The organism is Variovorax sp. YR750 (assembly GCF_900109805.1).
GTDB classification, from domain to species: Bacteria; Pseudomonadota; Gammaproteobacteria; order Burkholderiales; family Burkholderiaceae_C; genus Variovorax; species Variovorax gossypii.
Genome location: NZ_FOBJ01000008.1, coordinates 1 through 52,632, shown reverse-complemented (window position 1 = coordinate 52,632; position 52,632 = coordinate 1). Strand labels below are relative to the sequence as shown.

62 protein-coding genes are annotated in these 52,632 nt (G+C 68.3%); 37 read left to right on the top strand and 25 right to left on the bottom strand.

What is annotated here, in order from left to right:
* Positions 1–31 precede the first annotated feature (31 nt).
* The 3 genes from BMY35_RS17455 to rlmB are packed head-to-tail and all read left to right on the top strand — an operon-like array spanning position 32 to position 2,306.
* Positions 32–526: a hypothetical protein gene (locus tag BMY35_RS17455; protein WP_093201522.1), complete on the top strand. Its 495-nt coding sequence runs from the start codon at positions 32–34 to the stop codon at positions 524–526.
* 4 nt (positions 527–530) lie between these two features.
* Positions 531–1,514 carry a hypothetical protein gene (locus tag BMY35_RS17450; RefSeq protein ID WP_093201520.1) on the top strand — a complete coding sequence of 328 codons (984 nt, stop codon included), beginning with the start codon at positions 531–533 and terminating at the stop codon, positions 1,512–1,514.
* A gap of 45 nt (positions 1,515–1,559) precedes the next feature.
* The gene (gene rlmB / locus BMY35_RS17445; RefSeq protein WP_093201517.1) at positions 1,560–2,306 is read left to right on the top strand and encodes a 23S rRNA (guanosine(2251)-2'-O)-methyltransferase RlmB; all 747 of its coding nucleotides are present in this window, start codon (positions 1,560–1,562) and stop codon (positions 2,304–2,306) included.
* 41 nt (positions 2,307–2,347) lie between these two features.
* Here the strand turns inward: rlmB and BMY35_RS17440 are convergent, their stop codons facing one another.
* The 3 genes from BMY35_RS17440 to BMY35_RS17435 all read right to left on the bottom strand — a co-directional run bounded on the left by BMY35_RS17440 (position 2,348) and on the right by BMY35_RS17435 (position 4,530).
* Entirely contained in the window at positions 2,348–3,547 is a 1,200-nt protein-coding gene (locus BMY35_RS17440; RefSeq protein WP_093201514.1) for an NAD(P)/FAD-dependent oxidoreductase, read from the bottom strand.
* 95 nt (positions 3,548–3,642) lie between these two features.
* On the bottom strand, positions 3,643–3,813 hold the full coding sequence (locus BMY35_RS38320; protein WP_019653095.1) for a hypothetical protein: 171 nt from the start codon (positions 3,811–3,813) through the stop codon (positions 3,643–3,645).
* A 126-nt stretch (positions 3,814–3,939) separates the two neighbouring features.
* The gene (locus BMY35_RS17435; RefSeq protein ID WP_093201512.1) at positions 3,940–4,530 is read right to left on the bottom strand and encodes a helix-turn-helix domain-containing protein; all 591 of its coding nucleotides are present in this window, start codon (positions 4,528–4,530) and stop codon (positions 3,940–3,942) included.
* Between the two features lie 63 nt (positions 4,531–4,593).
* Between BMY35_RS17435 and BMY35_RS17430 the strand changes: the two genes are divergently transcribed.
* Positions 4,594–5,115 carry a GNAT family N-acetyltransferase gene (locus BMY35_RS17430; protein WP_093201509.1) on the top strand — a complete coding sequence of 174 codons (522 nt, stop codon included), beginning with the start codon at positions 4,594–4,596 and terminating at the stop codon, positions 5,113–5,115.
* Here BMY35_RS17430 and BMY35_RS17425 read toward each other — a convergent pair.
* Genes BMY35_RS17425 through BMY35_RS17410 form a run of 4 tightly spaced genes read right to left on the bottom strand, consistent with a single transcriptional unit; the run spans position 5,112 to position 7,762 of the window.
* On the bottom strand, positions 5,112–5,588 hold the full coding sequence (locus BMY35_RS17425) for a DUF3237 domain-containing protein (RefSeq protein WP_093201506.1): 477 nt from the start codon (positions 5,586–5,588) through the stop codon (positions 5,112–5,114). The two genes, BMY35_RS17430 and BMY35_RS17425, sit on opposite strands and share 4 nt — an antisense overlap.
* On the bottom strand, positions 5,588–6,562 hold the full coding sequence (locus BMY35_RS17420; RefSeq protein ID WP_093201504.1) for an aldo/keto reductase: 975 nt from the start codon (positions 6,560–6,562) through the stop codon (positions 5,588–5,590). The genes BMY35_RS17425 and BMY35_RS17420 overlap by 1 nt, the downstream gene beginning before the upstream one ends.
* 34 nt (positions 6,563–6,596) lie before the next feature.
* Positions 6,597–7,196, bottom strand: a complete 600-nt coding sequence (locus BMY35_RS17415) for a chromate transporter (protein ID WP_093201501.1) — start codon at positions 7,194–7,196, stop codon at positions 6,597–6,599.
* Entirely contained in the window at positions 7,193–7,762 is a 570-nt protein-coding gene (locus tag BMY35_RS17410) for a chromate transporter (protein WP_093201499.1), read from the bottom strand. The genes BMY35_RS17415 and BMY35_RS17410 overlap by 4 nt, the downstream gene beginning before the upstream one ends.
* A gap of 89 nt (positions 7,763–7,851) precedes the next feature.
* Between BMY35_RS17410 and BMY35_RS17405 the strand changes: the two genes are divergently transcribed.
* Positions 7,852–8,775 carry a YihY/virulence factor BrkB family protein gene (locus tag BMY35_RS17405; RefSeq protein WP_093201497.1) on the top strand — a complete coding sequence of 308 codons (924 nt, stop codon included), beginning with the start codon at positions 7,852–7,854 and terminating at the stop codon, positions 8,773–8,775.
* 18 nt (positions 8,776–8,793) lie between these two features.
* Here the strand turns inward: BMY35_RS17405 and BMY35_RS17400 are convergent, their stop codons facing one another.
* A complete protein-coding gene (locus BMY35_RS17400; protein WP_093201495.1) occupies positions 8,794–9,345 on the bottom strand; it encodes a DUF924 family protein in 552 nt (183 codons plus the stop codon).
* 156 nt (positions 9,346–9,501) lie between these two features.
* Here BMY35_RS17400 and BMY35_RS17395 point away from each other — a divergent pair, with 156 nt between their 5' ends.
* The 4 genes from BMY35_RS17395 (at position 9,502) to BMY35_RS17380 (ending at position 12,955) form a co-directional block, all read left to right on the top strand.
* The gene (locus BMY35_RS17395) at positions 9,502–9,951 is read left to right on the top strand and encodes a CHRD domain-containing protein (protein ID WP_093201492.1); all 450 of its coding nucleotides are present in this window, start codon (positions 9,502–9,504) and stop codon (positions 9,949–9,951) included.
* A 180-nt stretch (positions 9,952–10,131) separates the two neighbouring features.
* Positions 10,132–11,262: a patatin-like phospholipase family protein gene (locus BMY35_RS17390; RefSeq protein ID WP_093304847.1), complete on the top strand. Its 1,131-nt coding sequence runs from the start codon at positions 10,132–10,134 to the stop codon at positions 11,260–11,262.
* 101 nt (positions 11,263–11,363) lie between these two features.
* A complete protein-coding gene (locus BMY35_RS17385; RefSeq protein WP_093201487.1) occupies positions 11,364–12,113 on the top strand; it encodes an acetoacetate decarboxylase in 750 nt (249 codons plus the stop codon).
* 59 nt (positions 12,114–12,172) lie between these two features.
* Positions 12,173–12,955, top strand: a complete 783-nt coding sequence (locus BMY35_RS17380) for a 3-hydroxybutyrate dehydrogenase (protein ID WP_019653083.1) — start codon at positions 12,173–12,175, stop codon at positions 12,953–12,955.
* A 105-nt stretch (positions 12,956–13,060) separates the two neighbouring features.
* Here the strand turns inward: BMY35_RS17380 and BMY35_RS17375 are convergent, their stop codons facing one another.
* Positions 13,061–14,002: a bifunctional helix-turn-helix transcriptional regulator/GNAT family N-acetyltransferase gene (locus BMY35_RS17375; RefSeq protein WP_240652036.1), complete on the bottom strand. Its 942-nt coding sequence runs from the start codon at positions 14,000–14,002 to the stop codon at positions 13,061–13,063.
* Positions 14,003–14,169: 167 nt separating this feature from the next.
* Here BMY35_RS17375 and BMY35_RS17370 point away from each other — a divergent pair, with 167 nt between their 5' ends.
* Positions 14,170–16,578, top strand: coding sequence for a YgiQ family radical SAM protein (locus BMY35_RS17370; RefSeq protein ID WP_093201482.1), 2,409 nt, complete (start codon positions 14,170–14,172; stop codon positions 16,576–16,578).
* Between the two features lie 12 nt (positions 16,579–16,590).
* Here BMY35_RS17370 and BMY35_RS17365 read toward each other — a convergent pair whose 3' ends face one another.
* Both BMY35_RS17365 and BMY35_RS17360 read right to left on the bottom strand, forming a co-directional pair.
* The gene (locus tag BMY35_RS17365; RefSeq protein ID WP_093201481.1) at positions 16,591–17,241 is read right to left on the bottom strand and encodes a cold shock and DUF1294 domain-containing protein; all 651 of its coding nucleotides are present in this window, start codon (positions 17,239–17,241) and stop codon (positions 16,591–16,593) included.
* Positions 17,242–17,258: 17 nt separating this feature from the next.
* Positions 17,259–17,639 carry a tautomerase family protein gene (locus BMY35_RS17360; RefSeq protein WP_093201479.1) on the bottom strand — a complete coding sequence of 127 codons (381 nt, stop codon included), beginning with the start codon at positions 17,637–17,639 and terminating at the stop codon, positions 17,259–17,261.
* A gap of 234 nt (positions 17,640–17,873) precedes the next feature.
* Between BMY35_RS17360 and BMY35_RS17355 the strand changes: the two genes are divergently transcribed.
* Positions 17,874–18,791, top strand: coding sequence for a DMT family transporter (locus BMY35_RS17355; RefSeq protein WP_093201478.1), 918 nt, complete (start codon positions 17,874–17,876; stop codon positions 18,789–18,791).
* 37 nt (positions 18,792–18,828) lie between these two features.
* Positions 18,829–19,740 (top strand): hypothetical protein, encoded by a 912-nt coding sequence (locus BMY35_RS17350; protein ID WP_093202197.1) that lies wholly within the window; start codon positions 18,829–18,831, stop codon positions 19,738–19,740.
* A gap of 10 nt (positions 19,741–19,750) precedes the next feature.
* On the opposite strand, the gene BMY35_RS17345 is transcribed toward BMY35_RS17350, so the two are convergent.
* A complete protein-coding gene (locus BMY35_RS17345) occupies positions 19,751–20,638 on the bottom strand; it encodes a CoA transferase (protein WP_093201474.1) in 888 nt (295 codons plus the stop codon).
* 170 nt (positions 20,639–20,808) lie between these two features.
* Between BMY35_RS17345 and BMY35_RS17340 the strand changes: the two genes are divergently transcribed.
* Positions 20,809–21,711, top strand: a complete 903-nt coding sequence (locus BMY35_RS17340) for an SDR family oxidoreductase (protein WP_093201472.1) — start codon at positions 20,809–20,811, stop codon at positions 21,709–21,711.
* A gap of 19 nt (positions 21,712–21,730) precedes the next feature.
* Here the strand turns inward: BMY35_RS17340 and BMY35_RS17335 are convergent, their stop codons facing one another.
* Complete coding sequence (locus tag BMY35_RS17335) at positions 21,731–22,189, bottom strand: Lrp/AsnC family transcriptional regulator (RefSeq protein WP_093201469.1); 459 nt, start codon at positions 22,187–22,189, stop codon at positions 21,731–21,733.
* Positions 22,190–22,316: 127 nt separating this feature from the next.
* On the opposite strand from BMY35_RS17335, the gene BMY35_RS17330 reads away from it, so the two are divergent.
* Positions 22,317–22,925, top strand: coding sequence for a glutathione S-transferase (locus BMY35_RS17330; protein ID WP_093201467.1), 609 nt, complete (start codon positions 22,317–22,319; stop codon positions 22,923–22,925).
* Between the two features lie 9 nt (positions 22,926–22,934).
* On the opposite strand, the gene BMY35_RS17325 is transcribed toward BMY35_RS17330, so the two are convergent.
* Entirely contained in the window at positions 22,935–23,333 is a 399-nt protein-coding gene (locus tag BMY35_RS17325; RefSeq protein ID WP_093201464.1) for a DUF488 domain-containing protein, read from the bottom strand.
* Between the two features lie 30 nt (positions 23,334–23,363).
* Positions 23,364–25,238: a PhoX family protein gene (locus BMY35_RS17320; protein WP_093201462.1), complete on the bottom strand. Its 1,875-nt coding sequence runs from the start codon at positions 25,236–25,238 to the stop codon at positions 23,364–23,366.
* Between the two features lie 89 nt (positions 25,239–25,327).
* Between BMY35_RS17320 and BMY35_RS17315 the strand changes: the two genes are divergently transcribed.
* Positions 25,328–26,158 carry a crotonase/enoyl-CoA hydratase family protein gene (locus BMY35_RS17315; RefSeq protein WP_093201459.1) on the top strand — a complete coding sequence of 277 codons (831 nt, stop codon included), beginning with the start codon at positions 25,328–25,330 and terminating at the stop codon, positions 26,156–26,158.
* Positions 26,159–26,545: 387 nt separating this feature from the next.
* Positions 26,546–26,860: a hypothetical protein gene (locus tag BMY35_RS17310; protein ID WP_093201457.1), complete on the top strand. Its 315-nt coding sequence runs from the start codon at positions 26,546–26,548 to the stop codon at positions 26,858–26,860.
* Between the two features lie 48 nt (positions 26,861–26,908).
* Here the strand turns inward: BMY35_RS17310 and BMY35_RS17305 are convergent, their stop codons facing one another.
* From BMY35_RS17305 to BMY35_RS17295, 3 genes are all read right to left on the bottom strand, one after another.
* Positions 26,909–27,124, bottom strand: coding sequence for a hypothetical protein (locus BMY35_RS17305; RefSeq protein WP_093201454.1), 216 nt, complete (start codon positions 27,122–27,124; stop codon positions 26,909–26,911).
* A 36-nt stretch (positions 27,125–27,160) separates the two neighbouring features.
* Positions 27,161–28,414, bottom strand: a complete 1,254-nt coding sequence (locus BMY35_RS17300; RefSeq protein WP_093201452.1) for an acyl-CoA dehydrogenase family protein — start codon at positions 28,412–28,414, stop codon at positions 27,161–27,163.
* A gap of 128 nt (positions 28,415–28,542) precedes the next feature.
* The gene (locus BMY35_RS17295) at positions 28,543–29,697 is read right to left on the bottom strand and encodes a DSD1 family PLP-dependent enzyme (protein WP_093201450.1); all 1,155 of its coding nucleotides are present in this window, start codon (positions 29,695–29,697) and stop codon (positions 28,543–28,545) included.
* 147 nt (positions 29,698–29,844) lie between these two features.
* On the opposite strand from BMY35_RS17295, the gene BMY35_RS17290 reads away from it, so the two are divergent.
* Positions 29,845–30,696, top strand: a complete 852-nt coding sequence (locus tag BMY35_RS17290; RefSeq protein WP_093201447.1) for a LysR family transcriptional regulator — start codon at positions 29,845–29,847, stop codon at positions 30,694–30,696.
* 10 nt (positions 30,697–30,706) lie between these two features.
* Here BMY35_RS17290 and BMY35_RS38795 read toward each other — a convergent pair whose 3' ends face one another.
* The 4 genes from BMY35_RS38795 to BMY35_RS17275 form a co-directional block, all read right to left on the bottom strand.
* Positions 30,707–30,835 carry a hypothetical protein gene (locus tag BMY35_RS38795; RefSeq protein WP_256228697.1) on the bottom strand — a complete coding sequence of 43 codons (129 nt, stop codon included), beginning with the start codon at positions 30,833–30,835 and terminating at the stop codon, positions 30,707–30,709.
* On the bottom strand, positions 30,832–31,404 hold the full coding sequence (locus BMY35_RS17285) for a DUF4865 family protein (RefSeq protein ID WP_093201445.1): 573 nt from the start codon (positions 31,402–31,404) through the stop codon (positions 30,832–30,834). Before BMY35_RS17285 ends, BMY35_RS38795 begins: the two co-directional genes overlap by 4 nt.
* Before the next feature lie 134 nt (positions 31,405–31,538).
* Positions 31,539–31,844 (bottom strand): hypothetical protein, encoded by a 306-nt coding sequence (locus tag BMY35_RS17280; RefSeq protein WP_093201442.1) that lies wholly within the window; start codon positions 31,842–31,844, stop codon positions 31,539–31,541.
* A gap of 79 nt (positions 31,845–31,923) precedes the next feature.
* Positions 31,924–33,366: an amidase family protein gene (locus BMY35_RS17275; protein ID WP_177213656.1), complete on the bottom strand. Its 1,443-nt coding sequence runs from the start codon at positions 33,364–33,366 to the stop codon at positions 31,924–31,926.
* A gap of 137 nt (positions 33,367–33,503) precedes the next feature.
* Between BMY35_RS17275 and BMY35_RS17270 the strand changes: the two genes are divergently transcribed.
* The 13 genes from BMY35_RS17270 to BMY35_RS17210 all read left to right on the top strand — a co-directional run bounded on the left by BMY35_RS17270 (position 33,504) and on the right by BMY35_RS17210 (position 44,910).
* On the top strand, positions 33,504–34,511 hold the full coding sequence (locus tag BMY35_RS17270; RefSeq protein WP_093201437.1) for an ABC transporter substrate-binding protein: 1,008 nt from the start codon (positions 33,504–33,506) through the stop codon (positions 34,509–34,511).
* A gap of 11 nt (positions 34,512–34,522) precedes the next feature.
* On the top strand, positions 34,523–35,374 hold the full coding sequence (locus BMY35_RS17265; protein WP_093201434.1) for an ABC transporter ATP-binding protein: 852 nt from the start codon (positions 34,523–34,525) through the stop codon (positions 35,372–35,374).
* Entirely contained in the window at positions 35,371–36,129 is a 759-nt protein-coding gene (locus BMY35_RS17260) for an ABC transporter permease (RefSeq protein WP_093201431.1), read from the top strand. Before BMY35_RS17265 ends, BMY35_RS17260 begins: the two co-directional genes overlap by 4 nt.
* The gene (locus BMY35_RS17255) at positions 36,108–36,866 is read left to right on the top strand and encodes an ABC transporter permease (RefSeq protein WP_093201429.1); all 759 of its coding nucleotides are present in this window, start codon (positions 36,108–36,110) and stop codon (positions 36,864–36,866) included. Before BMY35_RS17260 ends, BMY35_RS17255 begins: the two co-directional genes overlap by 22 nt.
* Positions 36,866–37,636, top strand: coding sequence for a class II aldolase/adducin family protein (locus BMY35_RS17250; RefSeq protein WP_093202194.1), 771 nt, complete (start codon positions 36,866–36,868; stop codon positions 37,634–37,636). The genes BMY35_RS17255 and BMY35_RS17250 overlap by 1 nt, the downstream gene beginning before the upstream one ends.
* Before the next feature lie 47 nt (positions 37,637–37,683).
* Positions 37,684–38,523 carry a TauD/TfdA dioxygenase family protein gene (locus BMY35_RS17245; protein ID WP_093201426.1) on the top strand — a complete coding sequence of 280 codons (840 nt, stop codon included), beginning with the start codon at positions 37,684–37,686 and terminating at the stop codon, positions 38,521–38,523.
* A gap of 82 nt (positions 38,524–38,605) precedes the next feature.
* Positions 38,606–39,346, top strand: coding sequence for a GntR family transcriptional regulator (locus tag BMY35_RS17240; protein ID WP_093201424.1), 741 nt, complete (start codon positions 38,606–38,608; stop codon positions 39,344–39,346).
* Positions 39,347–39,396: 50 nt separating this feature from the next.
* Positions 39,397–40,227 (top strand): SDR family oxidoreductase, encoded by an 831-nt coding sequence (locus BMY35_RS17235; protein ID WP_093201421.1) that lies wholly within the window; start codon positions 39,397–39,399, stop codon positions 40,225–40,227.
* Positions 40,224–41,399 (top strand): pyridoxal phosphate-dependent aminotransferase, encoded by a 1,176-nt coding sequence (locus BMY35_RS17230; protein ID WP_093201419.1) that lies wholly within the window; start codon positions 40,224–40,226, stop codon positions 41,397–41,399. The genes BMY35_RS17235 and BMY35_RS17230 overlap by 4 nt, the downstream gene beginning before the upstream one ends.
* 13 nt (positions 41,400–41,412) lie before the next feature.
* Complete coding sequence (locus BMY35_RS17225; RefSeq protein WP_093201416.1) at positions 41,413–42,294, top strand: alpha/beta fold hydrolase; 882 nt, start codon at positions 41,413–41,415, stop codon at positions 42,292–42,294.
* On the top strand, positions 42,294–43,598 hold the full coding sequence (locus BMY35_RS17220) for a Zn-dependent hydrolase (protein ID WP_093201414.1): 1,305 nt from the start codon (positions 42,294–42,296) through the stop codon (positions 43,596–43,598). Before BMY35_RS17225 ends, BMY35_RS17220 begins: the two co-directional genes overlap by 1 nt.
* Positions 43,595–44,548 carry a cupin domain-containing protein gene (locus BMY35_RS17215; RefSeq protein ID WP_093201411.1) on the top strand — a complete coding sequence of 318 codons (954 nt, stop codon included), beginning with the start codon at positions 43,595–43,597 and terminating at the stop codon, positions 44,546–44,548. The genes BMY35_RS17220 and BMY35_RS17215 overlap by 4 nt, the downstream gene beginning before the upstream one ends.
* Positions 44,545–44,910 carry a hypothetical protein gene (locus BMY35_RS17210; RefSeq protein WP_256228688.1) on the top strand — a complete coding sequence of 122 codons (366 nt, stop codon included), beginning with the start codon at positions 44,545–44,547 and terminating at the stop codon, positions 44,908–44,910. The genes BMY35_RS17215 and BMY35_RS17210 overlap by 4 nt, the downstream gene beginning before the upstream one ends.
* A 364-nt stretch (positions 44,911–45,274) precedes the next feature.
* Here the strand turns inward: BMY35_RS17210 and BMY35_RS37730 are convergent, their stop codons facing one another.
* The gene (locus tag BMY35_RS37730; RefSeq protein ID WP_143080700.1) at positions 45,275–45,985 is read right to left on the bottom strand and encodes a hypothetical protein; all 711 of its coding nucleotides are present in this window, start codon (positions 45,983–45,985) and stop codon (positions 45,275–45,277) included.
* Positions 45,986–46,044: 59 nt separating this feature from the next.
* On the opposite strand from BMY35_RS37730, the gene BMY35_RS17195 reads away from it, so the two are divergent.
* The 7 genes from BMY35_RS17195 (at position 46,045) to BMY35_RS17165 (ending at position 51,346) form a co-directional block, all read left to right on the top strand.
* Entirely contained in the window at positions 46,045–46,347 is a 303-nt protein-coding gene (locus BMY35_RS17195) for a hypothetical protein (RefSeq protein WP_093429338.1), read from the top strand.
* A 78-nt stretch (positions 46,348–46,425) separates the two neighbouring features.
* Complete coding sequence (locus tag BMY35_RS17190; RefSeq protein ID WP_093201399.1) at positions 46,426–46,623, top strand: hypothetical protein; 198 nt, start codon at positions 46,426–46,428, stop codon at positions 46,621–46,623.
* A 112-nt stretch (positions 46,624–46,735) separates the two neighbouring features.
* Positions 46,736–47,182, top strand: a complete 447-nt coding sequence (locus tag BMY35_RS17185) for a hypothetical protein (RefSeq protein WP_093201397.1) — start codon at positions 46,736–46,738, stop codon at positions 47,180–47,182.
* A gap of 98 nt (positions 47,183–47,280) precedes the next feature.
* Positions 47,281–48,813, top strand: coding sequence for a sensor domain-containing diguanylate cyclase (locus tag BMY35_RS17180; protein WP_093201394.1), 1,533 nt, complete (start codon positions 47,281–47,283; stop codon positions 48,811–48,813).
* A 141-nt stretch (positions 48,814–48,954) separates the two neighbouring features.
* On the top strand, positions 48,955–50,028 hold the full coding sequence (locus BMY35_RS17175) for a putative FMN-dependent luciferase-like monooxygenase (protein ID WP_093201392.1): 1,074 nt from the start codon (positions 48,955–48,957) through the stop codon (positions 50,026–50,028).
* Between the two features lie 16 nt (positions 50,029–50,044).
* Entirely contained in the window at positions 50,045–50,719 is a 675-nt protein-coding gene (locus BMY35_RS17170; protein ID WP_093201389.1) for a CMD domain protein, read from the top strand.
* Between the two features lie 15 nt (positions 50,720–50,734).
* Positions 50,735–51,346: an alkylhydroperoxidase domain protein gene (locus BMY35_RS17165; protein ID WP_093201387.1), complete on the top strand. Its 612-nt coding sequence runs from the start codon at positions 50,735–50,737 to the stop codon at positions 51,344–51,346.
* 137 nt (positions 51,347–51,483) lie between these two features.
* Here BMY35_RS17165 and BMY35_RS17160 read toward each other — a convergent pair whose 3' ends face one another.
* On the bottom strand, positions 51,484–51,828 hold the full coding sequence (locus tag BMY35_RS17160; RefSeq protein ID WP_093201384.1) for an RcnB family protein: 345 nt from the start codon (positions 51,826–51,828) through the stop codon (positions 51,484–51,486).
* A gap of 531 nt (positions 51,829–52,359) precedes the next feature.
* Positions 52,360–52,632: transglutaminase-like domain-containing protein (locus tag BMY35_RS17155; protein ID WP_143080699.1), on the bottom strand; the 273-nt coding region annotated here is incomplete at its 5' end.

Below are 52,632 nucleotides of genomic sequence, written 5' to 3'. Positions count from 1 at the left end.
TAAAGCGCCCGTCACTTTCGAGGAGATATTCATGGAGGAGCTTCCGCCCGACGCCGTCCTGGCGCTGCAGCGCGGCAGGATGATCGAGGCCATCAAGATCGTGCGCAGCCGCACGGGCGTGGACCTCAAGTCGGCCAAGGAAGCTGTGGACCGGTATGCCGACCGGCTGGAAAGAGGAGAGGACGACAACGAAGGCGGACGCTGCGTTCCCACCGCGGCCATGCAGGATCGCGGCTTCGCATCGATGCCGTCCACCGCGCTCGCTGCCCTGGCGCAGGGCAACAAGATGGAGGCCATCCGCCTCACGCGCGAAGCCACCGGGCTGAGCCTGTCGGCCGCCAAGCGGCTGGTCGACAACCACGACGACCCCGCGCTCGGCAGCTTCGGCCCGCTGACCCAGCACATGCCCCGGCGCCCGATGGCCGAGCCGGGCCGCGTGCAGGGCGACGGCTACAAGTGGCTGCCGATCCTGATCATCCTGCTCGCGGCGGTCCTGGTCTGGCTGCTGTTCGGCGGAAAGGCCTGAGGCGATGATTGTTCCCCAGTTCTGGGCCGAAGGCCGCGTCCAGGAGCGCGTGGCCGGCAAGCAGGTCACCGTGCGCCGCTACGGCTGGTCCGACGAGAGTCCCGTGGCCGCGCAGGCGCACGCCGACCAGCGCACCCGCGAAGCCTTCGACCGCATCGTCCACAAGGGTGAGAAGCTCGAACTCCGCGAGCGCAAGATGCCCTACAACGGCGCCGACGGCGTGCCGATCCGCGAGGAAATCGTCGAGCGCCAGGGCGACACCGTCATCACGCGCAACACCTACGGCGCGCGCTGCCTCAACACGCCCGACGTGCTGTTCGTCGACATCGACTTCGAGGAGCCCCTGCGCGGCAGCGTGTTCGGCTTCGCGCTCGTTCCGGCGCTGATCGCCGGCGTGGTCGGCGGCTGGGCCGCCAGGACCTGGCTGGGCGGGCTGATCGCGGGCATCGTGGTCTTCGTCGTGGCGTGGGTCATCGGCCAGCGCAAGAAGCGCGGCGAGCACAGCGGCAACCCCGCACCCGAGAAGCGGGCGGCGGAGCGCATCGCACGTTTCATGCAGCAGCATCCCGACTGGCATCTGCGTATCTACCGCACCCCCGCGGGCTTTCGTTTGCTGGCGATGCACGACGTCTTCGACCCGGCCGCTACCGCGGTGGCCGATTGCTTCCATGCGCTGGGCGTCGACAAGGTCTACGCACGCATGTGCCGCAACCAGAACTGCTTTCGCGCCCGCGTGAGCGCCAAGCCTTGGCGCGTGGGCATCGGCGACCACATGCGGCCCCAGCCGGGCGTGTGGCCGGTATCGCCCGAGAAGCTGCCCGCGCGCGACGCCTGGATCGCCCGCTATGAAAAGGCCGCCCAGGGCCACGCCGCCTGCCAGTACCTGGAGAGCGTGGGAAACGCTGCGAAAGTGCATCCGAACGCGCTGGCAGTGCAGGAACTGCACGACGAGCGCACCCGCGCGCTCAGCGGCCTGCCGATCGCCTGAACGCGCACGGCGGGCCGGCCCCGAGGGGGCAGGGATAATCCACGGATGTCTTCCCCCAAAGTGATCTTCGGCTTCCATGCCGTGGGCGTGCGCCTCAAGACCGCGCCGAAGTCGGTGCTCGAAGTGTTGTTCGACGCCAGCCGGCGCGACGCGCGCATGAAACAGTTCCTCGCGCGAGCGCAGGAAACCGGCGTGCGACTCATCGAGGCCGACGGCGCGCGGCTCTCCAAGCTCAGCGGCAGCCACGGCCACCAGGGCGTGGTGGCGCGGGTCGAGCCCGTGGCCCAGGTCCGCTCTCTCGACGAACTGCTCGAAGGCCTCGAAGAGGCCGGCACCGTGCCCCTGCTGCTGGTGCTCGACGGCGTGACCGATCCGCACAACCTCGGCGCCTGCCTGCGCGTGGCCGACGGCGCCGGCGCGCACGCGGTCATCGCCCCCAAGGACCACGCGGCCGGCATCAACGCCACCGTGGCCAAGGTGGCGAGCGGTGCGGCCGAGACGGTGCCGTACTTCATGGTCACGAATCTCGCGCGCACCCTCAACGAGCTCAAGGAGCGCAACATCTGGTGCGTGGGTACCAGCGACGACGCGCCGGGCACCATCTACCAGAGCGACTTCAAGCGCCCGCTGGCGCTGGTGCTGGGCGCCGAGGGCGAGGGCATGCGGCAGCTCACGCGCAAGACCTGCGACGAGCTGGTGAGCATCCCGATGGCCGGCGCGGTCGAGAGCCTGAACGTCTCGGTGGCCAGCGGTGTCTGCCTCTACGAGGCACTGCGTCAGCGCAGCGCCTGATCTCTTTCTCTGCTCTTTCCTGACTCTTTTCCGGTTCTTTCCTAGCCCCGGGGCAGCGACCTGCCCTTGCGGTGGAAGTAGACGAGTTCCGCCATGCGCCGCATCGGCGGCGTGCCCAGCAGGCGGTTGAACATCCAGTCGTTCTGGAAATGATCGAAGGCCCAGCGCAGCGTGCGCTTGAGCCTGAAGCCCGGGTAGCCGCGCACGAACCACGTGGCCGGGTCGCCGACCTCGCCGCGCACGAAGCGCGCCACGGCCTCGCCGGCGCCTTGCCCGTGCAGAAGGGCCGTGTGGATGCCGCCGGCGGTCACCGGCGACACCATGCCCGCTGCATCGCCCACCAGCAGCGCCCCTTCGCGCGCCACCACCGGCAGCACGCCGCCGCAGGGGATCATTCCCGCGCGCACCGCGACGGGCGGCGCGTCGCCGGGCGTGACCACCGGGGCGATCTTGCGCAGCAGCGGTTCGAGCCTCAGCGCGCCCGCATCGTCGTGCACCATGCGGCGCGCCAGCCCGATCTGGCTCACGCCGACCCCTTCGAGCGCCCAGCCGATGTAGCCGGGCGCGAGCTTGCGGTCGATGAAGCAGTGCAGCAGGTCGGGCGCCATCCTTGCGCCCTGGTATTCGTGCTCCACGCCGTAGAGAAAGCGCGTGTTGCGCGACAGGCCCAGTGCCTTGGCGACGCGCGAGTGCGGGCCGTCCGCGCCCACGAGGTAGGTAGCCGTGATGCAGGGGCCGTGCGTCAGCGGCACTTCCCAGCGGCCGTCGAGCCACAGGGCCTGCTCGAACAGCATGCCCAGCCGCACGTCGACGCCGCAGGCGCGGGTCGAATCGACCATCCAGTCGAGCAGGGCGGGCGCGTCGGTGGCCCAGAACCAGTAGCCGGGCGCATGCAGGTCGACGTGATGCATGTCGGGGGCGTAGAGCCGCACGCCCTCGATGCGGCGCACCAGCGCGGGCGGCACCTCGGCCAGCCAGGGCACGCTGTCGACCGCGTCCTTGACGATGATGCCGGTGGTGTGCAGCTTGGCGCCGGCCGCGGTCTTCTTCTCCAGCACCATCACGCTGAGGCCAGCGAGCGCCGCCGCCCGGGCACAGGCGAGGCCCGCGAAGCTGGCGCCGACGACGAGCAAATCGACCTTGAGATGGCCCATGCCGTTGCCGGCAGCAGAGGCCGGTGCGGGCGCCGCCGAAGAGGCGGAGGGAAGAAGCGGGGAAAAGAAGGTTGGAGATGTATGCATGGGGCCGCTGACTTGAAGCAACGCGCACCGCCTCTCGCGATGCGCGCTGCGAAGTTAGCGACCCTCTGTGCGGGCGGCGTGAAGCCCGCGTGAACTCAGGAAGGGTCCTTGCCGCGCGTGCGGCCCACCGCGCTGAAGATGCCGATACCCAGCAGGATCACCGCGCCGATGCCGATGTAAAGCGTGGGCACGCCGGCCACCGAGGCACCCCAGGCGACGCCGGCCAGGAAAATCAGGAAACCGATCATGTAGAGCGCGAAAGACATCGTCGTTCCTCCGGAAGTCGAGATGTCTTGCAGTATTCCGGCCGGCGCCGCCCGCAGCACCGGTGCGCGCCGAATGTGAATGTGGGAGCTTGCCTACCTCGGGGGTACGCCGCCCCCGTGCGCCGCCTATTCCGGGCTCGCCACCAGCAGATAGCGGCAGGCACCGCGCCCCAGCGCCTTGAAGACCAGTGGACGGTCGACTCCGAAGTCGAGGCAGTCTCCCGGTGCGAGCTCGAAGCGCTCGTCGCCGTAGTCCACCCGCAGTTCGCCTTCGAGCATCCACAGGCATTGGCGATACGGCTTGCCGCTCCATCGCGGGTAGTCGACCTGCGCCGAACGCGGCAGTTCGATCTCGACCATCTCGACGCCGCTGCCCGCCTGGCGCTCGGCGACCTGACGCCGCAGATAGCCCGCTTGCGGGTCGCGCCAGACCTCCTGCCCGGCGCGCGTGCGCAGTCGCTTCGGCTGCGCTTTCTCCTCGGTCAGCAGCTGCGCCAGCGCCACGCCGAGCCCGGCCGCCAGCTTTCCCAGCAGCACGGCGGTGGGACTGCTCTGGGCGCGTTCCACCTTGGAAATCATGGCCTTGCTCACGCCCGAACGCTCGGCCAGGTCGGCGAGGCTCAGCCCCTGCGCCTGCCTCAATGCCAGCAGCCGGGTGGCGATGAGCATGTCGATGTTCGGACCCGGGGTGTCGACGGGAGATGAATCGTTTCTCATATGAGATTATTATTCTCCTATATTGAACGAAATTTCAACGAAACCCGAACGAGGAACCGCACCATGCGTCTCATCTCCTGCACCGAAGAAGCCCACTCCGCCGCGATCCTGGCCATCCTCAACGAGGCCATCGTCACTTCCACCGCCCTGTACGACTACAAGCCGCGCAACGCCGAGAACATGGTCACGTGGTTCGCCACCAAGCGCGCCAACGGCTTCCCGGTGATCGGCGCGGAGGACGACAGCGGCAAGCTGCTGGGCTTCGCGAGCTACGGCACCTTCCGCGCCTTTCCCGCCTACAAGTACACGGTGGAGCACTCGGTCTACGTGGACAGCGCGCATCGCGGCGCGGGCCTGGGCCGCACGCTGATGGAAGCGATCATCGAGGAGGCCGTGAAGCGCGACGTGCACGTGATGGTCGGCGCCATCGACGCCGCCAACGCCGGCAGCATCGCGCTGCACGAGCGCCTGGGTTTCGAGCACTCGGGCACGGTGCGGCAAGCCGGCTTCAAGTTCGGGCGCTGGCTCGACGTGGCTTTTTACCAGCGCATCCTTGCGACGCCATTGAACCCGGTCGACGGCTAGTTCAGGACGAAGAAGCGCATCACCACCTCGGCCGGGTGGCGCACGCCGGCCCCGGTGAACATGCGCTCGTTGATCCACTTCAGCGAGGCCGAGGCGGTCTCGAAGCGCGGGCTGCAGCGGAAGTACACCTGTGACGGATCGACCGGCTCGCCGCGCAGCAGCCTGGCCATCGTTTCGGGCGAGGCCGAACGCAGGGCGCTGTTTTGCACGTAGACCAGGTCGCCTGCGTCGGTCTCGAGGCTGTAGCGCGCGTCGAGTTCGGAGAGCGTGTCGCTCACGATCAGCTGGAAGTCGCTGCCGCCGGGCAGCACGCGAGCCCGCCAGCCGTGGCCGATGGCCTCGCCGCCGGTGATCGGCACCACGCGGCGCAGCCCGCGCGGGCCATTGCCCATGACCTGCGGCACGCCCACCTCGACGCGCAGGTCGACGAAGTGCTCCAGCGTGGGCGCCGCGATGGCGTCGAACACGCTCATCAGGCCGCGGGCTTCGCCGTCTCGGCGCTGGCGCGGTCGAGCATTTCGATGGTGCCCGCGTCGAGCTTCAGCTGCGTCGCGACCACGAGTTCCTCGAGCTGCGCGATGGAGGTCGCGCTGGCGATGGGCGCAGTCACGCCCGGTCGCGCGATCTGCCATGCGATGGCGACCTGGCCCGGCTTGGCGTTGTACTGCTGGGCGACCTTGTCGAGCGCATCGAGGATGCGCAGGCCGCGTTCGTTGAGGTACTTCTTGGTGGTGTTGGCGCCGCGCGGGCTCTTGGCGGCATCGGCCTCGGTGCGGTACTTGCCCGTGAGGAAGCCGGCGGCCAGCGCGTAGAAGTTGATCACGCCCACTTCGCGCTTGATGCACAGCGGCTCCAGCGCGTCCTCGAATACGGCGCGGTCGTACAGGTTGTACAGCGGCTGCAGGCTCTCGTAGCGGGCGATGCCCAGGCGCTCCGACACGTCGAGCGCCTCGGCCAGGCGCGGCGCCGTGTAGTTCGACGCGCCGATGGCGCGCACCTTGCCCTGCTTGATCAGGTCGTCGAAGGCGCCGAGCGATTCCTCCAGCGGCGTATTGGCATCGTCGTCGTGCGACTGGTAGAGGTCGATGTGGTCCGTCTGCAGGCGCTTGAGCGAGGCCTCGACGGCTTCGCGGATGTACTTGGGCGCAAGGCCCACCTTGCCTTCGCCCATGGGCTTGCCGACCTTGGTGGCCAGTACCACGCGGTTGCGCTTGCCGCTTTGCTTGAGCCACTTGCCGATGATGGTTTCCGACTCTCCACCGGTGTGGCCCGGCACCCATGCCGAGTACACGTCCGCGGTGTCGACGAAGTTGAAGCCCGCGTCCAGCCAGGCGTCGAGCAGCTTGAACGAGGCGGCCTCGTCGACGGTCCAGCCGAACACGTTGCCGCCGAAGGCGAGCGGGGAAACCTGGAGGCCGGAGCGGCCGAGCGGGCGAAGTTGCGACATGTCGATGTGTTCCTGATGAAAGGGAAGGGAAGGATCAGACGAAGCCCACGGCGCCCAGCACCGCGCCGGCGCCGAGCAGCCAGAGCAGGTGGATGCGCGTGCGCCAGACGATAAGCGCGGCGGCGCCGGTCAGCAGCCACAGGTGCCACGCGGGCGCATCGCCGGCATGGTTTCCGGCCGCCAGCACCCAGCCGGTGGCGATCAGCAGTCCGACCACCACGGGCGCCATGCCCTGCTTGAAGGCGCGTACCTCGCGGCGCGTGCGGTTGCGGTGGCCCCAGCGGGTGGCGAAGTAGGTGAGGGTGGTGCTCGGCAGCATGATGCCCAGCATCGTGACCATCAGGCCGAAGAGGCCGAGCACCCAAGCGTGAGGCCCCGCGCCGATGCCGCCACCCGCGTTGAGGCCCACGTTCCAGCCCATCAGCGCCACGAACAGCACGTTGGGCCCGGGCGCCGCCTGCGCGATGGCGACCGAGGAACTGAACTGCGCGTCGGTGAGCCAGCCGTGCTGCGAGACGAGATAGCGGTGCATGTCGGGCACCGTGGTGATGGCGCCGCTGATCGACAGCAGCGACAGCAGCATGTACTGCCCGAAGAGGGCCAGCCAGTCGTGCCACTGCATGACGATGGTCATGGGGCGATCCTCTTCCAGGTCCAGATGCAGGCCACGCCGCCGACCACCAGCAGCACCCAGCCGAGCGGAATCTTCAGCACCGCGATGGCCACGAAGACCAGCGCCATGAAGACCAGGCAGGTCGTGAAGCCCAGTGGGTGCTTGCGCAGCTGCGGCACCAGCTTGATGCCCGTGGCGGCGATGAGCCCGCCGGACACCGCCCCCATGCCCCGCAGCGCGGCAGCCACCTGAGGGTTGCCGGCGTAGTGCGCATACAGCACGGCCAGCGCGAGGATCACCACCAGCGGAATGGTCAGCATGCCAGCCACTGCGGCCAGCGCGCCACGCAGGCCGAAGTAGCGGTCGCCGATCATCAGGGCGAGGTTGATCACGTTGGGCCCCGGCATCACCTGCGCCACGGCCCAGTCCTCGAGGAACTGCTCGGGAGTGAGCCATTTCTTCTTCTCGACCATCTCGCGCTGGACGATGGCCAGCACGCCACCGAAGCCCTGCAGTGCAAGCCAGGTGAACGAGACGAAAAGGTCGCGCGGCGACTGCGGGTGGGCTGCGGGGGGAGACGGTTGCATGTCGAGCGATTATCGTAGGCATGCTTTCAACACGCCGGGCACCGCAGCGACAGCGCAGTGCCCGGCCGCTTCACGGAGGACATTCCAGCATGGTCACGCAACTGCGCGCGCTCTTCGATCTCTGCCGCCGGGCCTTCAATTCGTGGTCGAACGACTATGCCCCGAGCATGGGCGCCGCACTGGCCTACTACACGGTGTTCTCGATCGCGCCGCTGCTGCTGATCGTGATCGCGGTGGCCGGGCTGGTCTTCGGGCAGGAGGCCGCGCGCGGCGAGATCTTCGCCCAGCTCTCGGGCCTGATGGGCGAGCAGGGCGCGGCGGCGGTGCAGGGCATGCTGAAGGCCGTCAACAAGCCGGCCGAGGGCATCGTGGCCACGGTGATCGGCATCGGCCTGGTGGTGGTGGGCGCCACCACCGTCTTCGGCGAACTGCAGGACGCGCTGGACCGCATCTGGCGCGCGCCGGCCCGCGTCAAGAACAAGGGCCTGTTCAACATGCTGCGCGTGCGGCTGCTGTCGTTCAGCATGATCATGGGCATCGGCTTCCTGCTCATGGTGTCGCTGGTTGCGAGCGCCGGGCTCGCGGCGTTGGGCAAGTGGTGGTCGCCGGTGTTCGGCGCGTGGGAGACGACGGCGCAGCTCGTCAACTTCGTCTTCAGCTTCGCGATGGTGACGGCGATCTTCGCGATGATCTACAAGATCATGCCGCGCGCCAAGGTGCAGTGGCGCGACGTGTGGGTGGGCGCGGCGGTGACGGCGCTGCTCTTTACCGTGGGCAAGCACCTGATCGGCCTGTACATCGGCAAGAGCAGCGTGGCCTCGGGCTACGGCGCTGCGGGCTCGCTGGTAGTGGTGCTTGTGTGGGTGTACTACTCAGCGCAGATCTTCCTGCTGGGCGCGGAGTTCACCTGGGTCTACGCGCGCACCTACGGCTCGATGAAGGACACCAAGGGCATCGCCGAGCTGAACCCCTCGCCCACGCGCGAGGTGCCGCTGCCGCACAACGACGAGTGAGCGTCGCTGTCTTCCTGCTCAGCCGGCGAAGCCGCCTTCGTCCAGGAACTTCTGCTCCTCCGCCGTGCTGGTGCGCCCGAGCATGCTGTTGCGGTGCGGAAAGCGGCCGAAGCGCGCGACGATGTCGCGGTGCAGCACGGCATAGCGCTGCGTGTTGTCGTCGAGCGCGGCGTTGAGTTCGACCGAGCGCTCCTGTTCGGCCAGCACCTCCGAGTGCATGAAGGGCAGGTAGAAGAAACGTTGCAGCACGGGCTCGCACTGCCGGTCGAAGCCCGCTTCGATCGCCTGCTTCGCCACGGCCAGTGCCTTGCCGTCGGTGGCCAGCATGTGTGCATTGCCGCGCCAGGTGTTGCGGGGAAACTGGTCGAGCAGCACGAGCAGGGCCAGCGCGCCTTCGGCGTCGGACGCCCAATGATCGAGCTCGCCACGGGCTGCCGCCTGGTGCGCCTGCGAGAAGCGCAGGGCAAAGTCGGCGTCGAAGGAATCGTTCTTGGCGAACCAGCGATCGGGGCCGGCTTCGCGCCAGAAATCGACCACGTTGCGGGCGGTGGGGAGGTAGGTGGAAGTCATCGTTGCATTCTCTTTCAGCCTCTCGCCGCCGTTCAGCGGCTCTTGCAGCCGTCTCGGGCCCTCCGGCGGCCATCAAAGTCGGGGTGGTGGCCGACAAGACAGGCCCTCCGCGCTGCCTATGCTGTGGAGGCTTTCATTACTCAGGAGATCAAGCTCATGACCAAATATGGCACCTTTTTGCGCGCAGCCCTCGTTACCGGGGTGGCCAGTGCCGCGCTGGTCGGCTGCGGAATGATGTCGAAGTCGAACGTCGCGAGCTTCAGCGGCGCGATGAACGCAGCCAGCGAAGTCCCGCCCAACATGACGCGCGGCAGCGGCATGGCCGAGGCCTGGCTCGACCGCGACACCAACGTGCTCAAGTACAAGATCACCTACACCGGCCTGAGCGGCCCGGCCACCATGGCGCACTTCCACGGTCCGGCCGCCGCGGGCGCCAATGCGGGCGTGGTGCTGCCTTTCGCCAACCCGGCGAGCCCGATCGAGGGCCAGGCCACGCTCACGCCGGCGCAGGCCGCGGACCTGTCGGCGGGCAAGTGGTACGCCAACATCCACACGGCCGCCAACCCGGGCGGCGAGATTCGCGGGCAGATGTTGCCGAAGATGTGACTTCGTTCCAGGGGCACAGCCCCTGGATAAGTCCCTCGTCAGGTTGGCGTCTCGGGGCTGGTGTCAAATGAACGCATGACGACGACACCACCGAAGAAGAAAACCCGAACCCGTGCCGCCTCCACCGCTTCCAGTGCATCCAGGAAGCCCCTCGACCCCTTCGCCTCACGCCGCGAGGACATGCGCACCGCCCGCAAGGCGCTGGTGCTGCAGGGCGGGGGCGCGCTCGGCGCCTACCAGGCCGGCGTGTACGCGGCGCTCAGCGAAACCGAGCTGCAGCCGCACTGGATCGCAGGCGTTTCCATCGGCGCCATCAATGCCGCGCTGATCGCCGGCAACGCACAGGAAAAGCGGGTCGACCGGCTGCGCGAGTTCTGGCATCTCGTGTCTTCCGGGCCTTCGCAGCGCCTGCCTCCATGGCTGGGCGACCGCGCCACCCAGAACCAGTTCAGCGCCACCATGGCCTCGCTGGTGGGCATTCCGGGCTTCTTCGAGCCGCGCTATTCGCCGGCCTTCCTGATGGGCGGGGCGGCGCCGCTGCTGAGCTACTACGACACCTCGCCGCTGAAGTCCACGCTCGAGCGCCTCGTCGACTTCGACCGCATCAACGCCTGCGAGGCGCGCTTCAGCGTGGGGGCGGTGAACGTGCGCACCGGCAACTCGGTGTACTTCGACAACACGCGCCAGCTGATCGGGCCCGAGCACATCATGGCCAGCGGTGCGCTGCCTCCGGGCTTCGCGCCCGTGAGCATCGACGGCGACGACTACTGGGACGGGGGCATCGTCTCGAACACGCCGCTGCAGTACGTGCTCGACACGCATCCGCGCAGCGAGCCGCTGGTGGTGCTGCAGGTCGACCTGTTCAATGCGCGCGGCGAGATGCCGCACAACATGGCCGGCGTGATGGAGCGGCAGAAGGACATCACCTACTCGAGCCGCACGCGCATGAACACCGATGCGCTGGCCGCCAACATGAACCTGCAGCAGGCCATTGCCGACCTGATCTCCAAGCTGCCGGCCCACTTGCGCAACGACCCCAGCGTGCACGAGGTGCAGTCGCAGCTCACGCACGAGCCCATCGACATCTTCCACCTGATCTACCGCGACAAGCCCTATGAACTGGAGTCGAAGGACTACGAGTTCTCGCGTGCCGCAGTCGAGGAGCACTGGGAGGCCGGTGCGCGCGACATGCGCGTGACGCTGGCCCACCCCGAGACGCTGCGCGCCGACGCCACCGTGAACGGCGTGACCACCTTCGACCTCGGCGAGCACGGTTCGGGGCGCGTCAAGCGGCCTGGGCTTTCTCGATGAATCGTCGGGGCGGTCTGCGATTCAGCCCCGGCTAAGAAACCAGCGCGAGACTGGGCCGTCACTTCAACGCTTCAGCTTCACCAGGAGGAAATGTTTGCATCATGAACATTGAAGACGTGCGACGAACGGCATTCGCGATGCCGCTGACCAGCCCCGCCTTTCCGCCAGGCCCTTATCGCTTCATCAGGCGCGAATTCCTGATGATCACGTACCGCACCGACATCGAGGCCCTGCGCGCCGTGGTGCCCGAGCCGCTCGAGGTTGTCGAGCCGCTGGTCAAGTACGAGTTCATCCGCATGCCCGATTCGACCGGCTTCGGCGACTACACCGAGTCGGGCCAGGTCATTCCGGTGCAGCTGCGCACCGACAAGGGCGTGGAGAAGGGCTCGTACGTGCATGCGATGTACCTCAACGACCATCCGCCCATCGCGGGCGGACGCGAGCTCTGGGGCTTTCCGAAGAAGCTCGCCTCGCCGGTGCTCGACTACGAGACCGACGTGGTGGTCGGCACCCTCGACTACGGCAAGGTGCGGGTGGCCAAGGCCACGATGGGCTTCAAGCATCGCACGCTCGACCCGGCGCCCATCCTCGCGGGCATCGCGCAGCCGAACTTCCTGCTCAAGATCATTCCGCACGTCGACGGCACGGCTCGCATCTGCGAGCTGGTGCGCTATCACATGGTCGACGTGACGCTGCACGGCGCGTGGGGCGGGCCCGGCTCGCTCGAACTGCATCCGCACGCGCTGGCGCCGGTGGCCGATCTGCCCGTGCGCAAGGTCGAATCGGCGGTGCACTACATCGCGGACATGACGCTCGCGCTAGGCACCGTCGAGCACGACTATCTCGCCTGATTCTTGCTGGCGGCTTCGGGTCGCCGGCTTTCCAACCCCAACCCTCAAGGAACATCACCATGCAACTCAAGGACAAGGTCGCCTACATCACCGGCTCGGCCAGCGGCATCGGCAAGGAGATCGCCATCCTGTTCGCCCAGGAAGGCGCGAAGATCATCATCGCCGACCTCAACAAGGAGGCCGCCGACGCCACCGCGGCCGAGCTCAAGGCCACGGGCGCGCAGGCCATCGGCGTGGGCGTGGACGTGACGAACGAAGACCAGGTCAACGCCTCGGTGGAAGAGGGCGCGGCTGCCTTCGGCGGCATCGACATCCTCATCAGCAACGCCGGCATCCAGATCGTGCACCCGGTGGAGGAGTTCAGCTTCGCCGACTGGAAGAAGATGCTCGCCATTCACCTCGACGGCGCCTTCCTCACCACCAAGGCCTGCCTGAAGCACATGTACGCGCAGGGCCGCGGCGGCAGCGTGATCTACATGGGCTCGGTGCACTCCAAGGAAGCCTCGCTGCTGAAGGCGCCCTACGTGACGGCCAAGCACGGCCTCATCGGACTGGCGAAGACGGTCGCGAAGGAAGGTGCCAAGCACGGCGTGCGCGCCAACGTGATCTGCCCGGGTTTCGTGCGCACGCCGCTCGTCGAGAAGCAGATTCCCGAGCAGGCGAAGACGCTGGGCATCACCGAGCAGGAGGTCATCAAGAACGTGATGCTGAAGGAGACGGTCGACGGCGAATTCACCACCACGGAAGACGTGGCGCGCGTGGCGCTGCTGTTCGCGGGCTTCCCGACGAATGCGCTCACCGGTCAGTCACTGGTGGTGAGCCACGGCTGGTTCATGCAATAACTGTTGCTCGCCCCCAGGCTGCGCGCACTTCGTGTCGCTTCGCCAACCCCCTACCGGGGGCAACACCTGCGGCCCGGCCAAGCCGGTTCCGCAGTGTTCCTGGCATTAGAGCTTCAATTCCCAAGTCTCGCCCACGAGCGGGGTGCCGTAGCCCTCGTGCGGCTCGGAACCCGTGAGCTGGAAGCCGCGGCTGGCGTAGATGCCGCGCGCGGCCGTCAGGCAGCTGTTGGTCCACAGCACCATCTTCCGGTAGCCCTTGAGGCGCGCGAAGGCGATGCATTCGTCCACCAGCTTGCCGCCCAGCCCCAGCCCGCGTGCAGCGGGCGTGAGGATCAGCAGGCGCAGTTGCGCCACCGTGGCCGACTTGCGCACCACGAAGATCGAGCCCACCCGCTCGCCGTTGAGCTCGGCGATCCAGCAGCGCTCCCACTCGGGCTGGAACTTGAGCAGGAACTCGCCCGCGATGCCAGCCACCAGTGCCTCGAAGGTGCTGTTCCAGCCGTATTCGCGTGCGTAGATCTCGCCGTGCTGCTGTACCACCCAGCCGATGTCGCCGGGGCCGGGCTCCCGCAGGATGGCGGCCTGCGGCCTTGCCGGCGGCGCCTGGGGATCGAGCAGCGACTGCACCGTGCCCATGGCGTGCACCAGCTGCTGGCGCTGTGCCGGCGCGAGCGAGGCGAGCAGGGCGGCCGCCTCTTCGCGCGACTTCTGTTGCAACGGCGCGAATGCGGCATGGCCCGCCTCGGTCAGGCGCAGCACGCTCTGGCGCGCGTCGCGCGGATGGGGCTCGCGGACCAGCCAGCCCTCGTTCTCGAAGCGGCGAAGGATGCGGCTCAGGTAGCCTGCGTCGAACCCGAGGTCGCGCCCGATCTCGCTGGCGACGGCCATCTCGCGGTGCGCCAGCTCGTACAGGACGCGCACGTCGGTCAGCGACATGGCGCTGCCCAGGTAGGGGTCGAGGGCGCCGATGCGGCGCGTGTAGAAGCGGTTGAACTGCCGGATCGCCTTGACGGCGGCGGTGTCGATGGGTGGCGAAGTTGTGGACATGGTTGCTATTGTCATTCAGTTGTTTGACTTTGGCAATCAAATTGACCGGACATGAGTCCTTCGGGAAAGTCCGGTCACACGTCACGCAGGGCGACAGGCATGGTGGAAAACCCTAAAATCGAGGGTTGCCCACAACGGCGCTCCCACGGCGCTGTCAACTCCCACCGATGAACGCTCCCGTCGACGTCTCCTTTTTCGCGCGTGCCGCCAAGCCGCTGACCAGCTACCGCAAGTACTGGGCGGCCCGTTTCGGCACGGCGAAATTCCTGCCGACTACGCGCAAGGAGATGGAAGCGCTCGGCTGGGACAGCTGCGACATCATCGTCGTCACGGGCGACGCCTATGTCGACCATCCCAGCTTCGGCATGTCGGTCATCGGCCGCATGCTGGAAGCGCAGGGCTTCCGCGTGGGCATCATCGCGCAGCCCGACTGGCAGAGCGCCGAGCCCTTCATGGCGCTGGGCAAGCCGAACCTGTTCTTCGGCGTCACCGCCGGCAACATGGATTCGATGATCAACCGCTACACGGCCGACCGGAAGATCCGCAGCGACGATGCCTACACCCCCGGCGACGTCGGCGGCTCGCGCCCCGACCGCGCAGCCATCGTGTATTCGCAGCGCTGCAAGGAAGCCTGGAACGACGTGCCGATCATCCTCGGCGGCATCGAAGGCAGCCTGCGCCGCATCGCCCACTACGACTACTGGTCGGACAAGGTGCGCCGCTCCATCGTGGTCGACTCCAAGTGCGACCTGCTGCTGTACGGCAATGCCGAGCGCGCCATCGTCGAGATCGCGCACCGCCTGGCCGCCAAGGAGCCGGTGCAGCAGATCACCGACGTGCGCGGCACCGCCTTCGTGCGCCGTGAGACGCCGGAAGGCTGGTTCGAGATCGATTCCACCAGTGTCGACGAGCCCGGCCGCGTCGAGGCGCACGTCAATCCATACCTGATGGTGTCCGACCAGGCCAAGGCCAACGGCGCCACCTGCGCGAAGGAAGAAGAGGCCGAAGCCGTTGCCAAGGCTGCCGAAGCCGCTGGATCGGCCGCGGGCTCGGTGGTCAACCCCGCCATCAAGCCGCTGAACTTCGTGCCCAACCCTGCGCTGCAGGGCAGGGGCAAGACCAAGGTGCCGCCGCGCGAGCGCTCGGTGATCCGCCTGCCGGCCTACGAGCAGGTGCGCAGCGACCCGGTGCTCTACGCGCACGCCAACCGCGTGCTGCACCTGGAAACCAACCCCGGCAACGCCCGCGCGCTGGTGCAGGCGCATGGCGAAGGCACCACGGCGCGCGACGTGTGGATCAACCCGCCGCCGATTCCGCTCACCACGGCCGAGATGGACCACGTGTTCGACCTGCCGTACGCGCGCAGCCCGCATCCGCGCTACGCCGACGAGAACGGCAGCCACGACGGCGCGACCAAGATCCCCGCGTGGGAAATGATCCGCTTCAGCGTGAACATCATGCGCGGCTGCTTCGGCGGCTGCACCTTCTGCTCGATCACCGAGCACGAGGGCCGCATCATCCAGAGCCGCTCGGAAGATTCGATCATCAAGGAGGTCGAGGCCATCCGCGATTCGGTGAAGGGCTTCACCGGCACCATCTCCGACCTCGGCGGCCCCACGGCCAACATGTACCGCATCGGCTGCAAGTCGCCCGAGATCGAGGCCGCCTGCCGCAAGCCCAGCTGCGTGTACCCGGGCATCTGCCAGAACCTCAACACCAACCACGACCCGCTCATCAAGATCTACCGCCGGGCGCGTGCGTTGAAGGGCATCAAGAAGATCCTGATCGGCTCCGGCCTGCGCTACGACCTGGCGGTGCAGTCGCCCGAGTACGTGAAGGAACTGGTGCAGCACCACGTCGGCGGCTATCTCAAGATCGCGCCCGAGCACACCGAGCAGGGCCCGCTCACGAAGATGATGAAGCCCGGCATCGGCAGCTACGACAAGTTCAAGCAGATGTTCGAGAAGTACTCGGCAGAGGCGGGCAAGAAGCAGTACCTCATTCCGTACTTCATCGCCGCGCATCCGGGCACCAGCGACGAGGACATGATGAACCTCGCGATCTGGCTCAAGAAGAACGGCTTCCGCGCCGACCAGGTGCAGACTTTCTATCCGAGCCCGATGGCCACGGCCACGGCCATGTACCACTCCAACCGCAACCCGCTGCGCAAGATCACGCGCGAGAGCGAGACGGTGGACATCGTGCGCGGCGACAAGCGCCGCCGCCTGCACAAGGCCTTCCTGCGCTACCACGATGCCAACAACTGGCCGCTGCTGCGCGAGGCGCTCAAGAGCATGGGCCGTGCCGACCTGATCGGCAACGGCAAGCACCATCTCATTCCGACGTGGCAGCCGCTGACCGACGGCGGCTACACCAGTGCACGGCGCAAGAACTCGACGAGCGCGCCGGCCGTCGCCAAGTCGGCCCCAGTCAAGCTGGCGCCGGTGAAGCCCTCGAAGGGCCGCATCCTCACGCAGCACACCGGCCTGCCGCCGCGCGACAACGGCTCAGGCACGGGTTCCGCCGCGCGCAAGCCTTCCGGCCCGGTGCGCGGCAACATCCGCAAGCCGCGCTGAGAGCCAGCCGGCTCAAAGGGCCGGCAGGAGCTTGCCGACCCAGGCGCCCATGGCTGCCATGTGCGCCACCACCGTGGCCCAGTAAGCCGCCATGAAGCTCGTCTTGCTCAGCTTGTGGCGGAACAGCCGTTGCGCGACCCAGGCGCCCGGCCAGCCCCCGATCAGCGAGAGCAGGTGCAGCGTGTTCTCCGGCGTGCGCCGCCGGTCCGTTCCGGCCGCGTTCTTGTCGAAGCCGTAGATGAAGAAGGTCAGCAGGCTCAGCAGCAGCAACGCGCCGAGCGTGATCAAGGGAAGGCGCGCGCTCCACACGCCGTAGCCCAGCAATGCGGCGTATGCCGTGAGCAGGAGCGCCATCGGCAGCGAGGATGAGGAAGATCGTGCAGGCCCGCGGGTCGAACGATCGGGCCGACCGCGAGGCCGTGCCGGCTCACGCGGCGGCTGCGATTGCCGTCCGGCACCAGCCGCCTGCACCGACATCGCGCGAGGCCCCTTGCCTCCCACGTGGATCTCCTCGAAGCTCAGCTTCATGCCGACCTGCGGCGTCATGCCCCGGTCGGTGAAGTCGCGCAGGTGCACGAACACGTCGGCGGAGATTTCGGGGCAGCGGATGAAGCCGAAGCCACGGTCCTTTTCCCATCGAACGAGCGTGCCCTGGCGTTTCATCGGCGGGATTCTCGCCGCTAGGCGTACTGCATCTCCCCGTTGCCGAAGGACCAGTTCTCCTTCGACACCTCGACGAGGTTGATGAACACGTCCTCGCGCCGGATGCCCAGCTGGCCGTGCAGGTCGTCGGCCACGCGCCTGTAGAAGGCCTTCTTCATCTCGGTCGTGCGCCCCTGGTTCAGCGTGATCTGGATCAGCACGAAGCCGGGCGAATACACGACGCCGAGGTAGCTCGCCGGGTGCACCAGCTCGTGCGGGGCGTGCCGCGTGATGACCTGGAACTTGTCGTGCTCCGGCACGTTGATGGTGTCCCTCATGGCCTGGTAGACGACGTCCCCGATGGCGGGGCCCAGGGCTTCGGGGCTGTCGCTGGAAAGCTCGATCCGCACGAGTGGCATGTGCCGTTCCTCGAAAAAGTGTGGGGGCCTAAGATACGCCACATGGCTCATCGTCGTTCTCCTCCCTCCGTGACCCGCAGCTGACGCGCGCTTTTCGCGCCGCGCTCAGACCCGCAAACGGTCGCCGTCGTCCGAGCCTCCCTGGCCGGCCGGCGGCTCGGATGGTCACGCCCGCTCCCTGTTGCCGATCCTGGATCGATCGGCCATGGCGGGCGCTATGGAGAACTTTCAACAATGAACGCAAGAACGTCTGCCGCCCTGGCCTGGGGCGGCGTGCTGCTGGCCGGCGCCCTGTGGGGTGGCGGTGCGCTGGTGGCGCAATTCCTGATCGACGGCGGCATCGCGCCGCAGAGCCTGTCGCTGGCGCGCTTCGCGCTCGGGCTGCCGCTGCTGTGGTGGCTGCACTGGCGGGCGCCCGCGATGCCCGATGCGGGCTGGGTGGATCTCACGCGCCGGGAGCGGCTGCAGATGCTGGCCACGGGCGCGGCGATGGCGCTCAACGTGAGCTGCTGGTTCGCCGGCATCGTGCACCTGGGCGCGGCGCTGCCTACCGTCATTTCGATCTGCTGCGCGCCGGTGATCGTCGCGCTGGTGTCGGTGCTGCGAGGCTACGAGCGCCTCGGCCCGAGGCTGGTCGCGGGCTTGCTGCTCGCGCTGTCGGGTGTGCTGCTGCTGGTGATGCCCGCCGGCGGCTGGGGCCCGCTGGCGCCGGGGCATACGGCCGGCGTGGCCTGGTCGCTGGGCTCGGCCTTCTGCTACGCGATGGTGGTGCTGGGCAACGCGCGCATGCCCGCGCGGGTGCCAGCGGTCACGGCCTCGGCCTGGGGCATGACGGTGGCGGCGCTGTGCATGCTCGCGGTCGCGTGGCCTTCGGGCATCACCTGGCCGGCCGGGGGAGCGCAGTGGCTGGGCGTGGGCTACACGGGCGTGGTGACGACCTCGGTGGCCTACCTGGCCTTCGCCTGGGGCGCGCGGCGCCTGTCGCCGACGGCGGCGGTGGTCGGCACGCTGATCGAGCCGCTGGTGGCCGCCTTGCTGGCCGCGGCGCTGTTCTCGCAGGCGATGACCCCGCGCCAGTGGGGCGGCGCCTTGCTGCTGGCCGGCGCGATGCTGCTGTTGGTGCGGCGCAGCAAGCCCGCGCAGTCCGACTGAAGGCGAGGGCGGGGCGGTCCGTTGTATGGTGTGGCCCATGAGCAGTTCGCCCCACCCGCCGGCTTCATGGACACGCACCCTGGCGGCGGCGCTGCTGCTGTTCGCGGCCTCCTCGATGCAGTCGTCGCTCGCGGCCGCGCCGGAGAACTCCTCCGCCCAGGCGCTGCGCGCCACCCACCAGCGCATGATCGACAAGCTCGGCCGCAGCAGTTTCGGCCGGCCCGTGCAGCTCGATTCCATGGAAACGGCGGACGGCCTTCAGGGCGACGTCTATGCCGTGGTGGAGCATCCGCTGGCCGAAATCAGCACCGCGCTCAAGGGCTCCGCCCATTGGTGCGACGTGCTGACCCTGCACGTCAACAACCGGCGCTGCAGCGTCGCCAGCGACCCGCAGGGGCGCGAGATGCTCACGCTCTACGTGGTGCGCCGCTACGACAAGCCGGTCGACCAGGCCTTCGAACTGCCCTTCGTCTACCGGGTCAGCAGCAACTCGCCCGAGCACCTGCTGGTGGAGCTCTCCGCCGAGAGCGGCCCGCTGGGCACCAGCAACTACCGCGTGACGCTCGAGGCGGTGGCGCTCGACGAGCGCAAGAGCTTCCTGCACTTCAGCTACAGCTACGACCACAACACCATGGTGCGCCTGGGCACCATGGCCTACCTGGCGACCTTCGGCAGTGAAAAGGTGGGCTTCACCGTGGTCGGCAAGACGCCCGAGGGCCAGCCCGACTACATCCGCGGGCTGCGCGGGCTGGTGGAGCGCAATGCGATGCGCTACTTCCTGACGCTCGACGCCTACCTCTCGGCCCCGGGGGCGGACCAGGCCGAGCGTCGCCAGCGGCGCTGGTTCGCGGGCGCAGAGCAGTACCCGCGCCAGCTGCACGAGATCGATCTCGACACCTACCTCGCGCTCAAGCGCGAAGACCGGCAGCGCGACGGCGCGAGCCGCTGAGCCGGATCAATCAGTCGGCCAGCGTGAGCAGCGGCACGTCGCGCTCGCGGGCCATGGCTTCGAGCTCGGCGCGCGTGCGCGTCGCGATCCATGCGGCGAGTGCTTCGCGCGTGGCCGGCGCCAGCATGTCGCGCGAGGCGATCTGCGCGGCCTCGCAGAGCCGGGTCGCGAAATGCGGCTCCAGCGCGGCTACCGCCACGCGACCGTCGGCGCAGGGATAGACGCGGTAGCCGGCATGCGCGCCGCCGACCGCGCCAGAGGGCTGCGTGAGGCCCCAGGTGCGCGGCAGGGCGAGCCAGTCGGCCGAGGCGTTCAGTGCCACTTCCAGGTACACGCCGCCCGCCTTGCGCGAGCGCAGCAGCATCGCCTTCAGCACCGCCTCGCTCGCGAGCAGGGCGCCGCCCATGTCGGCGTAGAGCGTGGGCGGCAGCTCGGTGCCGGTGACGAGGCCGCTTTCGGCGAGGTAGGTCAGGTCGTGGCCGGGCTCCTCGGCGCGCTCGCCGGGCGCGCCGACGATGGCCACCTGCGACAACGAAGGGTGGCGCGTCTGCAGCGCCGGCCAGTCGAGGCCGAGCTTGCGCAGCGCGGAGGGGCGGAACGAGGTGAGCAGCACGTCGGTGCGCGCGAGTTCGGCGTGCAGCTGCTGCTGGCCGGCTTCCGTCTTCAGGTCGGCCGTCTGGATGGAGATGCCCTCGTGCAGCGCCGCATACGCGGGCTTGTTGTAGAGCGCCATCGGGTCGCCGCCCGGCGGTTCCAGCTTGAGGCAGGCGGCGCCCATGCCCCGGCAGCGCAGCAGCGCGGCGGGGCCGGGCAGGTTCAGCGCGAGGCTGAGGACGCGAACGCCCTCCAGCGGTGCGAAGTCATGGTCGTCGGCGGGGCTGGCTGCTGAATTCGGCATCGGTCCTGGTCTCCGGAAGAATCGTTTCGCGCATTCTCGCCCGAGGGCCGGAGCCACTTCCCGCAAGCCGCCGGGGCGCCGCGCGCGTAGCATGCGGTCGGTGGCGGCGACTGTTTTCCTCTCTGTTTCCTGCCGCCTTTTCATCTTCTCATCGACCAAGGAGACGAACCATGTTTGAAGCTTCCCTCATGAGCGGCCGGCGCATCCTGGTGACTGGCGGGGGCACCGGCCTCGGCCGCGCGATGGCCGAGCGCTTCCTGAGCCTCGGCGCCGACGTGGCCATCTGCGGCCGGCGCCAGTCGGTCTGCGAGGAGACGGCGGCCGAATGGCGCCAGCAGTTCCCGGGCCGGCGCATCGACGCCTTCGGCGTGGACATCCGCATCGCGCAGCAGGTCGACGAGATGGTCGAGAGCCTGTTCCAGAGCGGCGGCCTCACGGGGCTGGTCAACAACGCGGCGGGCAACTTCGTCTCGCCCACCGAGAGCCTCTCGCCGCGCGCGTTCGACGCCATCGCCAACATCGTGTTCCACGGCAGCTTCTACGTGACGCACGCCGTGGGCAAGCGCTGGGTGGCGCAGGCCCGATCGGGCGAATGGAAGCCGGGCGACGCCTTCCGCAGCGTGATGAGCATCATCGTCACCTGGGTCGACAACGGCAGCCCCTACGTCGTGCCCTCGGCCATGAGCAAGGCCGGCATCGAGGTCATGACCAAGTCGCTCGCGGTCGAGTGGGCGCGCTACGGCATCCGCCTGAACGCGGTCGGTCCCGGCGAGATCCCGACCGAAGGCATGAGCAAGCGCCTGAACCCCGGCGAGGAGCCCGGCGCGCGCAGCAAGCAGAACAACCCGATGGCGCGCACCGGCCGCATGAGCGAGCTGCAGAACCTGGCTTCCTTCCTGATGGCGCCGGGCCAGTGCGACTGGCTCACCGGCCAGAGCATCATGATGGACGGCGGCAACGCGCTGGCCACCGGCGGCAACTTCTACGAGCTGCGCCAGTGGAGCGACTCCGACTGGCTGGCCGCGCGCGAGCGCATCGAGGCGCAGAACCAGAAGGACAAGGCGCAGCGCTGACGGCTGCGGCTGTCCCCGTCTATTTCTTCGGCGGCCTGGCCGCGTGCACGGTGACCAGCTTGTTCACCGGGCTCGACAGCACCAGCGACGTGGTCACCGAGCCGTCGACCGCCAGCGCGTCCACCACGCGCTCCAGGTCGGCCGGCTCGGCGATCGCGCAGCGCACGAAGAAGCAGTCTTCGCCGGTCACGCGGTCGGCGCTCAGCACCTCGGGCATCGACTCGAACAGCTTCAGGTACCTGGCGATGCCCGCATGTGTGGTATCGATGCGGATGATGGCCTGCAGCCCCACGCCCAGCGCGCGCAGGTTGACGCGCGCGCCGTAGCCCTCGATCACGCCCGCTTCCTCGAGCTTGCGCACGCGCTCGCTCATGGCCGGCTGCGACAGGCCGATGCGCTTGCCGATGGCGGCCAGGCTCTGGCGCGCGTCGGCCTGCAGTGCTTCGAGGATCAGGCGGTCTTTCTTGTCAATGTTCATGGGAGGGACGCGGCGACGTGCGCAGCCGTCGATGGTTGATCGGTTTGCGAGCGCGATTTTCGATGGATTGCCATTCATGGCGCGCGGTGCCGTCCGTATCGTCGGGGGCCGTCTTCAAGGAGAACCCATGCAACTCGTCGGCATGCTCGACTCGCCCTACGTGCGGCGCACCGCCATTTCGCTGCGCCTGCTCGGCCTTTCCTTCGAGCATCGCTCGATCTCGCTCTTCAGCACCTTCGAGCAGTTCAGCGCCATCAATCCGGTGGTGAAGGCGCCCACGCTGGTCTGCGACGACGGCACGGTGCTGATGGATTCGACGCTGATCATCGACTACGCGCAAGCCCTGAGCGGGCGCAGCCTGATGCCCTCCGGCCCGCCGCAGCGGCTGCGCGAGCTGCGCCTCACGGGGCTTGCCCTGGCGGCCTGCGAGAAGACGGTGCAGATCGTCTACGAGCGCAAGCTGCGTCCGGCGGAAAAGCAGCACCAGCCGTGGATGGACCGCGTGCGCGGCCAGCTTGCCGCCGCATGCCTGGCGCTCGAGCATGAGCTGAGTGAGGCGCCGCCATCCGCGAGCGAGGAGACGATGACGCAGGCCGGCATTTCGACGGCCGTGGCCTGGGCCTTCACGCAGCTGGTGACGCCCGATGCCGTCTCGCCGAAAGACTTTCCGGCGCTGGCCGCGTACTCGGCGCAGGCCGAGAGCCTGCCGGTGTTCCTCGGCGCGCCGATGGCCTGAGCAGGCCGGTCAGTCGACGATCTTCGCGCCGCGCTCCGCCAGCAGGCTGCGCAGCACAGAGCGGTGGCAGCGCGACTCCTCCTCGCAGTAGCAGCCCACCGACAGCGACGCGCCGTGCGACAGCGCGGCCAGCAGGTCGAGGCTGCGGCTCGCGTCGGGCTCGGCCATCTCGGCCTTGAACTTGCGCACGAAGGCGTTCCACTGCGCGGGCGACTCCGCCTTCTGGGCTTCCTGCGCCTGCTTCATCGTCTCGACGGAGGGCGCGAGGTTCGGGTACCACACGTCATACCAGTCCTGCGAGGCGAACTCGGTCTTCGGAACGCCGCGCGGCGGACGGCGCACGGTGCCGACGCGCAGGCCTTCGTCGGGTGCGCGTGGAGTGCCGAGGCGGACGATGCGGATGCTCATGATGTCTTCCCTTTTTCTCTGCCTGTTGTCTCAGGTGCCGACGATACCGCCGTCGCGCCGGCGTATCGCCAGCGTCGCCGAGCGCGGCCGCGCGCTGCCCGGCTCGGCGCCGTCGGGCCAGGCACTGTTGTGCTTCGTGTCGCCGTCGTCGCGCGCCTCGCCCGGATGCTGGATGTTGACGAACAGCGTGCGCCGGTCGGGCGTGACCACGCAGCCGGTGATCTCGCAGCCGTTGGGGCCGGTGAGAAAGCGCTTGATGCGGCCCGAGGCCGGGTCGGCGCACAGCATCTGGTTGTTGCCCAGCGAGGTGTAGGGCGGCTTGCCGATGACCTGGCCGCTCAGGTCGGTCTGGATCCAGAGCAGGCCGCCACGGTCGAAGTGCAGGCCGTCGGGGGCGCCGAACATGTCGGCACCGGCCGTGGGGTAGCGCGCGCCGCTGCCGGGCTGTGCCGGGTCGCCCGCGAGCGCGAAGTGGTCCCACGAGAAGCCGGTGGAAGCAGCATCGCCCGCATCTTCGCGCCAGCGCAGGATGCCCCCGAAGAGGTTGGCGGCGCGCGGGTTGGCAGCGTCGGGGCCGGGCTTGCCGGCGTCGCCGCGCTGGCTGTTGTTGGTGAGGGTGACGTAGACCTCGCCGCTTTGCGGGTGGATGGCGATCCACTCGGGGCGATCCATCTTCGTGGCGCCGACGACGTCGCCCGCCAGCCGCGCGTGGATCAGCACCTCGGCCTGGTCCGCGAAGCCGTGCGCCGCGTCGAGGCCGTCGCGGCCGTGGGTGAGCTCGAGCCACTTACCGCGTCCGCCTGCGTCGTAGCGTGCGGCGTAGAGAGTGCCGTCGTCGAGCAGGTGCCGGTTGGCGGCACGCGCGGCGGCGTCGGTGCCGGGGCGCACCTTGTCGCGGCTGACAAACTTGTAGATGTATTCGAAGCGCGAGTCGTCGCCCATGTAGACCACGAGGCGGCCGTCCTTCGCGATGGTGCAGGTGGCGCTTTCTTGGCGCTTGCGGCCCAGCGCGGTGCGCTTGACGGGCGTGGCCGTGGCGTCGAAGGGATCGATCTCGACCACCCAGCCGAAGCGGTGCGGCTCGTTCGGGTGTCGGCCGAGGTCGAAGCGCTCGTCGAAGCGCCAGTACTCGACCCACTGCGATCCGGCCACCGTGCCGTAGCGGCGCTGGGCCGGCGTGGCGTTGCGGGCCGCTTCCTTCGGGCCGCCGAAGTAGCCGTGGAAGTTCTCCTCGCAGGTGAGGTAGGTGCCCCACGGCGTGACGCCCATCGCGCAGTTGGCGAAGGTGCCGAAGACCGCGTCGCCGGCCGGATTGGCGGCGGTGCGCATCAGCGGCGTGCCGGCGGCAGGTCCGGCGATGCGCATCGGCGTGTTGCCGTGCACGCGGCGCGCGAAGGGCGAGGGCAGCACCTGCTGCCAGCCCTGGCCGTTGCGCCGGACCTCGATCACCGAGACGCCCATGGCGTGCAGCGACTTGCGCACCTTCGCGGCGGTCCACTCCTTCACGCCGTCGGTGTGCAGCAGCTGTTCGTCGGTGTATTCATGGTTCATCACGAGCAGGCCGCGTTCGCCGCTCGCGTCGAGCGCGAAGAAGTGCATGCCGTCGTGATGCATGCCGGCCTGCACGGCCTGGTCGTCGGCGCTGTTGCCGGCATCGGGTGCGAAGAGCGGCATCCGGCCGGCGACGCCGGTGGGGGAGCCCCAGGGGTAGAGCAGCTGCCACTCGTATTCGGGCGGCACCACGATGCCGTCGCGCAGGGAGGCCGGCACGCCGGTGAAGCCCAGCGTCTCGCCGGGGCGCGTGGACGGCTGTGCCGGCGTCGAGGCGCAGCCCTGTCCGAACAGCGCCACCACGGCGGCGGCGGAACCCGATTGAAGAAGAAAGTGGCGGCGGTCCAGGGGCATGGCTTTGGTGTTGTGTAGGCGACAGCCGCCATCATCGCCTGAGGCCGTGCCCGGCGATACTGGCGCGGCAACCGCCCAGGAGACATCGAATGACCGACCGCATCGAATGGACCCGCCACGCCGACGGCGTCGTGGAACTGCAGCTCGCCCGCGCCGACAAGATGAACGCGCTCGACCCGGCGATGTTCGATGCGCTGATCGAGGCCGGCGAGGCGCTGCGCGGCGACAAGGCGGTGCGCGCGGTGGTGATCTCGGGCCGCGGCAAGGCCTTCTGCGCGGGGCTCGACATGGCTTCGTTCGAGCGCATGCAGGAGCAGGGCGCTGGTTCCGACGTGCTGGGTGGGGGCGCCGCGGGAGCGGATCTTGTCGTGCGCACGCACGGCATCTCCAACGCCGCGCAGCAGGTCGCGATGGTCTGGCGCGAGGTGCCGGTGCCCGTCATCGCCGCGGTGCACGGCGTGGCGTTCGGCGGCGGCCTGCAGGTGGCGCTGGGCGCGGACATCCGCCTCGTCGCGCCCGACACGAAGCTGTCGGTGATGGAGATCAAGTGGGGCCTGGTGCCCGACATGGCCGGCATGGTGCTGATGCGCGAACTCGCGCGCAGCGACGTGGTGCGCGAGCTCACCTTCACGGGGCGAATCTTCTCCGGCGAGGAGGCGCTGAGCATCGGCTTCGCCACCCGCGTCGCGGCCGACCCGCTGGCCGAGGCACTGCAGATGGCGCACGAGATCGCGCTCAAGAGCCCCGACGCGATACGTGCCGGCAAGCGGCTGCTGAACGCATCGCTATCGCTGGGAGCGGCCGAGTTGCTGATGGCCGAGTCGGTCGAGCAGAAGGCGCTGATCGGCAGCCCCAACCAGGCCGAGGCCGTGAAGGCCAACATCGAACGGCGCGCGCCGCGCTTCAGCGCGCCGGCCTGATCTCTCCGGTTTCCATCAGGCGGCCGGCCTCAGGGGCAGGCCGTTTCGCGCTGCCTGGTGAACGGGCGGCCGGGTAATTCCCCTGTCTGCCGGCGCCGTTCTTCGCGCACCCTCGCATCCCCGTCTTTCCGCAGGCGTGTTTACGCCTGTGCCTGTCGTTCGGCTGGCCCTTCAATCCGGGCCCGAACAGCCGAAAACATCAGAAATTCCCTTTGGTGTATCTTTATGTAAGAATAAAGTGGTTGTTTTGACGCGAGAATCGATGAGGATGGAGGCAATTTGTGTGCAGAAGGTCACGTCTCTTCCTCTGACAGCTCCTACGGAGGATGGCTCCAGACAGCGCACTCATTAACAATTGATAGCTTTGCTTAGCGACGGCGATCCTGCATGTCGACGACCACGTTTTTCTGTAACCTCAGCGTGCCCATCCTGGTGGGCGAGGATCGCTACAAGTACATCCCCATAGTGGGAGTCTTCCGCAGCATTCCATTCGATCAAGTCGATGAATGGGTGATGCACCCCGACGGCCGGCCGCGCAGCGACCGTGAGCTGGCGGCCGAAGTCCTTGTCGAGATCCGCAAGCCACTCGGTTCGAGTGGACGCACCGCGCCGCACGCCTTCGACGTGGCGGACATCCTGCAGCTCGACCGGGCCGCGGCGATCGTCGTGTCCACCTTCCTGGCGGCGCTTCCGCGCGTCTGATGGCGCCGCGTCGACCGCCGCTGCGCTAACCGCTGCCGCCTCAGCCCTTCAATCGCACCTGAAGAGCACGCCGCTGCCCGGCGTGGTCGGTGCGTCGGCCTGCTGCAGGAACCTGATCGGGTTTCCGTCCTTGCGGCAGTAGGCTTGCGCTTCCTGCTGGCTCGATGCCCTGAATATCCCGTCGTTGAGGCGCAGCACGCCGGTCTGTGGCGTCGCGCAGCCTGCGATGACGAACGGGAGAAGGGCGGGCAGCAGTCGGCGCATGAGAAAAGAATCGGGTCCGTTGGAGGACCCGAGACTTTAAGCGCTTCCCACCGCCCAGTAGAAAGTCGGCCTCGTTCCGTTGAGCAGGTATTCGCCGACCACGCGTCCCTTGTAGATGGTGGGGTTGTGCGAGGCGAGCGTGCGTGCATTGCGCCAGTGCCGGTCGAGCCGGCGGTCTTCCTGCAGCGCCGAGGCGCCGCCGATGTCGAAGAGCCGCGTGCCGGCCTGCAGCACCGCGTCGACGATCCCGGCCTGCGCCTTGGCGGTGTTCAGCTCCACCTCGAACAGCAGGCTCTCGGGCACGGCCTCGCCGCGCTGGCGGAAGCGGTCGACCTCGCCCAGGCCGCGCGCCACGGCCTGCACGGTCGAGGTCGCGATGAAGGCCGTGCTCGCGAGCTGGCCGACGACCTGCTGCACCAGCGGGTCTTCGCGCGGCGTGTCGCCGCTGCCATGGCTGTAGATGCGCTTGCGCGGCTGCACGAAGGCCACCGCGTCGCGCACGATGGCGCGCGCGATGCCCGCGAGCGTTGCGAGGTGCGTGAGCTGGAAATGCGCCGTCAGCGGCGTGGGCTGGTCGCGCACGTACAGCAGCACGTTCTCTGGCTTCACGCGCACGTTGCGAAAGCGCGTGGTGCCCGATGCGCTCAGCCGTTGGCCGAAGCCGCGCCAGTCGTCCACGCGCTCCACGCCCTGCGCCTCGGCGGGCACGAGCGCGATCACGCGGTCGCTGCTGCCGTCGTCGTTCAGGCGCTGGGCCGAGACCGAGATCCAGTCGGCGTAGAGCGTGCCAGTGCTGTAGAACTTGTCGCCGTCGAGCCGCCACGCATCGCCGTCGCGCTTCAGCGTGGTCTGCAGCGTCTTGAGCGAACCGTCGCCGAGCTCGGTGGTGGCGTTGCCGAAGATCACGCCCTCGGCTGCGAGACGCATCCACGGGCCGTGCAGGGCGGGGTCGATTTCCGCCAGCAGCCGTTCGATGAAGCCGAAGTGCGCGCGCAGGATCTGTGGGAGGTTGGAGTCGGCCTCGCCGAGTTCGATGAGCAGGTCGTAGAGCTGCTCCACCGAGCCGCCCAGGCCGCCGTGTTCGAGCGGCACGCGCAGCGCGCCGAAGCGCTCGGCGTTGAGCCAGGCCACGGGCTCGTAGGCGAGCTCGCGATCGTTCTCGCGTTGCGCCGCATGCTCGGCAATGCGCTGGAAGACGGGGCGGAAACGTGCGGCGAGCTGCTGCGAGGAGGGCGCCTGTGCGCCCGGGGCTTGTACGGCGGGGCGCGTCGTTGCTTGGATGGATTCCATGGAGGCGGGGCCGCCCGGAGGCATGCCCTGGAGAAGAGAGAGACAGCGCCCGACTGTCCCCCTCGGCGCGGCGGTTGTGAAATACGCTTTTCGAGTTTCCTTATGCCGCCGGCTTCCGGTGGCTGGCGCTATCGCCTGCCGCGCGCGTCCACCGGCCAGATGGCGACCAGCGTGCCGCCCTCGACCACGTGATAGGCGTCGTGCAGGTTGACCGTCGGATCGCAGTGCGGGGTGACGAACTCCACCCGCGCGCCCAGCGCCGGCTTCGGCGCCTGCGAGGCCGGCGACGGCATCAGCTTGCCGTGCTCGTCGCCGAAGAAGGCATAGCGGCTCGCCGCGTCGGCGCCCTTCGCAACCACCGGCACGCCGCTGTCGGTAGAGAAGCACTTGGTGCCGCCGTCCACCGTCACCCAGTCGGCCGCGTTCGTGCTGACCACCGCCGTCTGCACGAACAGCGATGTCTCGAAGGGCGAGGGCTGGTCGCCGTTGGCGAGCACGCGCGAGTACTCGGCGTCCATGAACACATACGAGCCCGCCTGCAGCTCGGTGAAGGCGTTCTCCTGCGAATCGAGGTCGTGCGTGCCGGTGCCCGCGCCCGTCACGATGTCGAAGTTCAGTCCCTGGCGCCGCGCCGCCGCCACGATGCCCGCCACGGTCTCGCGCAGAGCGGCTGCCGCGGCGCTGCGCTCCTCGCGCGCCACGATGTGCTGCAGGTTGCCCGCGTACGACTGCAGCCCGCGCAGCCGCAGGCGCGGCTCGGCGGCCACCAGCGCGGCCAGTTCGAGCACCTTGGCCTGCGTGGCGCAGCCGGTGCGGTTGTAGCCCGCGCCATAGTCCACCAGCACATCGAGCGGATGCGTGAGCTCGCCCGCGGCGCGCGCCAGGTCTGCGAGGTTCTGCGGGTTGTCGACCACCACCATCACGTCGCCCGGGCGGGCCCGCTGCGCGAGGCGGATGAGCCGAGAGATCTTGCTCGGCGTGACGGCGGGCGAGGTGATGAGCACGCCCGGAATGCCGCCCTGGACCATCACCTCGGCCTCGCCCATCGTGACGCAGCTCACGCCGATGGCGCCCGCCGCCACCTGGCGCCGCGCGATCTCGACCGACTTGTGCGTCTTCACGTGCGGACGCAGGCTCACGCCGCGCGCCTTGGCGAAGGCGGCCATGCGTTCGATGTTGCGCGTCATCGCAGGCAGGTCGATCAGCAGCGCGGGGGTGTCGAGCAGATGGCGGCCACCGGGAACGCCGATCAGCGGCGCGTTGACTTGCTGGTCCTGGAACATCGAAGAGAGCCTTTGCTGGGAGGTGGTGGGGTGCTTGTCTTGAAGAGTCGCCTGCGCCGCAGGCCATGCACGGATGCTTGTGCTGTGAAATGATCGCATCGAAATGTTCGACCGATCCATCGTAGTTTCCCAAATGGCCGGCCCCCGATGAAAGCGCTCGACATCGAGGCCGTGCAGGCTTTCGTACACGTTGCCGACCTCAAGAGCTTCACGCGCGCGGCCGAAGCCATGGATAGTTCGCAGTCGGCCGTCAGCCTCAAGGTGAAGCGCCTCGAAGAAGTGCTGGCCCGCCGGCTGCTCGAGCGCACGCCGCGGCTGGTGCGCCTGTCCGCCGAGGGAATGGCCTTCCTGCCGTCCGCGCGCCAGCTGCTGGCGGCGCACAACGGCGCACTCGAATCCTTCGGCGCTCAGCAGCGCCGGCTGGTGGTCGGCATCAGCCATCACGTCGTGGGCGCCGAGCTGCCGTTGCTGCTGCGGCAGGTGAAGGACGCCGAACCGCGCGTGGTGATGGAAGTGCGCGTCTCCACCTCGCGAGAGCTGCTCGACGCCTTCGATCGCGGCGCGATCGATGCAGTCGTCATCCTGCGGCACGACAGCCGCCGGCTCGATGGCGAGGTGCTGCTCCAGGAGCAGTTCGGCTGGATGGCCGCGCCCGACTTCGTGCACCGCTCGGGCGAGCCGCTGCGCCTGGCCACGCAGGCCGAACCCTGCAGCGTGCGCAGCATGGCCGTGGCCGCGCTGACCGAAGGTCGCGTACCGTGGACCGAAGTGTTCGTGGGCGGCGGCGTTCTGACCGTGGGCGCGGCCGTGTCGGCGGGGCTCGCGGTGGCCGCGCTGGGGCGTCGCGTGGCGCCGGTCGGTACTGTCGACGTGGGGCCCGTATTGGGCCTGCCCCCGCTGCCGTCGCGGGACGTGGTGATGCACGCCAGCGTGACCGATGCGCAGGCCCGCAGTGCGCTGCGCACGCTGGCCGCGGCGATCAGGTCGACGGCGGCATAGCAGCAGGCATCTACAGCAGCGAGACAAGGCGGTGCGCCACCGCGGCCGCAAGCGCTGCCGCACCGCAAAGCAGGGTGCCGGTGGCACACACGCCGGCCAGGTGCGCGAGCCACATCTCCGAAGGGCGGGGCGGCTTCATGCGAGCGCCCCGATACCGGGCCTCGCCAGATGCAGTACCTCGTAGAGCGTGCCTCCATTCGTCGTCTCGGGCTCGTGCGAGGACAGCGTGAAGCGAACCAGCCGCCATGCATCGAGGTCGAGCGCCGTCCAGACGGCGACCGTGCCGGCCTCGGCGGCACGCTGCCGGTTTGACTCGATTTGCGCCGCATGAAGCGCCGCGCGGTCGGCTCCCGCCTCCAGCGAGCGTTCCTCGCGCAGCAGCCACGAAGCCTTCTGCGCACGGTCGGTGCCTGCGCGCGCATCCAGCGGCAGCCATGTCTCCACGCGCGGCCGGCCGAACGAATCGATCACGGCCTGGAAGCGCTCTCCCATGAGAAAGCTCGCCGCCGCCGCGGCGTCGAGCCACAGGTACACCGATGCGTAGACGTGCCCGGCGGCCCCGTGCCGCCCGCGCTCCTGCGACACGAAGGCCTTGAACGCCAGCCCCTGCGTGTCGTCCCAGAGCGGGCCGCGCCGGGCGGCGCGCTGGCGGATGATCTGCATGTCGTAGTCGGCCGGAAGCCTGTGCGAGTACTGCATCGCGAACATCGGATTGCTCCTTGTGAATCCTGGTGGATGAATGAATGGGTCACCAGGAGCTTGCGCGCGCAGCCACCCAGGGAGAAGAGGGCGGGCGATATAGCTGTGATGCGTCGGCGCAATGGCTCGACTAGGGCGGGTGCTTACGCAGGGTGCGAAGGCTCGCGCCGTCCCGGCCGGCGCAGCGCCAGCCACCAGAGCAGCGCGGCGTTGACCGACCAGCTCGCCGCCAGCATCAGCAGCGCCATGCTGGCCACGCCGGGCGACAGGCCGAGCGTCAGCAGGCTCAGCGACCACGGCAGCCCACCCGCGATGGCGACGAGCAGGCTCACGTCGTTGTCGGGCGCGACCGCGCAAGTCAGGATGCAGACGACGCCCGCGACCGTGTAGGCCAGGGCGGCGGCGCGCCATCCCGAGCGCGAGGGCGGACGTGAGTTTGCAATCGGCATGTCCTGAGCATCGCCGATCCCGTGCCGGGACGTGAAGGCCTGTCGCGCGAAGGGGCGTAGTGTTTTTGCGACGCGGGTTTCAGCGGCTTGCCAACTTTTCCACGACGGGGGCGATCGGCGCGTTCGGCAGCACGGCTTCGATGCCGAGGGCCAGTGCCAGCAGTGCCGGATCGGAGCCTTCCGCGCCGGTGATTTCCAGTCCCGCCGGCAGGCCGTCGAAGGCGAGGCCCATCGGCAGGCTCACCGCGGGCAGGCCCGCCATGCCGGCCGGGCCCGAGTTGCGGATGTAGGCAGAGAACGCGGTGGTGCGGTGGCCGCACAGCGACACTTCCACGTCCTCGCCGATGCGTGCGGCGGTCAAAGGACTGGTCGGGAAGACGAGGGCGGCGAGCTCGTGCCGGGCGAAGCACTCGCGGTACGCCGCCTGCATCCGCGGGCGCAGGGTGAGCAGCGCGTGGGCGTAGGCCTCTGGCGCGATGGCTGTGGAACCGAAGAGGCGCTCGAAGAGCGGCCGCACGTCGGGGCTGACCACCGCGTCGGTGAGCGCGCGCGCATCGAAAGGCCGGCCGTGCCGCGCGAAGTAGGCGGCCAGCGCGGGCAGGATCTCGTGCAGAGAGATCGTCATCGACGCTTCCCTGAACAGCGCGCCGGCTTCGGCCAGATCGCAGTGCACCAGCACGGCTCCGGCCTTGCGCAGCAACTCGAGGCGTTCGCGGGCCAGTTGCGCGACGGGCGGATCGAGCTCTTGCCAGAAGTAGGCCTCCGGCACGCCGAGGCGCACGCCAGCGAGCGGCGTCGGGTTCACTCGCAGCGGGCCGCCTGCCACCGCGTGGTCGACCAGCACGCAATCGTCGACGCAGCGCGCCATGACGCCGGCGGTGTCGAAGGTGGGCGAGATCGGCACCAGTCCGTCGTCGGGCCAGCGGTGCGTCGTCGGCCGGAAGCCAACCAGTCCGCACAGCGCGGCCGGCACGCGCACCGAGCCGCCCGTGTCGGTGCCGATGGCCGCCGGCGCGGCGCGCAACCCCAGCAGCGCCGCGTTGCCGCCGCTGGAACCACCCGTGACGCGCTCGGCGTCGAAGGGATTGCGCGACGGCCCGAAGCCGTGGTTGTGGCCGGTAACGCCCTGCGACCACTCGTGCAGGTTCGTCTTGCCGAGCACCAGCGCGCCCGCGTCGAGCAGCCGCTGCGTCACGCCCGCGTGGATGCGCGGGCGGTGGTCCGCCATCCACGGGCTGCCGGCCGTGGTCGGCATGCCGGCGACGTCGATGTTGTCCTTGAAGGCCAGCGGCACGCCATATAGAGGATGTGTTCCAGGCGTGGGGAGCGGTGAGGCATCGAGTTCGACGGCCGCGGTACGGAGGGCTTCGGGGTCCAGGTGGAGCAGGGCACCGTAGGAGGCGATGGCATCGGCGCGCTCCAGCAACGCCTGTGCGTAGTCGGTGGCTCGAAGTTCGCCGCGCGCCATCAGCCCGGCGGCCTCGCGGGCGGAAAGATCTGTCAACGCATTCATTCGGTTCATGGGGGCTCGAAGTGGGGCAGAAGCTGCACTCCGGTGCATGTTTTGGGCCAATTCGAGCCAGCCGAGCCGAAAAACAGCCTGAAATTGCATGGCATGAATACTGCTTTAAGAGTTTTTTGTATTCACGAGGCCATCCAATGTCTTTCAAGTCCTTGCGTATCCTGGCCGCCGTCGCGACGTCGATGGCTCTTCTGGCGGGCATGCCCGCATCCGCCGCCGAGAAGGTCTCGCTGCGCCTCAAATGGCTGGCGCAGGCGCAGTTCGCCGGTTTCTACGTGGCCAAGGCCAAGGGCTTCTATGACCAGGCCGGGCTCGACCTGACGATCAACCCGGGTGGTCCCAACCTGAACGTCGAGACGCTGGTCGCCTCGGGCAACGACACCTTCGGCCTCGCAGGCGGCACCGAGACCGTGCTCCTGGCTCGTGAGAAGGGCCTGCCGCTGGTGTGCATCGGCGTGACCGTGCAGAACACGCCCTTCACCTACGTGACCTACAAGGATTCCGGCATCACCAAGGTGAAGGACTTCGCCGGCAAGAAGGTCGCGACATGGTTCACCGGCACGCAGTACACGCTGTACTCGATGCTCGCTTCGGCCGGCGTGAAGCAGAGCGACCTGACCATCGTTCCCCAGTCGGGCTCGATGGCGCCTTTCGTCGAGAAGCAGTTCGACGTGGCCGCCGCCACCTACTACAACGAGCTCAACACGCTGAAGGAGCAGGGCCTGGGCGACAAGCTCACGCTCATCAAGCCCGACGACTACGGCGTGGTCGTGCAGCAGGACACGGTGCTCGTGTCCGAGAAGTACCGCAACGAGAAGCCGCAGCAGGTGCAGGCCTTCCTCACGGCCACCATCAAGGGCTGGAAGTACGCGCTGCAGAACAAGAAGGAAGCCATCGACATCGTCATGGCCGCCGCCCCGAGCCTGAATCGCGCGCACCAGGCAGCCATGCTCGACGAGTTCGAGAAGCTCGTGAAGGCCGGCAAGGGCACCACCGACGGCATCCTCGCCATCGACCTGCCCACCGTCGAGAAGATGCAGGCGCAGCTCGTGGGCTACAAGGCGCTGAAGGCGCCGGCCGACCTGTCGAAGGCCTACGACCCGAGCTTCTGGACGCAGGTGCCCGCCGCCGACAAGAAGTTCTGAGCCGCGCCGCCATGAAGTTCATGCCCCATGAAGTGATGCCGCCCGCCGCGAGCGACACGGCGCCGCCCATGCTCGAACTGGTCAACGTGTGGAAGCGCTTCGGCGAAGCGCAGGCGCGGACCGTCGCGGTGTCGGGCGTCAACCTGCGGATCGCGAAAGGCGAGTTCGTCACTCTCGTGGGCCCTTCGGGCTGCGGCAAGTCGACGCTCTTCAACATGATCGCGGGCCTGCTGCCGCCCGACGACGACGGCTCGCTGCTCTTCGGCGGCGTGCCGCAGCGCGACGGCCAGCTGCTCGGCAAGGTGTCGTTCATGCCGCAGCGCGACCTGCTGTTTCCGTGGCGCACCGTGCTGGACAACGCCATCCTCGCGCTCGAGGTGGAGGGCCTGCCGCGCAAGGAAGCGCGCGAACGGGCCCGCGCCATGCTGCCCGAGTTCGGTCTGGCGGGCTTCGCCAACCACTACCCGCACCAGCTGTCGGGTGGCATGCGCCAGCGCGTCGCGCTGATGCGCACCTTCCTGTTCGAGCGCGACCTGATGCTGCTCGACGAGCCCTTCGGCGCGCTCGACGCGCTCACGCGCAGCCGCATGCAGCACTGGCTGCTCGACATCTGGGCGCGCCACTGGCGCACCGTGCTCTTCATCACGCACGACATCGACGAAGCCATCGTGCTGGGCGACCGCGTGCTGGTGATGAGCGCGCGCCCCGGCACGGTGAAGAGCGAGACGGTGATCGACCTGCCGCGCCCGCGCGATCCGTCGGTCGTGCTGACGCCGGAGTTCATCCGCATCAAGCAGCGCCTGCTGGCCGAGATCGAGGAAGAAAGCCGCAAGACCTTCGCGCAGGAGGGCACCGCCTCGTGAACGATTTCCTGCAGTGCGCAGTGCGCTCGCCCGCGCTGGCCTTCGTGGGCCTGGCACTGGTGTGGGAGGTCTGCGTGCACGCCTTCGCGCCGTCGCCGCGCTACCTGCCTGCACTGAGCGCCATCGCGCAGGACGCCTGGTCGGTGTGGCCGCAGCTCGCCCGCGGCTTCGGCCGCACGCTGCTGGAGACCGTGCTCGGCTTCGCGATGGGTGCGCTGTTCGGCTGCGCCTGCGGCACGGTGTTCACCTATTCGCGCTGGATGGAGCGCTCGGTGTTCCCGCTGTTCGTGGTGTCGCAGACGGTGCCGGTGGTGGCCTTCGGCGCACTTATCGTCATCTGGTTCGGCAACTCGCTGCTGGCCAAGGTGATGACGGCGTTCTTCCTGACCTTCTTCCCCGTCACCGTGAACACGCTGCGCGGGCTGAAGTCGTGCGACCCGCAGCGCATCGCGCTGATGAAGAGCTTCGGGGCCAACCGCCTCGTGCTGTTCTTCAAGCTGGCCGTGCCGTCGGCGCTGCCGCAGGTCATGGTCGGGCTGCGCGTGGCCATCGGCCTGAGCCTGATCGGTTCGGTGGTGGGTGAGTGGTTCGGCGAGACAGTGGGCCTGGGCGTGATGCTGATGGAGGCGATGAACGCCGACCTCGTGGTGCGCCTGTGGGTGGTGATGTTCGCCTGCGGGCTGATGGGTGCGCTGCTCTACGGGCTGCTCGCCTTCGTGGAAAGGAGGCTCGTATGGTGGCGCAGCGAAAGCTGATGGCATCGCCTGTCGCTCCGGTGGTGCTGGGCATCGCCGTGCTGCTCGCGGTGTGGGAGGGCGCGATATGGCTCTTCGGCATCCCGCCCTTCGTGCTGCCCAGTCTGGGCACCATCGTGCAGCATGCGTTCACGGACACCGGCCGCCTGACGGGTGCGCTGCTGGCCACGCTGGGCGAGGCGCTCGGCGGCTACGCACTGGGCGGCCTGCTCGGGCTGCTGCTGGCAGTGGTGCTGCTGCTGGTGCCGCCGCTCGAACGCATCGTGATGCCGCTGGCGGTGGCTGTGAACGCGGTGCCCACGGTCGCCTATGCGCCGCTCTTCCTGATCTGGTTCGGCCTCGGTGCCGCCTCGAAGATCGCGCTGGTGGCGCTGGCGGTCGGCTTCACGATGCTGGTGAATGCGCTGCACGGCCTGAAGCAGGCCGACCTCGCGGCAGTGAACCTGATGCGCAGCTTCGGGGCAGGGCCCTTGAAGATCGTCTGGCGTCTGCGCCTGCCGGTGGCCATGCCCTCGGTGGTCACGGCACTGCGCATCGGCGTGCCGCGCAGCATGATCGTCGCGATCGTCGGCGAGATGCTGGGCGCCTACGCGGGGCTGGGGCGAATGATCTATGAATCGACGCAGCAGGTCGACCTGCTGAGCGTGTGGTCGGCGGTGCTCGTGGCATCGCTGGCGAGCATGGTCTTCTACGGCCTGCTCGTGTGGATCGATCAAAAGCTCGTGTGGTGGCGATGATGGCGAAGACGAATCCCGCGGCATACCCCGAGACCGAAGCCGAGCTGCGTGTGCAGCTCGCCGCCTGCTACCGGCTGGTGGCGCACTTCGGCATGGACGACCTGATCTACAACCACATCTCGGCGCGCGTGCCGGGGCCGGAGCATCACTTTCTCATCAACCCCTACGGGCTGCTGTTCTCGGAAGTGACGGCGTCCTCGCTGGTGAAGATCGACCTGGACGGCAACAAGGTGGACGACACCGACGCCGAGGTCAACCGGGCCGGCTTCGTCATCCACAGCGCGATCCACGCGGGGCGCCCCGACGCGCTGTGCGTGCTGCACACGCACTCGGAGGCCGGCACGGCGATCGCCGCTATGCCCAACGGCCTTTCGCCGCTGAGCCAGTTCGCGATGCGCTACCAGGGCCATACCGCCTTCCACGACTACGAGGGCGTGGCACTGGAGACCGGCGAGCGCGAGCGGCTGGTGCGCGACCTGGGCCCGCACCACACGCTGGTGCTGCGCAACCACGGCATCCTGACCGTGGGCCGCACCATTCCCGAGGCCTTCATCCTCATGTACTACTTCGAGAAGGCGGCCAAGGTGCAGCTGCTCGCGCAGGGCGGGGTGGCGCCCGGCGAATCGCTGGTGTACCCGCAGCCCGAGGTGAGCGAACTGGCCGCGCGCCAGTTCACCGAATTCGCGGGCGACATCCTGCCGCCCGGCACGCGCGAATGGCCTGCGTTCCTGCGCATGCTGGAGCGCACCCAGCCCGACTACCGGCTCTGAGCGCCGGCAACTTCCTTCCTGTTCATCCACAGAGACACATCCCGACCATGCAACTCGAGAACCTCACCTCCTTCATCGGCACCGAAGTCACGGGGCTAGACCTGCGCGAGCCAGTGAGCGACGCCGACTTCGCGGTGCTGCGCGACACGCTCAACCAGCGCTCGGTCCTGCTGTTTCGCGGCCAGAGCATCAACGAATCGCAGCACGTGGCCTTCTCGCGCCGCTTCGGGCCGCTGCTGGGCCACGTGCTCACGCAGTTCCTGAAGAAGGAGCATCCCGAGGTCTACGTGCTGTCGAACGTGTCGGAGAACGGCAAGCCCATCGGCAACCACAAGGAGGGCTGGAACTGGCACTCCGACCTCTCGTACAAGGCCGAGCCCTCGATGGGCGCGCTGCTCTACGCGCTGGAAGTGCCGCCGGTGGAGGGCGACACCTTCTTCGCCTCGATGCATGCCGCCTACGAGGCGCTGGACGACGACACGAAGGCGCGCATCCGCCACATGACGGCCACGCACAGCTACGCCAACTACTACGGCAAGGCCTTCGCCGACCGTGCTCCGCTCACGCCCGAGCAGCTGGCGGCCACGCCCGACGTGGTGCACCCGCTGGTGCGCACGCACCCCGAGACCGGCCGCCTTTCGCTGTACGTGGGCGAGGACGTGGTCAAGCACATCGACGGCCTGCCCGCCGACGAGAGCGTGGCGCTGCTGGCCGAGCTGAACGCGCACGCCATCTCGCCGGAGTTCAGCTACCGCCACAAGTGGCTCGCGGGCGACCTGCTGGTGTGGGACAACCGCTGCACCATGCACCGCGCCACGCCCTACGACGACAACGTGTACCGCCGCGTGATGCACCGCACCACCGTGGCCGGAGACCGCCCGTTCTGAAATCCCCGAATGGCGCGCGGGCCCAGCGTCCGAGTGCCTGAATCGCACCGACAAAGACAAACACAACAAGGAAGGCAAGAACATGGAACCCGATGAACCCGAGATGACCGCCGACCCCTCGGCGCCGCGCGCACGCGAGCGCCAGCGCGGCAAGGGCGCGACGCTGTCCGACGAGCTGAAGGACACGCTGGAGGACCTGATCGTCAGCGGCGTGCTCAAGCCCGGTGCGCGGCTCGACGAGGCCGAGCTGGCCGAGCGCTTCAAGGTGTCGCGCACTCCGGTGCGCGAGGCGCTCAAGGCGCTGGCCGCCACGGGCCTTGTCGACCTGCGCAGCCGCCAGGGTGGAGTGTGCGTGGCGCGCATCTCGCTGCCCATGCTCATCGAGATGTTCCAGATGATGGCGGTGATGGAGGGCCTGTGCGCCAAGTTCGCCGCGCGCCGCGCCACCGAGGCGCAGAAGCAGCGCATGAGCCAGTTGCACGACGACCTGACGAGCATCCTGGCCTCGGGCGACCACTCGCGCTTCTACGACGTGAACCAGGACTTCCACGATGCGCTCTACGAAGCCTCCAACACGCACTACCTCGCGGAGCAGACGCGCGCGCTGCGCAAGCGCGTGCGCGTGTACCGCCGCTACGTGACCTTCCAGCCCGGGCGCATGAGCGCCACCATCGGCGAGCACGGCGCCATCCTCGACGCCATCCGGCGCAACGACCCGGGCGCCGCGTTCAACGCCGCCATCGACCACGTGAGCCTGCTCGAGGACGACATCGTCGACCTGATCGCCGCGCTGTCCGAGCAGGACGCGGCGGGCGCTGCCTGATCTTTCCACACGACCATCTTTTTCCCGATCGCATCCCAGGACATCTCTCCATGAAACTCGAACTCGACGGCAAGACCGTGCTCATCACCGGTGCCTCCAAGGGCATCGGCCTCGCCGCGGCCCATTCGTTCGCGGCCGAAGGCTGCCACCTGCAACTGGCCGCGCGCGACGGTGTCGCGCTGGCCGCCGCCAAGGAAGAAATCGAGAAGCTCCATCCGGTCAAGGTGCGCATTCATCCGATGGACCTGGCCGCGCCCGGCGCCATGGTGCAGCTCGCCGAGGCGGCAGGGCATGTCGACATCCTTGTGAACAACGCGGGCGACATCCCTTCTGGCCCCATCGAGTCGCTGGACTTCGCCCTGGTGCGCCGGGGCTTCCAGCTCAAGGTGCTGGGCTACATGGAACTCAGCCAGATCTACTACGCACGCATGAAGGCGGCGGGCGGCGGCGTGATCGTGAACGACATCGGCAACTCCGGCGAGAACTGGGACGCCAACTACATCGCCGGGTCCACCGGCAACGCGGCCGTGATGGCCTTCACGCGCGCGCTCGGCGGCGTGAGCCTGGACGACGGCATCCGCGTGGTGGGCGTGAACCCCGGTCCAGTCGCGACCGACCGCATGGTCAAGCTCATGAAGCGCCGCGCCCTCGACACCCATGGCGACGAAGGCCGCTGGGAGGAACTGTTCGACAACTATCCCGGCGGTCGCCCCGCCACGCCGGAAGAGGTGGCCGAACTGATGGTGTTCCTGGCCTCGCCGCGCGCGGGCTACATCACCGGCACGGTGGTGACCATCGACGGCGGCATCGCGGCGCGCGGCTCGATCATCAAGACCAGCAAGAAGGCCATGGCCGCCGAACAGCAGAGGCTTGCGGCATGAACGCGGCGCTGAACCCCGCCGCAGCGGTGCCGGCCGTGACGAGCGATGCCGAAACCCGCAACCGGTACTTCGACCGGCTGTTCTCCAACCCCGCGCTGATGTGGCTGGGCCAGAACACCAACCACTTCCCGCTGCACCCGGCCGTGCGCAAGGCGCTGCACGACGCCATCGACGACGAGAGCTTCCATGCCTATGCGCCGCCGCTGGGCATGGAAGCGCTGCGCTCTGCCATCGTGGCCGATCTCGGCGTGCCGGACCAGTCGGCCGTGGTGACCGACGGCGCGGTCTCCGCGCTGGCGCTGGCCTGCCGCGCCTTCTGCGTGGCGGGCAAGGGCTTCGTCACCACCGACCCGGGATGGAAGTGGCCGCTGCAGTTCGCGGCCAAGGCCGGTTCGGCGATCACGGAGATTCCGATCTACGGGCCGGAATACGGCTTCAAGTTGTCGGCCGAGGCGCTGGCCGCTTCGACCGATGCGAACACCGCCGTCATCTATCTCGTGGACCCCAACAACCCGCTGGGCACCACCTACACCGAGGACGAGATCCGCGCCTTCGCGCAGCGCGCCCGCGAGATCGGCGCCATCCTCATCCACGACTGCACCTACCGCGACTTCGCCGACAGCCACACGCTGGCGTCGCGCTTCTACCCGGAAGGCACCGTGACCATCGTGAGCTTCTCGAAGTGGCTGGGCCTCGCGGGCCTGCGCCTCGGTGCGCTCGTGGCCTCGCCGGAGCTGCTCGCGCGCATCCTGCCGCACTCGCAGGCGCCGCTGGGCGCGAGCGTGCTGGCGCAGCGCGCGGCCATCGCGGGCCTGGCGGTGAAGGCCGAGTGGATGGCCGAGGTGATCGCGCAGCAGCGCGAGAACCAGCGGCTGATCGTCGACGCCTTCGCGAAGCTGCCGGGCTTCGAGGTGCCGGTGTTCCCGTCGCAGGCCAACTTCATCGTGGTCGAGTGCAGCAAGGCGGGCGTGACGCCCGAGGCGCTGGTCACTGCGCTGGGCGAGCACGACATCATGGTGCGGCAGGGCACGTACCACACGCCGCGCTTCGGGCACCGCTTCGTGAAGATCTCCACCACCGTGCCCAGGGCCTGGGCGCAGGCGCTGTGCGACGTGCTGCCGCAGGCGGTCGAGCGTGCGCGCAGCCTGCCGGCGACGGCGGCGCTGTTCTGAGGAGGGGCCGACCATGAGTTTCGCCACCACCCCCGACGGCGTTCGCCTCTACTACGAGACCGCCGGCAGCGGCACGCCGATCGTGTTCGTGCACGAGTTCGGCGGCGACCACCGCAGCTGGGAACCACAGATGCGCTACTTCGCGCGGCGCCACCAGTGCGTGACCTTCGGCGCGCGCGGCTACCCGCCATCGGACGTGCCGGCCGACGTGGAGCGCTATTCGCAAGCGACTGCGGCCGACGACATCGTCGCGGTGATGGACGCGCTGGGCCTTGCGCGCGCGCACATCGTCGGGTTGTCGATGGGCGGCTTCGCCACGCTGCACTTCGGCCTTCGCCATGCGCAGCGGGCATCGTCGCTGGTGATCGCCGGCGCGGGCTACGGCGCAGAGAAGGAGCACGAGGAGTACTTCCGCGGCGTCTCGCTCGAAGTGGCCAGGCAGTTCGAGGCGCAGGGCTCCGAGAAATTCGCGCGCACCTATTCGCTGGGCGCGAGCCGCGTGCAGTTCCAGAACAAGGACCCGCGCGGCTGGCAGGAATTCGCGACCTGGCTCGGCCAGCACGATGCCGTCGGCGCGGCCAACACCATGCGCGGCGTACAGGCGCGGCGCCCCTCGATCTACGACCTGGAAAGCGAGTTGCGCGCGATGAGCGTGCCCTCGCTCGTGGTGGTCGGCGACGAGGACGACCATTGCCTGCAGCCCGGCATCTTTCTCAAGAAGACGCTGCCGGCATGCGGCCTTGCCGTGATGCCCAAGACCGGCCATACGCTCAACCTGGAAGAGCCCGCCGCGTTCAATGCCTTGCTGGCCGAGTTCTTCGCCCAGGTCGAGGCCGGCCAGTGGAAGCCGCGCGATCCGCGCGCGCTGCCCAGCCAGATCATGAAGACCGACTGATGAGCGCGGCGACCGCCACCGAAGCCGCTGCTGCTGCTGCCGCCGAGGGGCAGGGCATCTGGCGCATCGACGCCGACCGGCTGTGGGACCGGCTCATGGCGCTCGCCCGCATCGGCGCCACGCCGGGCGGCGGCGTGAACCGGCAGGCGCTGAGCGCGGAAGAGATCGCGTCGTGGCACGCGATGATCGACTGGGCGCTGTCGGTCGGCCTGGAGCCGTCGACCGATGCGGCGGGCAATCTTTTCATCGCGCTGCCAGGTGCCGACCGCGACGCGCCGCCCGTGCTCGCGGGCAGCCATCTCGACAGCCAGCCCGGAGGTGGGCGCTTCGACGGCGTGTACGGCGTGGTCGCGGCGCTGGAAGTGCTGACCACGCTGGCCGCGCGCGGCGTGCGTCCGCCTGTGGACATCGTCTGCGTGGCGTGGATGAACGAGGAGGGCTCGCGCTTCGCGCCCGGCATGATGGGCTCGGAAGCCTTTGCCGGCGTGCGCAGCCTTCAGGCCGTGCGCGAGGTGTGCGACGCCGACGGCATCCGCGTCGCCGATGCGCTCGATGCCCTGCATGCGGCTTTCCCCAGCCTGCGCCGGCGCCCGCTGGGCTTTCCGGTGGCGGCCTATGTCGAGGCGCACATCGAGCAGGGGCCGCTGCTGGAGGCGCAGGAACGCGTGATCGGCGTCGTCACTGGCATCCAGGGCAAGAAGACATTCGACGTCGTGATCGACGGCGAGCGCGGCCATGCCGGCACGCTCGCAATGGCGGATCGTCGAGATGCGCTCGCGGCCTTCGCGCGCATCGCGACGGCGCTCCATGCCGAGATCGGCGGTCACGACGACGCGGTGAAGTTCACCATCGGCCGGTTGCAGGTGGAACCCAACGCGCCCTCGGTGGTGCCCGAGCGGGTGACGCTGCGCATCGACCTGCGGCATCCCGACAACGCAGTGCTCGATCACCTGGGGACGCGGTTGGTCGAACTGTGCGGGACGCTCGCCGCGCCGTGCCAGGCGAGCGTGACTCCTTTGGTCGATGCTCCATCCAACGGCTTCGACGCTGCGTTGCAGCGGGCAATCGCGGAGGCCGCCGAGCGCATCGGGCAGCCGCACATGCCAATTCTCTCGGCCGCCGGCCACGATGCGCGCCACCTGGCGCCGCTGTGCCCCAGCGCGATGATCTTCATTCCCTGCCGCGACGGCGTGAGCCACGCGGAACATGAGTGGGCCGAGCCCGCGCACGTGGTGGCCGGAGCGAACGTGCTGTTGCGCGTGCTGCTGCCCTACACAAGGGCTGGACTGGGAGATTCGCCATGAATGCAGTCGACACCGCCACCGCCACCGTCATCGACATGGCCGACCTGCCCATGCAGCATCCGCGCGCGCCGGCCAGCGCGGCGCAGGCCAGGGCGCGCTTCTTCAACTCCGGCAACGCCTTCAACGTGAAGCTGCCCGAGGTGCCCGCGCGGCTCTTCGCGCCGCCTCCGGAAGGGCGCCATGGCGTCTTCGATTGCGACCAGTCGCGCGCGCTCGACTGCGGCTTTCCGGCCACCACGCCGCTGATGCTCGCGCGCTATGTGCGCATCGCCGCTCGCGACGCGTTGCTGCCGCTGGATGTGCGCGCCACGGGGGCGGTCTGGTACGTGATCTCCGGCAGCGGCAGGTTGACGGGGGCGGTCGACGGCTTTGCCTTCGGCGCGGGCGACGTGTTCCTGCTGCCCGGCGCATCGGGCTACCGGATCGAAGCAGGCTCCGAGGGCGCGCTGCTGTGGACGGTCGGCAACGAGCCGCAACTGGCCTTCGAGCGCGCGCAGCCGGCGCCCGTGGCCGGCGCGGCCATCGATGTCGTGCACTATCCGGCCGCGGAGATCGAGCGCCAGTTCGAACTGATGTTCTCCTGCGTCACGCGCGACGAAACCTCGGGCCGGGCACTGATCTTCTCGTCCGACCGCCAAGCCGCCGCGCGCAACCTCACGCCCACGCTGACGCTGAGCTTCAACACGCTGGAGCCGGGCACGCACCAGCGCGCCCACCGCCACAACTCGGCCGCTGTGACGCTGGTGGTGCAGGGCGAGGGCTGCCATTCGGTGGTGGGCGATGCGGTGTGCCCGTGGACGCCGTGGGCCACGCTGGTCACGCCACCCGGTGCGCCGCACTCGCATCACAACGCCGGCTCGCGCGGCGCACGCTTCCTGATCGTGCAGGACGGCGGACTGCACTATCACGCGCGAACGATGGGATTCGAATTCCTCGAAGCTGCCGGTTGATTGGCGCACGCCTGCCCGCGAGAGCACAAGCAGGGAAGCAGAACGTTCACGCCCGCTTCTTCGACCTGTCATTTGGGCGCGCCACCATCCGCGGCATGGCTGGCCAACTTATCTCCATCGCCCTGACCGTAGACCAACACGACGCAGGCGACTATTTCTGGGTACTGCTGGAATCCTTCGACAACTCGATGGAGTTCGAGCCGCTGATGGAAGCGGCCACCGGATTCGCCACCTACGCCGAAGCCCTGCAGGCAGGCTATGTCGTGCTGAAGGGACTCTCCGAAGACCTGAACGTCGGGCCTCGCGAAGAGGCCGATGAGCTGATCTCCACGGCAGAAGCGGCTCTCGGCAACGCCCGCTGACACGCTTCGGCACGGCCGCCGGAATGCCCGGCGGCTGTCAGAGGCGGTAGGCCCTGGCTGACACGCACCCCATGAGCCTCCGGCGAAATTGACGTTTCCGGTCATCGACGTTGCAGCGCCCCTGGCAGGCCATCGCAACGCCCCGGCCGGAACGACAACAAGTCATCAGGGGTGGTCGCATGGTGGAGTATTTCAGGGTAGGCCTTCCGTACATCCGCATCCGCTTCAAGGTGCCCGCGCGGCGTGGCGGCAGGGTCGAGTTGCAAGGAAGGTTCGGAGTCATCACCGGCGCGAGCGGCGAGCACTTGCTGGTTCGCTTCGATGGAGAATCGACCGCCTCCATCGTTCATCCGGTCGAACTCAACTATGTGGAGGCGGGGGAGGCTGTAGAACCCAGGTCGCCGTCGGCGTTGCCACCCGAGTAGGGCAATTGCGACACGACCTTGGTGAAGGGGCCCCACTGCACGGCGTATTGATCAGCAAACTCTTCGACCTGACGAGCGTTGGCGCTGCTCCAGTGCCTTGAGTACCAATCGACGTGATGTCCGACCTCGTGGCAGAACAGGTGCTCGAGGTAGAAGCGCTTGAGGTCGGCCGCCGAAAAGGCCGCATACCACCGGCCATGCTCGCTGACGAGCTTCGCGCCAAAACGCAGGTACGGCGCAACATGCTGGGACTTCGGTTTCTTGCGCCCGACATACAGGCGTCCGTCGACACGCCAGGGATACAGGATGATGACGCGAACACCGCTGCCATAGATGAACAAGGCAAGCGGCGCATCCAGGCCGGTCATGCGTTCGGGTCTGCGGCGGAGCCAGATATGCGTGATGCCTTCCCCGTGACTTGCGGGAAGCGCCTGCAGCGCGGCCGCGCACTCTTGCACCGATACGGGGAAGAAGAAATCGCGTGACGGGTTGTCCTGAAGCAGAAGAGGCAGCGTATCCCCTGGCCCAGGCCGTTGCAGCGAGTGTGCGCGTGCCACGATGTTGTCCGTGAACCGGCGTCGTGTGCGTCCGCCATGGATGTCGCCGTAGGTCCGGCTCTTCTTCCAAGGCGTTGCTGAACGGTTCTTCATGAAGGCCTCGATCGGCGCGGGCTATGCTGGCGCCTGTTTTTTGATTCGGCCGAGATGATATGAAGAAATCCAATCCACCCGGGAAGACCGCTGCCAGCACATACGACATCAAGAAACAGTGGCACTGGGGTCGCGGCATGCGGGAGCTTCGCATCGCCGATTTTCTGAAGGACGGCCGGTTGCTGGTTCCTGGCGAGTACACGGGGGAGGGGCCCGCCACCGACGACGGCACCGGTGCGCTCCGGACTGTTGGCGGCATCCAGGTTGGCGCCGCGAACTACGAGACGGGATTGATGTGGGTGGGCCGGAAGCTGCGGGAAGGAGACCTGCCGGCAAAGCCCGGAGGACCGTCGACACCTTGAGGGCTTGAGGGTAAATCCCGGCGATTTTTGTCTGCAGCAGACCTATCTTGAATCTGTGACCAACTGCTGGAGACGATCATGTTGATGGTTACAAAAGTGGCGGCGGTCAGCCTGACTGCCATCGTCATGGGCGGCACCCCGTCGCCGGGCAGCGATCCTGCCGGCCTCTCCCTCGTCACATCGCCGGTTGCAGCCGTGCAGCCGTCTCCAGGCTTGCCGAGCCAGCCGTGCGTGAATGGGTGCAACGTCTGGCGGATGATCCACGAGCGTCGCTGAATCGGTTGCTCCTGCCGGTCGCGGACTGGTTAACGGTCGCCAAAGACTGTATATTCGTACAGTCTTTGGCTGCAAGCCCGATTGGTGCCTTCGTGCGCCGGGGCGATGAACCATGAACCAGTTCGAGCTTTTCTTCCCGAGGGCTGCGGTGACGGCCTTGCCTGTTTCTTCCATGCCGCAGCCGCATTTGCCGGCATTGCCGGCGGAGCCGTCATTCGCGCAGATGGCGCACGAGGAGCCATTCCGGTTCGACGATGCCGAAGTCGAGGCGCGCGTCACCTACACCGTGCGGCTCGCGGACTATTCGCCCCCGGCAGCCGATGCCGTAAGAGTCGCGGAGCAGCGCTTCCGGCGCGAGATAGACCGGCAGCTGGGCGACGACGTCGTCGAGGCATTGCGGGCATTCCAGAACGCGAGCGAGTCGAGCGAAAGCGACCTGTCGAAGGCCGAGATCGCCATGGCCAGGCGCTGGGCCAAGGCCTACGACGCGGCGCGCACCGCGGGCTTTCGCGACCTGGGTGAGACCGACGAGGCCTTCTTCGACGTGCGGCCTGTCTGAGCCGTGTAACCGGCGGGCGCGCCGGGTTGCTGCGAATCCGGCCGGAGATGTGTCAAAGTCCGCAAGGCACTCAGACATCATTGCTCCGAAAGCAGACAGTGTTTCGTCGACCATCCATCACCTTCCGGACAACGGCCTTCGTCGCCGTCGTCTGCCTCGCCCTCGTCGCGCTCGACTTCCTGAACAGCTGGCATTCGCGCGCGGTCCAGCTCAAGCAGATGAGCGTTGCCACGTCGAACCTCGCGCGCGCGATGGCGCAGCAGGCGGACGACACGATCAAGCAGGCCGATACCGCGCTGATCGGCATCGTCGAACGCATCCAGCACGACGGCACGGGGCCCGCGGCCCTCGACCGGCTCCACAGGCTGCTGGCGATGCGGGTGAACGAACTCCCGCAGCTCGACGCGCTTCACGTCTACGACAAGGACGGAAACTGGGTCGTCAACTCCCGGGAGGAGCCGCCGCAGAACCTGAACAACGCGCAGCGCGAGTACTTCGCCTTCCATCGCGAGCACGCGGAGCGCGGCCCGCACATCGGCGTGCCGGTGAAGAGCCGGACCAACGGCAAGCTGCTCATTCCCGTCTCGCGGCGCATCGACAACCCGGACGGCAGCTTCGGCGGGGTGGCGCTCGCGACGATCGACGTCGAGTTCTTCGGCAAGTTCTACGACAGCCTCGACATAGGCGAGGCCGGCGCCGTGGCGCTGATCCTCGAGAGCGGGACGATGATGACCCGCCGGCCCTTCAGCGTCGAAATGGTGGGGCGGAACATGCGCGAAACCGGACTCTTCCGCGCATACAAGGACCAGGGGCCGGTCGGCACGGCCGAGATCCTGTCGGCGCAGGACGGCATCACGCGGCTGAACAGCTTCCGGCGCCTTGCCAACTACCCGCTGTTCGCCGCGGCGGCTCTCTCCAAGGACGAGATCCTGGCCGCCTGGTGGCGGGAAACGCTCTGGCACACCGGCGGGGTCATCCTGCTCACGTTGATCGTCGGCTTCGTGGGCTGGCGGCTGGTCAGGCAGATGGAGCTGCAGAACAGGACCGAGGCCGAGTTGCGGCGCGCGCGCGACGCGCTCGAGAAGCTCAACAAGACCCTAAACACCCTCGCCATGGAAGACGGCCTTACGGGCCTTGCGAACCGGCGGCAGTTCGACGTGACGCTGGACAACGAATTCAGCCGCGCCATGCGGGACGCGAGCACGCTGGCGCTGATATTGATCGATGTCGACTGCTTCAAGCAGTACAACGACATCTATGGCCACGCGGCCGGCGACGAGTGCCTGCAGACGATCGGGCGCACCATCGCAAGCCTCGCGGCCCGGCGTCCGGGCGATCTTGCCGCGCGGTACGGCGGGGAAGAACTGGCCGTGCTGCTGCCGAAGACCGACGTGGCTGCCGCCGCCGTCCTCGCGGAAAAGATCCGCAGCGCGGTTCGCGACCTGGAGATCGTGCACGCCGGCATGCCAGGGGGTTTCGTGACCTTGAGCGCAGGCGTGGACGCCTTCAGCCCCGCCGAGACCCCGAGTCCGCCGAAGGAACTGATCCAGTCAGCCGACAGGGCGCTCTATGCGGCCAAGATGGCGGGCCGCAACCGCGTCTGCACGGCGATGCGTTCGACGCAGACATGAGCGAGGAGCCGCCTGGCTCCGGCGCCGGACACCGGCGATACGCGCAAAGCGCATAAGCAAGCGCGATAAGCGGATTTCCCTCGGGACCGCATCACGGGCAAGACTCGAAGGCCAGTCACAACACAACCTTCAGACCTCCGGATGCCCGGCATTTCCCATTCCTCGCGCCCGCTTCGCCTCGGATTCTTCAGCCGCCTGCTCGACGATGCTCCCGCCGCGGAGCGCTACCGCCTGGTCGCCGCGCAGATCGCCCACGCCGAGGCCTTCGGCTTCGACTCGGCCTGGGTGGCGCAGCATCACTTTCATGAGCACGAGGGCGGGCTGCCTTCGCCCTTCGTCTTCCTGGCCTACGTGGCTTCGCGCACCCGGCGCATCCGGCTGGGCACGGGCATCGTCACGCTGCCGCTGGAAAACGCCGTGCGAGTGGCCGAGGACGCGATCGTGCTGGACCTGCTCTCGGGCGGCCGGCTCGAAGTGGGCGTGGGAACGGGCGGCACGCCCGAGTCATTCGCGGCCTTCGGGCTCGACGGCAACGACCGATCGGCCATCTTCGCCAGGCAGCTCGCCGCGGTGCGCTCGGCATGGGCAGGCCAGCCGCTGGCCGGTGGCGACACGCTGTACCCCTCGGGCTTGCAGCTGCTGGGCCGCATCTGGCAGGCCACGTTCTCGGTGAGCGGCGGCACGCGCGCGGGAGAGGCGGGTGACGGCCTGATGCTCTCGCGCACGCAGCCGCGTCCCGGGCATGCGCCGCATGCCTCGCTCGCGGAGATCCAGAACCCTATCGTCGATGCCTACCTTGCAGCGCTGCCTTCCGGCCATACGCCGCGGATCGTGGGCTCGCGCAGCGTCTTCGTGGCGGACACGCGCAAGGAGGCCCTGCGCCTGGCCGACATCGGCCTGCGCCGTTCGGCGGCTCGCTTCGGGGCTTCGGGCCAGACCGGTCTTGCCGACAGGGCCGGTCCCGACGCGCCGCTCGAACAACTGATTGCCGAGTACGACGTGCACGTTGGATCGCCGGAGGACGTGATCGCCTCGCTGCGCGCCGACAGCACGCTCGCGCGCGTGACCGATCTCGTCTGCCAGGTGCATTCGGTCGATCCGCCGCACGAGGCGATCCTGCGCTCCATCGAGCTGACCGCCACCGTGGTCGCGCCGGCCCTGGGCTGGACGCGCGGGGCGAGCGCGCCGGATCTCCAGGCACTTGCACTTCTCTAGCCGCATTCCTTTTTCCATGAACGCCATCGCTTCCTCATCTTCCTCCTCCTCTTTTTCTGCAGCTTCCCTCGCAGCGGCGGTGCCCGATGTCATCGACCGGCTTGCCGGCATCGAGCCTGGCAGCCACCTCGACCGCATCCGCTCGCAGCGCGAGCAGGCGCGCATCCATGCGCAGCAGAGCTATCTGGCACTGTTCGCACCGACGCCACCGCTGTTTGGGAACTTCGAAATCGCGGACCGGTTTGCCATTGCGGCCTTCGTCGCGGGGCTGCACGGCCAGGCCGACGTGGCGCGCTTCTATGCGGATGCGCTGCCGGGGCAGGGCGCTCGTGCCGGAGTGGTCGAGGCTGTCGCCGTCGAAACAAAGCGGGGTGCCGCACAGGGGCCCTATGGCCGCTATCCCACCGGACCGCTCAGCGTAGAGGACGCGGGCGGTGCCTCGTACGCGGTGAGCGACGCGCAGCGCGCGGTGCTGGGCGAGCGGCTTTCGGCCGGCTTCGAGCACGCACACCTGCTCGTCTTTCATCCGCGCGATGCGAGCGCTGCAGCACTGCAGTCGCTGCTCGACGCGGGATGGTCGAGCACCGAGATCGTGACGCTGTCGCAGCTCGTTGCGTTCCTCGCGTTCCAGATCCGCGTCGTCAGCGGCTTGCGGGCTCTGGCGCAACGCCCCGTCACCCTTGTCGATTGAGTCGAAGAGAACACCATGAGCGCCGAATCCGTGCTGAACCATCCCGGGAACATTCATCCGAACGCCTTCACGCAGGCGCAGCTCGAATGGCTGCCCTGGCTCGAGCCGCTACCCGAGGCCGACCTGGCCGAGCGGCACTTCACCGGGCTGGTGGATGCATCGCGTGCGAAGTCGCCGTACTTCCGCCTGCTGGCGCGCGACCCGGACATCCTTGGCGCCCGCACGCGCACCGACAAGGACATCTTCTACAACCCCGAAGCCGGCCTGCCGCGCGCCGAGCGCGAACTCTCGGCCACCGCGGCTTCGCGCTTCAATGGCTGCATTTATTGCGCCTCGGTGCATGCGCGCTTCGCCTCGCATTTTTCGCAGCGCACGGACGACGTGCAGCGGCTTCTCGACGAAGGCGTGAAGGCCGAACTGGGCGAGCGCTGGAATGCGATCGTGGCGGCGTCGGTCGCGCTGTCTGCCACGCCGTCCGCGTTCGGGCCCGAGCACGTGGCTCAACTGCGCGCGCAAGGGCTGGACGATCTTGCGATTGCCGACGTCATCCACGGCGCCGCCTTCTTCAACTGGGCGAACCGGCTGATGCTGTCGCTGGGAGAGCCGCAGGCGTCCGCAAGCAGCTGATCCAGCTGATCCGCCTCACGACAGCAGATTCAGCAACCAGGCCAGGAACTGGCCGATGGCGACCAGTGCGGCCCACAGGGCGCGGAGTGCGTCGAGCAAATCAAGGGCCCTACGAAATGACGGCGGCTCGACCGAAGCTAGCGGGGACCAAAGCCCGGCCCCGGCCCGCCGTGGCCGCCATGACCGAAGAGCGCACCAAGGAAAGCCGCGGCGATGATCCCGGTGGCCACGGCCGCCAGGACATATTGCCCATCGACGTAACGCCAGGCATAGCCCTGCGGGGGCTCGTAGAGGCCTCGGGATTGCCAGTCGCTCACGACGTATGCCTCGCCTCGATACCCGGGCGGAAGCGTCGAACCGGGCGCGAATGTCACGGTGGGGGCGGTCGGCGGTGGCGCGACCACGCAGCCGCTGAGTGTGGATGAGACCGCGACGATGGCCGTCGTGGCGATGATGGTGAGCTTCCGGGCGGTGTATCGCATGCGGGTTTTGTTCCTCTGGACAACAGGGAAGCTCAGCCTATGGCGGGACCTGGGGTGAAATTCGGAGAGACCGGAAGAGGCGGGGGATTGGGCCGGAGGCGGCGGCGCACTATCCTGGCGATAACGCCTTATCCAGCCGGGTCTCTGCCTGCGACCTCATCGGCCGGGCAGGTGCCACGCGTTCCCGATCCGGGCAGCAACTGGGGAGCCGTGGTGCGATGCCTGCCAGCCGCGTGACTTCTTCCGCCACTCCCAAGGCCCCAAGGTCTGCCGGCGCCGCAGTTCGGCGCGACCTTCAGCGGCAATGTCGTTAATCACGATCGACTGGTGAGCCATGCCTTCTGAACGGAAGTCAGACTCTGCGGCCTGCAGGAAGATCCAGCTCTACGCCCCCAGCGATCCTGCATGGGAGACCTCCTCGGGCTTGAGGATGATCAGTGGAAAGACCGCATGCTCGATGCTCTGGAGCCCGCCGCATCCGCACTCAGGGATCCCGGGCGAGACAGCGAAAGTTCGCCACGTGCTTCTTATTCACTGGATCTCGTCGCACCAGACCTTGAAGCCGTCCAGCTTGTCCGGACCGAAGGTGCAGGACAACGCCACGTCGCTGGCATCCCGTCCCTGCGCAATCAGCACGCGGCCGATGCGGGGTACGTTGTTGCGCGCATCGAAGGTGTACCAACGGTCGCCCAGGAAAGCCTCGAACCAACCTGCGAAATCCATCGGGCCGAATGGCGGCGCAGTTCCGACATCTCCCAGGTATCCGGTGCAATAACGTGCGGGAATGTTCAGGCATCGACATAA

Coding starts and splice junctions, on each gene's coding strand:
- BMY35_RS17285 (WP_093201445.1), bottom strand. CDS start 31,404: ATGTTCGCGATGCAGTACTCGCACAGGCTTCCGGCCGACTACGACATG.
- BMY35_RS17195 (WP_093429338.1), top strand. CDS start 46,045: ATGAAGAAATCCAATCCACCCGGGAAGACCGCTGCCAGCACATACGAC.
- BMY35_RS17160 (WP_093201384.1), bottom strand. CDS start 51,828: ATGCGATACACCGCCCGGAAGCTCACCATCATCGCCACGACGGCCATC.
- BMY35_RS17350 (WP_093202197.1), top strand. CDS start 18,829: ATGAGCAGTTCGCCCCACCCGCCGGCTTCATGGACACGCACCCTGGCG.
- BMY35_RS17295 (WP_093201450.1), bottom strand. CDS start 29,697: ATGTTCCAGGACCAGCAAGTCAACGCGCCGCTGATCGGCGTTCCCGGT.
- BMY35_RS17305 (WP_093201454.1), bottom strand. CDS start 27,124: ATGCGCCGACTGCTGCCCGCCCTTCTCCCGTTCGTCATCGCAGGCTGC.
- BMY35_RS17330 (WP_093201467.1), top strand. CDS start 22,317: ATGCAACTCGTCGGCATGCTCGACTCGCCCTACGTGCGGCGCACCGCC.
- BMY35_RS17265 (WP_093201434.1), top strand. CDS start 34,523: ATGAAGTTCATGCCCCATGAAGTGATGCCGCCCGCCGCGAGCGACACG.
- BMY35_RS17170 (WP_093201389.1), top strand. CDS start 50,045: ATGAACGCCATCGCTTCCTCATCTTCCTCCTCCTCTTTTTCTGCAGCT.
- BMY35_RS17315 (WP_093201459.1), top strand. CDS start 25,328: ATGACCGACCGCATCGAATGGACCCGCCACGCCGACGGCGTCGTGGAA.
- BMY35_RS17385 (WP_093201487.1), top strand. CDS start 11,364: ATGAACATTGAAGACGTGCGACGAACGGCATTCGCGATGCCGCTGACC.
- BMY35_RS17370 (WP_093201482.1), top strand. CDS start 14,170: ATGAACGCTCCCGTCGACGTCTCCTTTTTCGCGCGTGCCGCCAAGCCG.
- BMY35_RS17375 (WP_240652036.1), bottom strand. CDS start 14,002: ATGTCCACAACTTCGCCACCCATCGACACCGCCGCCGTCAAGGCGATC.
- BMY35_RS17455 (WP_093201522.1), top strand. CDS start 32: ATGGAGGAGCTTCCGCCCGACGCCGTCCTGGCGCTGCAGCGCGGCAGG.
- BMY35_RS17425 (WP_093201506.1), bottom strand. CDS start 5,588: ATGAGCGTGTTCGACGCCATCGCGGCGCCCACGCTGGAGCACTTCGTC.
- BMY35_RS17255 (WP_093201429.1), top strand. CDS start 36,108: ATGGTGGCGCAGCGAAAGCTGATGGCATCGCCTGTCGCTCCGGTGGTG.
- BMY35_RS38795 (WP_256228697.1), bottom strand. CDS start 30,835: ATGAAGCCGCCCCGCCCTTCGGAGATGTGGCTCGCGCACCTGGCCGGC.
- BMY35_RS17290 (WP_093201447.1), top strand. CDS start 29,845: ATGAAAGCGCTCGACATCGAGGCCGTGCAGGCTTTCGTACACGTTGCC.
- BMY35_RS17450 (WP_093201520.1), top strand. CDS start 531: ATGATTGTTCCCCAGTTCTGGGCCGAAGGCCGCGTCCAGGAGCGCGTG.
- BMY35_RS17355 (WP_093201478.1), top strand. CDS start 17,874: ATGAACGCAAGAACGTCTGCCGCCCTGGCCTGGGGCGGCGTGCTGCTG.
- BMY35_RS17320 (WP_093201462.1), bottom strand. CDS start 25,238: ATGCCCCTGGACCGCCGCCACTTTCTTCTTCAATCGGGTTCCGCCGCC.
- BMY35_RS17230 (WP_093201419.1), top strand. CDS start 40,224: ATGAACGCGGCGCTGAACCCCGCCGCAGCGGTGCCGGCCGTGACGAGC.
- BMY35_RS17240 (WP_093201424.1), top strand. CDS start 38,606: ATGGAACCCGATGAACCCGAGATGACCGCCGACCCCTCGGCGCCGCGC.
- BMY35_RS17175 (WP_093201392.1), top strand. CDS start 48,955: ATGCCCGGCATTTCCCATTCCTCGCGCCCGCTTCGCCTCGGATTCTTC.
- BMY35_RS17410 (WP_093201499.1), bottom strand. CDS start 7,762: ATGCAACCGTCTCCCCCCGCAGCCCACCCGCAGTCGCCGCGCGACCTT.
- BMY35_RS17335 (WP_093201469.1), bottom strand. CDS start 22,189: ATGAACATTGACAAGAAAGACCGCCTGATCCTCGAAGCACTGCAGGCC.
- BMY35_RS17325 (WP_093201464.1), bottom strand. CDS start 23,333: ATGAGCATCCGCATCGTCCGCCTCGGCACTCCACGCGCACCCGACGAA.
- BMY35_RS17430 (WP_093201509.1), top strand. CDS start 4,594: ATGCGTCTCATCTCCTGCACCGAAGAAGCCCACTCCGCCGCGATCCTG.
- BMY35_RS37730 (WP_143080700.1), bottom strand. CDS start 45,985: ATGAAGAACCGTTCAGCAACGCCTTGGAAGAAGAGCCGGACCTACGGC.
- BMY35_RS17165 (WP_093201387.1), top strand. CDS start 50,735: ATGAGCGCCGAATCCGTGCTGAACCATCCCGGGAACATTCATCCGAAC.
- BMY35_RS17440 (WP_093201514.1), bottom strand. CDS start 3,547: ATGCATACATCTCCAACCTTCTTTTCCCCGCTTCTTCCCTCCGCCTCT.
- BMY35_RS17185 (WP_093201397.1), top strand. CDS start 46,736: ATGAACCAGTTCGAGCTTTTCTTCCCGAGGGCTGCGGTGACGGCCTTG.
- BMY35_RS17365 (WP_093201481.1), bottom strand. CDS start 17,241: ATGAAACGCCAGGGCACGCTCGTTCGATGGGAAAAGGACCGTGGCTTC.
- BMY35_RS17225 (WP_093201416.1), top strand. CDS start 41,413: ATGAGTTTCGCCACCACCCCCGACGGCGTTCGCCTCTACTACGAGACC.
- BMY35_RS17190 (WP_093201399.1), top strand. CDS start 46,426: ATGTTGATGGTTACAAAAGTGGCGGCGGTCAGCCTGACTGCCATCGTC.
- BMY35_RS17245 (WP_093201426.1), top strand. CDS start 37,684: ATGCAACTCGAGAACCTCACCTCCTTCATCGGCACCGAAGTCACGGGG.
- BMY35_RS17415 (WP_093201501.1), bottom strand. CDS start 7,196: ATGACCATCGTCATGCAGTGGCACGACTGGCTGGCCCTCTTCGGGCAG.
- BMY35_RS17380 (WP_019653083.1), top strand. CDS start 12,173: ATGCAACTCAAGGACAAGGTCGCCTACATCACCGGCTCGGCCAGCGGC.
- BMY35_RS17280 (WP_093201442.1), bottom strand. CDS start 31,844: ATGCCGATTGCAAACTCACGTCCGCCCTCGCGCTCGGGATGGCGCGCC.
- rlmB (WP_093201517.1), top strand. CDS start 1,560: ATGTCTTCCCCCAAAGTGATCTTCGGCTTCCATGCCGTGGGCGTGCGC.
- BMY35_RS17340 (WP_093201472.1), top strand. CDS start 20,809: ATGTTTGAAGCTTCCCTCATGAGCGGCCGGCGCATCCTGGTGACTGGC.
- BMY35_RS17395 (WP_093201492.1), top strand. CDS start 9,502: ATGACCAAATATGGCACCTTTTTGCGCGCAGCCCTCGTTACCGGGGTG.
- BMY35_RS17435 (WP_093201512.1), bottom strand. CDS start 4,530: ATGAGAAACGATTCATCTCCCGTCGACACCCCGGGTCCGAACATCGAC.
- BMY35_RS38320 (WP_019653095.1), bottom strand. CDS start 3,813: ATGTCTTTCGCGCTCTACATGATCGGTTTCCTGATTTTCCTGGCCGGC.
- BMY35_RS17235 (WP_093201421.1), top strand. CDS start 39,397: ATGAAACTCGAACTCGACGGCAAGACCGTGCTCATCACCGGTGCCTCC.
- BMY35_RS17310 (WP_093201457.1), top strand. CDS start 26,546: ATGTCGACGACCACGTTTTTCTGTAACCTCAGCGTGCCCATCCTGGTG.
- BMY35_RS17345 (WP_093201474.1), bottom strand. CDS start 20,638: ATGCCGAATTCAGCAGCCAGCCCCGCCGACGACCATGACTTCGCACCG.
- BMY35_RS17275 (WP_177213656.1), bottom strand. CDS start 33,366: ATGAACCGAATGAATGCGTTGACAGATCTTTCCGCCCGCGAGGCCGCC.
- BMY35_RS17405 (WP_093201497.1), top strand. CDS start 7,852: ATGGTCACGCAACTGCGCGCGCTCTTCGATCTCTGCCGCCGGGCCTTC.
- BMY35_RS17220 (WP_093201414.1), top strand. CDS start 42,294: ATGAGCGCGGCGACCGCCACCGAAGCCGCTGCTGCTGCTGCCGCCGAG.
- BMY35_RS17420 (WP_093201504.1), bottom strand. CDS start 6,562: ATGTCGCAACTTCGCCCGCTCGGCCGCTCCGGCCTCCAGGTTTCCCCG.
- BMY35_RS17390 (WP_093304847.1), top strand. CDS start 10,132: ATGCGCACCGCCCGCAAGGCGCTGGTGCTGCAGGGCGGGGGCGCGCTC.
- BMY35_RS17360 (WP_093201479.1), bottom strand. CDS start 17,639: ATGCCACTCGTGCGGATCGAGCTTTCCAGCGACAGCCCCGAAGCCCTG.
- BMY35_RS17215 (WP_093201411.1), top strand. CDS start 43,595: ATGAATGCAGTCGACACCGCCACCGCCACCGTCATCGACATGGCCGAC.
- BMY35_RS17400 (WP_093201495.1), bottom strand. CDS start 9,345: ATGACTTCCACCTACCTCCCCACCGCCCGCAACGTGGTCGATTTCTGG.
- BMY35_RS17270 (WP_093201437.1), top strand. CDS start 33,504: ATGTCTTTCAAGTCCTTGCGTATCCTGGCCGCCGTCGCGACGTCGATG.
- BMY35_RS17300 (WP_093201452.1), bottom strand. CDS start 28,414: ATGGAATCCATCCAAGCAACGACGCGCCCCGCCGTACAAGCCCCGGGC.
- BMY35_RS17250 (WP_093202194.1), top strand. CDS start 36,866: ATGGCGAAGACGAATCCCGCGGCATACCCCGAGACCGAAGCCGAGCTG.